The sequence below is a fragment of the Gelria sp. Kuro-4 genome, from assembly GCF_019668485.1.
Lineage (GTDB): Bacteria > Bacillota > DTU030 > DUMP01 > DUMP01 > DUMP01.
The window spans coordinates 1,865,963-1,922,969 of the sequence record NZ_AP024619.1 but is presented as its reverse complement, the minus strand read 5'-3'; the positions used below and the strand labels follow the sequence as shown (position 1 = coordinate 1,922,969).

Annotated in this window: 63 protein-coding genes (1 of these 63 only partly in view); 62 read left to right on the top strand and 1 reads right to left on the bottom strand. The window is 59.0% G+C overall.

The window, feature by feature from the left end; translation table 11 throughout:
• The first annotated feature begins 186 nt into the window (after window positions 1-186).
• The 8 genes from K5554_RS09700 to K5554_RS09665 all read left to right on the top strand — a co-directional run bounded on the left by K5554_RS09700 (window position 187) and on the right by K5554_RS09665 (window position 11,161).
• On the top strand, window positions 187-1,776 hold the full coding sequence (locus K5554_RS09700; protein WP_221038286.1) for an amidohydrolase family protein: 1,590 nt from the start codon (window positions 187-189) through the stop codon (window positions 1,774-1,776).
• A 704-nt stretch (window positions 1,777-2,480) separates the two neighbouring features.
• The gene (locus tag K5554_RS09695; protein WP_221038285.1) at window positions 2,481-4,229 is read left to right on the top strand and encodes an amidohydrolase family protein; all 1,749 of its coding nucleotides are present in this window, start codon (window positions 2,481-2,483) and stop codon (window positions 4,227-4,229) included.
• Window positions 4,230-4,615: 386 nt separating this feature from the next.
• Entirely contained in the window at window positions 4,616-6,289 is a 1,674-nt protein-coding gene (locus tag K5554_RS09690; RefSeq protein WP_221038284.1) for an OPT family oligopeptide transporter, read from the top strand.
• A 179-nt stretch (window positions 6,290-6,468) separates the two neighbouring features.
• A complete protein-coding gene (locus K5554_RS09685; protein ID WP_221038283.1) occupies window positions 6,469-7,362 on the top strand; it encodes a serine hydrolase in 894 nt (297 codons plus the stop codon).
• Between the two features lie 1,270 nt (window positions 7,363-8,632).
• Window positions 8,633-8,983, top strand: coding sequence for a nucleotidyltransferase domain-containing protein (locus K5554_RS09680; RefSeq protein ID WP_221038282.1), 351 nt, complete (start codon window positions 8,633-8,635; stop codon window positions 8,981-8,983).
• The gene (locus K5554_RS09675) at window positions 8,964-9,359 is read left to right on the top strand and encodes a HEPN domain-containing protein (RefSeq protein ID WP_221038281.1); all 396 of its coding nucleotides are present in this window, start codon (window positions 8,964-8,966) and stop codon (window positions 9,357-9,359) included. Before K5554_RS09680 ends, K5554_RS09675 begins: the two co-directional genes overlap by 20 nt.
• A 159-nt stretch (window positions 9,360-9,518) precedes the next feature.
• Entirely contained in the window at window positions 9,519-9,674 is a 156-nt protein-coding gene (locus K5554_RS09670) for a hypothetical protein (protein ID WP_221038280.1), read from the top strand.
• Window positions 9,647-11,161: a recombinase family protein gene (locus K5554_RS09665; protein ID WP_221038279.1), complete on the top strand. Its 1,515-nt coding sequence runs from the start codon at window positions 9,647-9,649 to the stop codon at window positions 11,159-11,161. Before K5554_RS09670 ends, K5554_RS09665 begins: the two co-directional genes overlap by 28 nt.
• On the opposite strand, the gene K5554_RS09660 is transcribed toward K5554_RS09665, so the two are convergent.
• Window positions 11,109-11,462 (bottom strand): sigma-70 family RNA polymerase sigma factor, encoded by a 354-nt coding sequence (locus K5554_RS09660; protein WP_370636871.1) that lies wholly within the window; start codon window positions 11,460-11,462, stop codon window positions 11,109-11,111. The genes K5554_RS09665 and K5554_RS09660 overlap by 53 nt on opposite strands.
• Window positions 11,463-11,661: 199 nt before the next feature.
• Between K5554_RS09660 and K5554_RS09655 the strand changes: the two genes are divergently transcribed.
• The 54 genes from K5554_RS09655 to K5554_RS09390 all read left to right on the top strand — a co-directional run.
• Window positions 11,662-12,216: a YqeG family HAD IIIA-type phosphatase gene (locus K5554_RS09655; RefSeq protein WP_221038277.1), complete on the top strand. Its 555-nt coding sequence runs from the start codon at window positions 11,662-11,664 to the stop codon at window positions 12,214-12,216.
• An 84-nt stretch (window positions 12,217-12,300) separates the two neighbouring features.
• Window positions 12,301-12,855 carry a shikimate kinase gene (locus K5554_RS09650; protein WP_221038276.1) on the top strand — a complete coding sequence of 185 codons (555 nt, stop codon included), beginning with the start codon at window positions 12,301-12,303 and terminating at the stop codon, window positions 12,853-12,855.
• Window positions 12,846-14,222, top strand: coding sequence for a TldD/PmbA family protein (locus K5554_RS09645; protein ID WP_255565364.1), 1,377 nt, complete (start codon window positions 12,846-12,848; stop codon window positions 14,220-14,222). The genes K5554_RS09650 and K5554_RS09645 overlap by 10 nt, the downstream gene beginning before the upstream one ends.
• Window positions 14,223-14,236: 14 nt before the next feature.
• Window positions 14,237-15,574 carry a TldD/PmbA family protein gene (locus tag K5554_RS09640; RefSeq protein WP_255565363.1) on the top strand — a complete coding sequence of 446 codons (1,338 nt, stop codon included), beginning with the start codon at window positions 14,237-14,239 and terminating at the stop codon, window positions 15,572-15,574.
• Between the two features lie 22 nt (window positions 15,575-15,596).
• A complete protein-coding gene (aroQ, locus tag K5554_RS09635) occupies window positions 15,597-16,064 on the top strand; it encodes a type II 3-dehydroquinate dehydratase (RefSeq protein ID WP_221038274.1) in 468 nt (155 codons plus the stop codon).
• Entirely contained in the window at window positions 16,049-17,113 is a 1,065-nt protein-coding gene (locus tag K5554_RS09630; protein ID WP_255565362.1) for a Xaa-Pro peptidase family protein, read from the top strand. The genes aroQ and K5554_RS09630 overlap by 16 nt, the downstream gene beginning before the upstream one ends.
• 49 nt (window positions 17,114-17,162) lie before the next feature.
• Window positions 17,163-17,720, top strand: a complete 558-nt coding sequence (efp, locus tag K5554_RS09625) for an elongation factor P (RefSeq protein WP_221038273.1) — start codon at window positions 17,163-17,165, stop codon at window positions 17,718-17,720.
• Window positions 17,721-17,743: 23 nt separating this feature from the next.
• A complete protein-coding gene (locus K5554_RS09620) occupies window positions 17,744-18,202 on the top strand; it encodes a CD1247 N-terminal domain-containing protein (RefSeq protein WP_221038272.1) in 459 nt (152 codons plus the stop codon).
• 102 nt (window positions 18,203-18,304) lie between these two features.
• A complete protein-coding gene (gene spoIIIAA / locus K5554_RS09615; RefSeq protein ID WP_255565361.1) occupies window positions 18,305-19,360 on the top strand; it encodes a stage III sporulation protein AA in 1,056 nt (351 codons plus the stop codon).
• Entirely contained in the window at window positions 19,287-19,802 is a 516-nt protein-coding gene (locus K5554_RS09610) for a stage III sporulation protein AB (RefSeq protein ID WP_221038270.1), read from the top strand. The genes spoIIIAA and K5554_RS09610 overlap by 74 nt, the downstream gene beginning before the upstream one ends.
• Window positions 19,803-19,822: 20 nt before the next feature.
• Entirely contained in the window at window positions 19,823-20,017 is a 195-nt protein-coding gene (gene spoIIIAC, locus K5554_RS09605) for a stage III sporulation protein AC (RefSeq protein WP_221038269.1), read from the top strand.
• Between the two features lie 22 nt (window positions 20,018-20,039).
• Window positions 20,040-20,426, top strand: coding sequence for a stage III sporulation protein AD (gene spoIIIAD, locus K5554_RS09600; RefSeq protein ID WP_221038268.1), 387 nt, complete (start codon window positions 20,040-20,042; stop codon window positions 20,424-20,426).
• Window positions 20,427-20,436: 10 nt separating this feature from the next.
• Entirely contained in the window at window positions 20,437-21,591 is a 1,155-nt protein-coding gene (spoIIIAE, locus tag K5554_RS09595; protein WP_221038267.1) for a stage III sporulation protein AE, read from the top strand.
• 10 nt (window positions 21,592-21,601) lie between these two features.
• Window positions 21,602-22,141: a stage III sporulation protein AF gene (spoIIIAF, locus tag K5554_RS09590; RefSeq protein ID WP_221038266.1), complete on the top strand. Its 540-nt coding sequence runs from the start codon at window positions 21,602-21,604 to the stop codon at window positions 22,139-22,141.
• 3 nt (window positions 22,142-22,144) lie between these two features.
• On the top strand, window positions 22,145-22,774 hold the full coding sequence (locus K5554_RS09585; protein ID WP_221038265.1) for a hypothetical protein: 630 nt from the start codon (window positions 22,145-22,147) through the stop codon (window positions 22,772-22,774).
• Window positions 22,775-22,777: 3 nt separating this feature from the next.
• Window positions 22,778-23,353 carry a SpoIIIAH-like family protein gene (locus tag K5554_RS09580; protein WP_221038264.1) on the top strand — a complete coding sequence of 192 codons (576 nt, stop codon included), beginning with the start codon at window positions 22,778-22,780 and terminating at the stop codon, window positions 23,351-23,353.
• 66 nt (window positions 23,354-23,419) lie between these two features.
• The gene (locus tag K5554_RS09575) at window positions 23,420-23,827 is read left to right on the top strand and encodes an Asp23/Gls24 family envelope stress response protein (protein ID WP_255565360.1); all 408 of its coding nucleotides are present in this window, start codon (window positions 23,420-23,422) and stop codon (window positions 23,825-23,827) included.
• Between the two features lie 12 nt (window positions 23,828-23,839).
• Window positions 23,840-24,379, top strand: a complete 540-nt coding sequence (gene amaP / locus K5554_RS09570; RefSeq protein WP_221038263.1) for an alkaline shock response membrane anchor protein AmaP — start codon at window positions 23,840-23,842, stop codon at window positions 24,377-24,379.
• Window positions 24,380-24,403: 24 nt separating this feature from the next.
• A complete protein-coding gene (locus K5554_RS09565; RefSeq protein ID WP_221038262.1) occupies window positions 24,404-24,616 on the top strand; it encodes a DUF2273 domain-containing protein in 213 nt (70 codons plus the stop codon).
• Window positions 24,617-24,634: 18 nt separating this feature from the next.
• The gene (gene nusB / locus K5554_RS09560; protein ID WP_221038261.1) at window positions 24,635-25,054 is read left to right on the top strand and encodes a transcription antitermination factor NusB; all 420 of its coding nucleotides are present in this window, start codon (window positions 24,635-24,637) and stop codon (window positions 25,052-25,054) included.
• Window positions 25,054-26,019, top strand: coding sequence for an O-sialoglycoprotein endopeptidase (locus K5554_RS09555; protein ID WP_221040583.1), 966 nt, complete (start codon window positions 25,054-25,056; stop codon window positions 26,017-26,019). Before nusB ends, K5554_RS09555 begins: the two co-directional genes overlap by 1 nt.
• On the top strand, window positions 26,016-27,245 hold the full coding sequence (xseA, locus tag K5554_RS09550) for an exodeoxyribonuclease VII large subunit (RefSeq protein ID WP_221038260.1): 1,230 nt from the start codon (window positions 26,016-26,018) through the stop codon (window positions 27,243-27,245). The genes K5554_RS09555 and xseA overlap by 4 nt, the downstream gene beginning before the upstream one ends.
• Window position 27,246: 1 nt before the next feature.
• Window positions 27,247-27,480, top strand: a complete 234-nt coding sequence (gene xseB, locus K5554_RS09545) for an exodeoxyribonuclease VII small subunit (RefSeq protein WP_255565359.1) — start codon at window positions 27,247-27,249, stop codon at window positions 27,478-27,480.
• The gene (locus K5554_RS09540) at window positions 27,477-28,370 is read left to right on the top strand and encodes a polyprenyl synthetase family protein (protein ID WP_221038259.1); all 894 of its coding nucleotides are present in this window, start codon (window positions 27,477-27,479) and stop codon (window positions 28,368-28,370) included. The genes xseB and K5554_RS09540 overlap by 4 nt, the downstream gene beginning before the upstream one ends.
• A gap of 24 nt (window positions 28,371-28,394) precedes the next feature.
• Window positions 28,395-28,832, top strand: coding sequence for a divergent PAP2 family protein (locus K5554_RS09535; protein WP_221038258.1), 438 nt, complete (start codon window positions 28,395-28,397; stop codon window positions 28,830-28,832).
• A 713-nt stretch (window positions 28,833-29,545) separates the two neighbouring features.
• Window positions 29,546-30,130 carry a hypothetical protein gene (locus tag K5554_RS09530; protein ID WP_221038257.1) on the top strand — a complete coding sequence of 195 codons (585 nt, stop codon included), beginning with the start codon at window positions 29,546-29,548 and terminating at the stop codon, window positions 30,128-30,130.
• A 4-nt stretch (window positions 30,131-30,134) separates the two neighbouring features.
• Window positions 30,135-32,051 carry a 1-deoxy-D-xylulose-5-phosphate synthase gene (dxs, locus tag K5554_RS09525; protein WP_221038256.1) on the top strand — a complete coding sequence of 639 codons (1,917 nt, stop codon included), beginning with the start codon at window positions 30,135-30,137 and terminating at the stop codon, window positions 32,049-32,051.
• On the top strand, window positions 32,041-32,844 hold the full coding sequence (locus K5554_RS09520; RefSeq protein ID WP_221038255.1) for a TlyA family RNA methyltransferase: 804 nt from the start codon (window positions 32,041-32,043) through the stop codon (window positions 32,842-32,844). Before dxs ends, K5554_RS09520 begins: the two co-directional genes overlap by 11 nt.
• A gap of 124 nt (window positions 32,845-32,968) precedes the next feature.
• Complete coding sequence (locus tag K5554_RS09515) at window positions 32,969-33,493, top strand: hypothetical protein (protein ID WP_221038254.1); 525 nt, start codon at window positions 32,969-32,971, stop codon at window positions 33,491-33,493.
• The gene (locus tag K5554_RS09510; RefSeq protein ID WP_221038253.1) at window positions 33,490-34,413 is read left to right on the top strand and encodes an NAD(+)/NADH kinase; all 924 of its coding nucleotides are present in this window, start codon (window positions 33,490-33,492) and stop codon (window positions 34,411-34,413) included. The genes K5554_RS09515 and K5554_RS09510 overlap by 4 nt, the downstream gene beginning before the upstream one ends.
• Entirely contained in the window at window positions 34,410-34,862 is a 453-nt protein-coding gene (gene argR / locus K5554_RS09505; RefSeq protein ID WP_221038252.1) for an arginine repressor, read from the top strand. Before K5554_RS09510 ends, argR begins: the two co-directional genes overlap by 4 nt.
• Before the next feature lie 10 nt (window positions 34,863-34,872).
• Window positions 34,873-36,621, top strand: coding sequence for a DNA repair protein RecN (gene recN / locus K5554_RS09500; RefSeq protein WP_221038251.1), 1,749 nt, complete (start codon window positions 34,873-34,875; stop codon window positions 36,619-36,621).
• 161 nt (window positions 36,622-36,782) lie between these two features.
• Entirely contained in the window at window positions 36,783-38,141 is a 1,359-nt protein-coding gene (gene spoIVB / locus K5554_RS09495) for a SpoIVB peptidase (protein ID WP_221038250.1), read from the top strand.
• A gap of 64 nt (window positions 38,142-38,205) precedes the next feature.
• A complete protein-coding gene (spo0A, locus tag K5554_RS09490; protein WP_370636868.1) occupies window positions 38,206-38,979 on the top strand; it encodes a sporulation transcription factor Spo0A in 774 nt (257 codons plus the stop codon).
• Between the two features lie 94 nt (window positions 38,980-39,073).
• Entirely contained in the window at window positions 39,074-40,195 is a 1,122-nt protein-coding gene (gene steA, locus K5554_RS09485; RefSeq protein ID WP_221038248.1) for a putative cytokinetic ring protein SteA, read from the top strand.
• Between the two features lie 16 nt (window positions 40,196-40,211).
• On the top strand, window positions 40,212-41,009 hold the full coding sequence (locus K5554_RS09480; protein WP_221038247.1) for a copper transporter: 798 nt from the start codon (window positions 40,212-40,214) through the stop codon (window positions 41,007-41,009).
• A complete protein-coding gene (locus tag K5554_RS09475; RefSeq protein WP_255565358.1) occupies window positions 41,006-41,704 on the top strand; it encodes a glycosyltransferase family 2 protein in 699 nt (232 codons plus the stop codon). Before K5554_RS09480 ends, K5554_RS09475 begins: the two co-directional genes overlap by 4 nt.
• An 8-nt stretch (window positions 41,705-41,712) precedes the next feature.
• Entirely contained in the window at window positions 41,713-42,525 is an 813-nt protein-coding gene (locus tag K5554_RS09470) for a hypothetical protein (RefSeq protein ID WP_221038246.1), read from the top strand.
• Window positions 42,526-42,608: 83 nt separating this feature from the next.
• A complete protein-coding gene (locus tag K5554_RS09465; RefSeq protein WP_221038245.1) occupies window positions 42,609-44,309 on the top strand; it encodes a sigma-54-dependent Fis family transcriptional regulator in 1,701 nt (566 codons plus the stop codon).
• 166 nt (window positions 44,310-44,475) lie between these two features.
• The gene (buk, locus tag K5554_RS09460) at window positions 44,476-45,543 is read left to right on the top strand and encodes a butyrate kinase (protein WP_221038244.1); all 1,068 of its coding nucleotides are present in this window, start codon (window positions 44,476-44,478) and stop codon (window positions 45,541-45,543) included.
• A 25-nt stretch (window positions 45,544-45,568) separates the two neighbouring features.
• Window positions 45,569-46,306 (top strand): hypothetical protein, encoded by a 738-nt coding sequence (locus K5554_RS09455; protein WP_221038243.1) that lies wholly within the window; start codon window positions 45,569-45,571, stop codon window positions 46,304-46,306.
• A gap of 19 nt (window positions 46,307-46,325) precedes the next feature.
• Window positions 46,326-46,538, top strand: a complete 213-nt coding sequence (locus K5554_RS09450) for a 4Fe-4S dicluster domain-containing protein (RefSeq protein ID WP_221038242.1) — start codon at window positions 46,326-46,328, stop codon at window positions 46,536-46,538.
• Window positions 46,539-46,558: 20 nt separating this feature from the next.
• A complete protein-coding gene (locus K5554_RS09445) occupies window positions 46,559-47,629 on the top strand; it encodes a 3-methyl-2-oxobutanoate dehydrogenase subunit VorB (protein WP_255565357.1) in 1,071 nt (356 codons plus the stop codon).
• Window positions 47,626-48,372, top strand: coding sequence for a thiamine pyrophosphate-dependent enzyme (locus K5554_RS09440; protein WP_221038241.1), 747 nt, complete (start codon window positions 47,626-47,628; stop codon window positions 48,370-48,372). The genes K5554_RS09445 and K5554_RS09440 overlap by 4 nt, the downstream gene beginning before the upstream one ends.
• Window positions 48,373-48,918 carry a 2-oxoacid:acceptor oxidoreductase family protein gene (locus K5554_RS09435; RefSeq protein ID WP_221038240.1) on the top strand — a complete coding sequence of 182 codons (546 nt, stop codon included), beginning with the start codon at window positions 48,373-48,375 and terminating at the stop codon, window positions 48,916-48,918.
• 139 nt (window positions 48,919-49,057) lie between these two features.
• Window positions 49,058-51,175 carry a bifunctional 4-hydroxy-3-methylbut-2-enyl diphosphate reductase/30S ribosomal protein S1 gene (locus K5554_RS09430; protein WP_221038239.1) on the top strand — a complete coding sequence of 706 codons (2,118 nt, stop codon included), beginning with the start codon at window positions 49,058-49,060 and terminating at the stop codon, window positions 51,173-51,175.
• The gene (fni, locus tag K5554_RS09425; protein ID WP_255565356.1) at window positions 51,159-52,226 is read left to right on the top strand and encodes a type 2 isopentenyl-diphosphate Delta-isomerase; all 1,068 of its coding nucleotides are present in this window, start codon (window positions 51,159-51,161) and stop codon (window positions 52,224-52,226) included. The genes K5554_RS09430 and fni overlap by 17 nt, the downstream gene beginning before the upstream one ends.
• Before the next feature lie 121 nt (window positions 52,227-52,347).
• On the top strand, window positions 52,348-53,064 hold the full coding sequence (locus K5554_RS09420; protein WP_221038237.1) for a DUF1614 domain-containing protein: 717 nt from the start codon (window positions 52,348-52,350) through the stop codon (window positions 53,062-53,064).
• On the top strand, window positions 53,057-54,166 hold the full coding sequence (gene spoIIP, locus K5554_RS09415) for a stage II sporulation protein P (RefSeq protein WP_221038236.1): 1,110 nt from the start codon (window positions 53,057-53,059) through the stop codon (window positions 54,164-54,166). The genes K5554_RS09420 and spoIIP overlap by 8 nt, the downstream gene beginning before the upstream one ends.
• Before the next feature lie 2 nt (window positions 54,167-54,168).
• Entirely contained in the window at window positions 54,169-55,059 is an 891-nt protein-coding gene (locus K5554_RS09410; protein WP_255565354.1) for a YIEGIA family protein, read from the top strand.
• 26 nt (window positions 55,060-55,085) lie between these two features.
• The gene (locus K5554_RS09405; protein WP_255565353.1) at window positions 55,086-55,280 is read left to right on the top strand and encodes a hypothetical protein; all 195 of its coding nucleotides are present in this window, start codon (window positions 55,086-55,088) and stop codon (window positions 55,278-55,280) included.
• A 30-nt stretch (window positions 55,281-55,310) separates the two neighbouring features.
• A complete protein-coding gene (locus tag K5554_RS09400) occupies window positions 55,311-55,766 on the top strand; it encodes a DUF3189 family protein (RefSeq protein ID WP_221038235.1) in 456 nt (151 codons plus the stop codon).
• Complete coding sequence (locus K5554_RS09395; RefSeq protein ID WP_221038234.1) at window positions 55,760-56,239, top strand: DUF3189 family protein; 480 nt, start codon at window positions 55,760-55,762, stop codon at window positions 56,237-56,239. Before K5554_RS09400 ends, K5554_RS09395 begins: the two co-directional genes overlap by 7 nt.
• A gap of 44 nt (window positions 56,240-56,283) precedes the next feature.
• On the top strand, window positions 56,284-57,007 hold the 5' portion of the coding sequence (locus tag K5554_RS09390) for a DUF512 domain-containing protein (RefSeq protein ID WP_255565612.1). Its footprint extends 578 nt past the window's final position; the window shows 724 of its 1,302 coding nt (coding positions 1-724); it begins with the start codon at window positions 56,284-56,286; its stop codon lies off the right edge, out of view.

The window sequence follows — 57,007 nt, the reverse complement described above, 5'->3', positions numbered from 1 at the left end:
TGAACGAGACGATCCAGGATGGCGTCGGTAACAGTTGGATCGGCCGTTGGGCGTGCCAGTCCTTGATAGGAAGGAGTACCAACATGTTTGAGCCCTCCAGCAGGATTTCCCTGCCGGCCAGCGAATACGGTTATCGAGGAATCCTCACCGGGGGCCTGACTTTATTATTTGAGGGGAGGATTTTGTGTGTCATTGAACCTAGTCATTAAGAACGGCAAGGTCGTTGATGGTTCTGGAAACCCTTGGTTCGAGGCAGATGTAGGTATCGCAGATGGTAAGATTGTTCAGGTGGGCCAAAACATTGACGCTGGCTGTGCCGCCAACGTCATTGATGCGTCAGGACTAATGGTGTCTCCGGGTTTCATAGACATGCACGGTCATGATGACTGCGTGCCTTTTTACGATCCATTCAACAAGCCGAAACTCCTTCAGGGCGTCACGACGGTGGTCTCGGGTAATTGCGGTACAAGTCCCTTTCCGGTAAATTTTGCCACCACCAACATACTGAAAAGATATCTTTCGACACTAGTTAATAAGGTTGAATTCGACTGGAACACATTCGGTCAGTTTATACAAAGGCTTTCTTCAATTGCGTTGGGAATCAATTTCGCCTATTTGGTGGGACACGGTAGCATCAGAATTGCCGTAATGGGTATGGAGAATAGGGAGCCGGCGCCAGCTGAATTAGAAAAAATGAAAGACCTGCTGGCTCAATGCTTGGCCGAAGGTGCCTACGGGTTCTCAACAGGTCTGATTTATCCCCCAGGTGTTTTCGCCACCACACGAGAAATCATCGAGTTAGGCAAGGTCGTGGCGGAATACAGTGGAATCTATGTAACCCATATGCGGGATGAGGGCGATAGAATCCTCGAGGCCATGGACGAAGCATTTCGTGTGGGTAAAGAAGCGGGCATTCCTGTCCACATCTCCCACCACAAAGTGGCAGGGATAAGGAATTGGGGTAGGTCGGCGGAAACCCTGAGAAAAATCGAACAGGCTCGGGAAGACGGGCTCGATGTAACCGCTGATGCTTACCCGTACACTGCTGGAAGCTCGTTCTTGGCCGCCTTACTTCCGCCTTGGGTTCATGATGGCGGCGAAGAGAAGCTTATTGAAAGGCTGAAGAGCAAAGAACAACGCGTAGAGATCAGGCAATTCATTGAAGAGAGGACCGACTGGCAAAACTTCATGAAGCAGGTGAAGGGATGGGATAGCGTCCTCATAACCCACACTGCTAAGAACAAAGAGCTTGAGGGGAAAACCCTACTTGAGGTAGCAGAAGAATTAGGCAAAGACCCATTTGAGACTCTCTTCGATATCGTGGCAGAAGAAGGCTATCAAGCCTTCATGGTCATCTTCATGATGGATGAGCAGGATGTGGAAAGAATCATCAGCCACCCCTATGTTTGCATTGGGACCGACGGAACCAGCGATACGGGGGCCGGCCTACCCCATCCTCGTGAATATGCTACTTTTCCCCGGGTGCTCGGAACATACGTCAGGGAAAGACGACTGATGACCGTAGAAGAAGCAGTCCGGAAGATGACCTCTCTGCCGGCCCAAAGATGCGGGTTTAGCTCCAAGGGTTTGCTGCGCGAGGGTTTTGATGCTGACATTACTATCTTCAACCCCGTAACGGTTGCCGCTGATGCAACATACCAAAACCCGCGAACAGGCGTTAAAGGCATAGAATACGTGATTGTAGGTGGGACCGTAGCTGTATCCCAAGGTAAGCTTACCGGCACTAAGGCCGGAAAGGTGCTTTTACGCAGGTGATTGCTTTGTCCGTATGAAGTCCCCGAGGATAGCTCGCCGGCGGCTGTACCCACTTACCACGTCGACTACGGTAAGCGTGTACGCAAAGTGGCCGAGGGAAGAACCCCCGCTCTGTTCAACGGGGTCGACTTTGAGAGCCCTTGGGCAGCTTTCATCCCAGGCATAGCGGTCAATAGGCACGTCAGACTGAAGCGTAGCACCTGTTTTCTTGCGTGGTAAGGTGCATTTGGGCTTAAGGAAGCGCCACTTGGCCAGTCGCATGGCCAAAGTGGCGCGGCTAATCTGCGCTAGTTACTGCCGTGCCAAAGGAGTAAGACAAAGTTCTCCATCCCTCGGTTATATTTCGTCGTGAGTGAGCCAATACCCCGTCGGTTAGATTTTAGCTGAGTAATTGCGTCATATTGACATTGGGTTAAATATCATCTATAATGCTTTTCTTAGATACGGATCAGATATGGACATACTGAAAGGTAAAAGGAAACATGGGGGGCAGGGTTTCAACAATAATTGATGGAAAGGGTCTTCAGCAGTTATTGAGTTACTTTGGAAGAACTGAAAAGATGAAAACTTGGTAAGGGATGCGTGGAGAATATGTAATTGTAAGCGGTAAGATAGCATTTAAGAAATAAATATGCGGTGGAAATAGCTGGGGTATGGTGATAAGGATAAGCTAAAGTTTAGAGATTATAAAAGGGGAGATTCTTGTGGCGGCGGAACTAGATATTGTTGTTAAAAAGGGTAAATTAGTTGACGGTACAGGCAGGGACATGTACAACGCAGACATAGGTATCAAGGATGAGAGAATAGTAAAGATAGGTAACCTTGATGATTATGATGCCAAGAAGATAATTGACGCTGCAGGGTTGATAGTATCCCCTGGGTTTATTGACATACATTCTCATGGAGATGTTACAATTCTTCTATACCCCAGAGCAGAAAGCGCTGTCAGGCAGGGTATAACAACGTTAGTAGGGGGTAACTGCGGCATATCCCCTGCTCCCATAAAGGATTATTGGCTTATGCAGTTCTGTGAGTTTGACTTCTGGGATGAGGTACAGCCTTACATATTCTATGAGGACCCTATTCAACCTATAGATAAAGTGAGGAAAGCAGTAAAGAAGAACTTTAATGTAGATGTAGACTGGAGTACCTTAGGTGAGTTTTTAGACAGGGTAGAGGCAAAGGGTAGCTCTGTAAACCTTGTACCTTTGGTAGGGCATGGTCAAATAAGGACTCAGGTAATGGGCAAGAACAGCAGTAGGGAAGCTACACCTGAAGAAATAGACAAAATGAAAGAGTACGTGAAAGAGGCAATGGAAAGCGGGGCCTTTGGCATATCCACCGGACTGGACTATGTACCTGGTGCATATGCCAATACGAACGAGATAATAGAACTGTGTAAACTTGTCAAAGAATATGGTGGTATATATACGACCCACTGGCGAAGAACAGGTGTAAGGAAGGGCACACCCAAAAGACCTAAGAAGATAAAGGGTATAGAAGAGGCTATAGAGATTGGTAAAAAAGCAGACATAAAGGTTCAGGTATCTCACCTTGTTTCAGGCTATGAGATATACCCTAATCCGCCTGCAGAACTGGACAGAGCATCGGCCTATGCCACCCTATCTTTTATAGACGAGGCAATAAAGAATGGTGTAGACATAGCTTTTGATGTTATACCTAACACAGGAGGTGGAATAGGTACTGTTCCCTATGTTATAACTTACCTCTTCCCATGGTTAAAACAGGCGGGGTCTGTTGAGCAGTTTGTGAAGAATCTAAAGGCAGCAGACTTTAGGGCACACCTTAAAGAGTATATAGTGGACGGTAAATGGTACTCCATAAATCCCAGGATAAATCCTGAGTGGGACATGGCCATAACCATACTAGAATGCAGTGTAAAATACTATGAAGGTAAGAAGCTGGGTGATATAGCAAGGGCTAAGGAAAAGGACTCCCTGGATATACTGTTTGATTTGCTTATCGAAGATCCTTATGTAAAGGCTAAAAGTGAGTTTATAAGCGATGAAAGTGTTAAGGTATTATTGAAACACCCTAGATCCATGGTATGTACAGATGCTTTTGTATTTGATGACAAGGGAATATGGGGGATAAACACGGAGATACCGAGACTCCTTCCTCATCCCAATACGTACTGTGCCTTCCCGAGGTACATCCTTAACTATGGGGAAGACAGGATAGAGGACAGTATAAAGAGACTAACCAGCTTCCCTGCTCAGCGGCTCGGGTTAAAGAACAGGGGAGTATTACAGGAAGGTGCTTATGCAGACATAGTTATATTTGATAGGAAAGGTTTAACGACAAATGAGGACTACAGAGACCCACGAAACTATCCTGATGGAATAAAGTACGTGATAGTAAACGGCGTGGTAGTGGTAGACGAGGGCAGCCATACAGGTGAACTCTGTGGTAAAGTGTTGCGCTTGAAATAACAAAGGCATCTTCAATGGAGAGCTTCTATGAGGAACGTACTCCAGTTGAGTAGCATAGATGAGGACCTTCGTCAGCGTCATGCTTGGGTAAAGGCGGGTAACCTGTCAGTTCCTTCTTCTAGTATTTTTCAATTTTGCTGATGTCGACATTGTCTACCACATTGGTGATGAAGTAGACAAGATGGTGATCCTTCGGCAACCGCTCCTTAAGGAAAGGGGGTAGGAAAAAACGTCTGCCCAGGTTGGTATTTAGATATGGTTTTCATCTCACTTAATAATTCAGCGTCGACTCAGCAAATCCTTACGCTAGGTTCAGACAAGCTCTTAGCACATTCGGAAGAGCACTGGTTTTTTGCAACTTAAAACTTAAATAGGGGGATAACATCATGCAAGAGCAGCAAAAAGATAAGAAAGCAACACCGGAGATGACATTAAGGAGTGTAATATGTAGCATTATCTTAGCAGGTGTATTAGGGGTTCTAAATATCTACAGTGGAGCATTAACCGGCGTTTATTGGAATGGGTCCATTGTTGCAGCTGTGCTGGCATATGCTATATTTTCTTTGAGTAAGAATAAACCTACCATTTTAGAAGCTAATATGATACAAACCATTGCATCTGCTGGTGGTGCAGCACCAGTAGGAATATTTAATGCGTATGCAGCCGGTATCCTGCTTGGCATGACATTTAATTTCAACACGGCTGTTATAGTACTCACTTTAGGTGCATTTATGGGAGTACTTTATGTTGTGCTGTTCAGGAGAGTTTTAATTGTAGAAGAAGGACTACCCTTCCCAGGAGGCATAGCATGTGCAGAAACCCTCAAAGTGTGTGATTCCAGCAGTGACGAGGCAAAGAAAAGAGCCAAGCTATTAGCCTTAACCGGTATTATTGCGACTGCAGTTGTACTTTTAAGAGATCAACTCCACTTTATCCCGTTCTATGTAGATCTTACCAAGCATTTGCCTGAAGGATTTGTGCTTAATATAGCTATATATCCTATGATGATAGCAATAGGATATATAATAGGTGTAAGACCTGCTATTATGTTCTTTATTGGTGGCGCTGTTATGTGGTGGGTTATGGGTCCGATAGGATTTAGGATGGGTACTTTTGCTAATCCACAGGTTGACCCATCAGGGCTTAAGAATTGGGTAACTTCTCCAGCAGTAGGTCTTATATTTGGTGGTTCGTTGATGCCTATGATACTTAAATATAAAACCTTAATAAATGCCTTTAGAACACTGGTAAATATGGAAGAAGTTAAAAAACAGGATGATATTCCGCTTACATCCGTTGTCTGGGGCGGAGCAATCATTGGACTTCTAACATGTATGTATTACTTTGCAGCCTTTCGTATTCCAGTATATATAATGATTATATCCTTTGTAATCATATTCGTGGCTATATTTGTGCTCACAAGATGCATGGGTGAGACAGGATTAAACCCTGGTACACTTATTGGATGGGCAACTCTTGGTATTATTGCATTTTTAGGCTTGAAAAACCCTATAAACATATTATTAGTGGGTGCGTTTATGATGACTGCATCAGGACTTGCGACCGATATCATGACGGACTTAAAAACTGGATATCTTGTTGGTGCAAGCCCGAGAAAGCAAATAGTGGGTGAGTTTATTGGTATACTTCCCGGTGTGCTTGCTGGAGTATTTGCATCGTATATAATAATAACCGCCCACGGCCTGGGAAGTCCACAGGCACCATTCCCCATGGCCTTTGCATGGAAAGGTGTGGCTGAAGCACTTTCTGGTGGTAAAAGTATCATAGAGGCAATTCCCTTGTTAGTTGCTGCAGTAATTGGTGCAGTATCCACCTTCTTTGGACTACCTGGACTAACCGCTGGTATAGCAATGTTTCTGCCAATAGGCACCAGCATAGCTATATTGCTTGGTGGTCTCTGGAGATTATTCGTACAGAAGAAATACGGTAAAGAAGGAGAAGAAAGACATATATCAACTGCCTCAGGATTTATGGTAGGTGAAGGATTTGCTGCTTTTATAATAAGTATTATAGTATTCTTAAAAGCAATCGGGGCATAGAACAGTAGGTAGGTATTGCCTAATTACAGATTTTGCCCTTCTGTATACAAATGGTCTCACTCTCTTTGAGCAGTCACCAGTTCTCTCAGCTACACGAGACGTTAAGAGTTAGAGTCCAGAGACCAATCCAAGTTTTCTGTGACAAATTCTAATATATGATACTGGGAGGATGTTTAAAAATGCAAGCGATAAATGCGTTGTTTGAAATAGCAATTAGAGAGTTTAATGGAGAAATCGGTATTGGATTTAAGAATTTGAAAACAGGCGAAGAATATTTATACAATGGCAACAGGAGATTTATTGCGGCTAGTACCTTTAAGGTGCCAGTACTTGTAGAGTTTTACAATCAAGTTCTAAACGGAAAACTAAATCCCAATGACGAGTACGTAATGAAAGAAGAGGATATAATATTCGGTTCAGGCGTAATTAAGGAGTTGAAACCAGGATTATCCCTATCACTTAGAGAGTATGCTACGTTAATGATGATAGTAAGTGACAACACCGCAACTGACATAATAGTTAATGTAGTTGGTAAGGATAATGTGAATAAGACTATGGAAGAACTAGGACTTACAAACACAAAGGTTAAAATGACATGTAAAGAGCTTTTGTATGATGCAATAGGTATTAAACCTACCGATGATGAAAAAACCATGAAGGAAAAGCTAAGCAAACTTGAGATGGACTATACAGCTAAGTGTTTCATAGACTTCGAAGACAACAATGTTACATCTCCTGCCGATATGTTGAAAATATTGGATATGGTTTACAATCATAAGGTACTCGACGATGCTGGATGTGATGCTATAATAGATATAATGAGAAGATGTCAGACTAACGAGCGAATACCCAGATATCTGCCTAACGGTACTAGAGTAGCTCACAAAACAGGAACGATAGGTGGAATTGCCAACGATGTTGGTATTGTGTTTACAGATAAGGGTGATTACATTCTGGTAGTCTATACGAGTGGTCCTGTAAGCGAATACGCTTTCCCATTTGACGGGTTTGACTTCATAGCAAAACTCAGTAGAAAAGTATATGACCATGTAGTAGCTGATGGGTGTTACTAATATAACCGGTAACCCTAACTGCTTTTCGGCGTTGGCCCCAAGTTGTTTAAGGTAGGAGGCTATGGCTCCGCGTGAGGGAAGTGCTACCTGCTCTGCAGGTGCCATATACTCCAGGATCTGGATAATGCGGGCACTTCCTGTTGCCTCCCGGCACCCTGCCGTAGGCCAAATCCAGGGCGTTCTGGGACACCCGCCAGCAGGCCGTATCTTGTTGTGTATCTCGCGGTCGGTCAGCTGCATCGTGCGGTATCAAGATTTCACGGGCAAGCTTGTCGGCCTTGCGGTTCAACAACCAGTGCGATCGGCGGTGAAACCCGAGGTGACCCAAGAACACGTAGGCGACCTCGTGCGCCAGCGTCTAGCGCTTGCGAACCATGGGATAGTTCTCGTTGATGCCTATTAACACCAGGGTTTCATTGTCGCCCGGAGCAACAGTGACAAACCCGTCAACGCTATTGATGTCGTCTACGTACGCTATGATCCTGACCGGAGTCCCGGCTACCGTTACGCGCAAATTGGGTGCGATATAGGTCAATCGGTATAGGAGGGTAGCGCGCCGGAAGTGGGATTCTTGAGGTTGACGCATAGTTCGTGGTTACTCAAACTTGAATCTTGATCCTTCTTTCCCGGACGCCGGCTTATGCGCCGGCGTTTTTTTAAGTTCACCAGTTCGCTCGGAGTTTCGTTCGTCCAGGGCGTTTCCCATCGCTTCGTAGTCCCGGCGCATAATGGTAATTATGTCATTGACCCACCGCCCGCGACAGGTCCTGAATCTTGTGGAACAGGATCGTGCCGCGCATGCGGTCCGTTCGCCCACGACACACTGCAGCGGCCGTCAAAGTCACAGTAGAGCTGCTGCCGGCCTATCCGCATCTGGCCAGGCACAGGGACGATATCCTGGTCGCGTTGCTGCTCCACGACACGTTGAAGCGCGGCTGGCCGGATGCTGGCCGCACGGTGTCCGAGCACCCGTTTCTGCCGCGCAGGTACTACCGGGAGTTTGCTCTGATCATCGGGCAAAGGATGTACGACCGGATCATGCGGCTCGCCACATGGGCATCTGGACGCCGGGGAAGAAGACCCCAAGGCCGCAGATCTGGAGCCGCATGAGCCCGGCGGAATTCGTGCACCTGTGCGACTATATTGCGAGTCGAAAAGGGCTGAAAACAGTATTCTCTAGCCACCAACAATTCGTAAAGTCATAGCTGTTGCCAGGATCTTGCAACTTCTCCTGGTGCGGGATACAATGGACTGGAAAGGAGTGAATTTTATGGGCGTCAAGAGCTCAAACAGGCGCCAACAAGATCAAGTGCTTCAAATGATCGTAGAACGCATCGTCAAGGTAGCCGATCCCGAAAAAGTGATCCTGTTTGGCTCTCGCGCTCACGGTTCACCAACTGAGGAGAGCGACTACGACTTCTTTGTTTTGAAAAGCGGTGTCCCAAACCGACTCCACTTGGCGCAACAAATATACCTCAACTTGCTGGACCTTCCCGCAGACGCCAGTGTAGATGTGATAGTGGAAACACCCGAAACGGCCTTTAGGCATCAGGAAAACCAAGCTTACATCTATAGGGAAGCCCTAAAGGGGCGGACGGTCTATGAGCGACGGCCGTCTTAGCGAAGCCCAAAAGTGGCTCAAGAAAGCGAAAAGCAGCCTTGCAAAAGCTAAAGTTGGCTTGTTGTTCCCCGAGATTTTGTACGAAGATCTTTGCTTCGATGCTCAGCAGGCTGCTGAAAAAGCATTAAAAGCCCTTTTTGTTTTCCAGGGGTGGCCGGTTCCCAGATCGCACGATCTAGCTCGATTGCTGCGGAAGTTGGCACGCCACTACAGCTTGCCCGCCCAAGTGCAAGAAGCAGCAATACTGACGATATATGCGGTCACGACTCGTTATCCTGGAACCTGGGAAACGGTCACGGAAGAAGATTGGCAGCGAGCGGTGGGGGCGGCGGAAGCAACTGTGAACTGGGCAGAGGGAATTATATCAAGAGAGTAGAGTAGGGCCGCCCGTTCAGGCGGCCTTTCACATAGCCCTTCCCAATACGGGAAGGGCACTTTTTTCTTGCCGGCCTGTCAACAATTCCCGTTTTCGGCCAGGCCGGGTTACGATTACCTGCCACATAGAGTTAGAAGAGCAAGGAAGGAGGAGGATAGTATGCAACCCACGGCCAAGAAAGCCACGCCAAAGCCCCAGTTTCAGGTCAAGGTAGTGTACGACGACCACGGTGATGGTCTTGACATGGCATACAAGATCCTGGCCAAGGAGGTGTTGAAAAGAGCTAAATGCGCGCGGCAGTCTATGCCCGGGTAAGCACCGAAGAGCAGGCCAGGCACGGTTACAGCCTGGCTGAACAGGAAGCGGCGTGCTCGGCCAGAGCGCGTGAACTCGGCGCGGACCAGATCGAGGTCTACGCCGACGAAGGGATTTCGGGCGGCATATTGGAGCGCCCGGCGTTGGAAAAACTGAGAGAGGCGGTCCGGGCCGGCGCAGTAGACCTTATCGTGGTGCGCGACCCCGACCGCCTTTCGCGTCGGCTGGCGCACCAGCTGCTTCTCACCGAGGAGTTTGAACGCTATGGCGTAAGGCTGGAGTTTATCGACTTCGAATGGAAGGACTCGCCCGAAGGGCGGCTCTTTTACAGCGTCCGGGGAGCGATTGCCGAGTTTGAGAAAGAAAAGATCCGCGAACGCATGACCCGGGGCAAGAACCAGAAGGCCCGGCAGGGCGGTATCCCCGTGTCCTTCGACTGTTACGGCTACCAGTATGATCCCGAAACCGGGCAGGTGTCCGTCTTGCCTGCCGAAGCCGAAGTAGTAAGAGAGATCTTCCGCCTTTTCGTCGAAGAAGACTGGGGAATCAACGGGATCGCCCGGCTTCTCAACGAGCAGGCAATCCCGACACGCCGGCGAAGAGGCAAGTGGCACCGGCAGGTAGTGAGGCAGATTCTCCTCAAAGGCAGCACGTACTCCGGGATATGGCAGTACGGCAAAATCGACTGGCGGACAGGCAAGAAACGCAACCCGAAAGACTGGATTCCGATTGCCGTCCCGGCTATTATCACGCCTCAAACCGCCGCGAAGGCTGCCGAAAAGCTCAAGGAAGCACGGCGCCTGTGGAACAACCGCGGTCAACATTCTTACCTTCTATCCGGCATAATCACCTGCTCCGACTGCGGCACATCGATGACCGGCGTGTGGGCCAAGAATTGGGGCGTTTCGTCCCGGTGTTACACCTGCCGGAAAAACTGGCAGGGAGCGAAGTCCTTCGGCTGCCGGCCATCCAAAATAATCAGCGCTGGGCCCCTGGAGGAGGCCGTCTGGGCGCAGGTCTGCTCCTGGCTCCGCGACCCTGACCGCCTGGCGAAAGAAGCGCTCGCCAACTCCCCGGAAACGCCGGACCTGGAACGGCAGCTCGAAGGGATAGAAAAGCAGCTGGCTGAAACGGACAGGGGGCGGGAGAACATTCTCACGACCCTTGCATCCGGGCTTTTCGAACTCGACGAGAAGACAACCGCGACGCTCGTCGAATTAAAGAAACGTCGTCAACACCTCGAAGCGAGAAAAAAAGAGATCAACAATGCATTGAAGAAAACGCCTTCCAGCATCGAAAGCCTGATGCTTATGGCTTTGGAAGTGCTCGGACACCTGGACGACCTGGACTTTAGACAGAAGCAGGCGATTGTCCGCAGCCTGGTGAAACAAGTCATGATAACCGGGAAGGGAAGAGACATGACCATAACAGTGGTCAGCCGCATTCCAGGTAGTGCCACAATTTCCATTTCCCGCCGCAACGTCTAGACTTCAAAATGTCATTTTCTATGCAGCGGGCGGCGTAGGTGGCCAGGCGGGTGCCCTGGCGCCGGTCGTAGGTGTTGATGGCTTTAATGAGGCCGATGGTGCCGATGGAAATAAGATCATCCACGTCTTCGCCGGTATTGTCGAACTTCTTGACGATATGGGCCACCAGCCGCAGGTTGCGCTCGACCAGGATGTTACGCGCCAGCTCGTCTCCCTGTTCCATGGCCCGGATGTAGCGTTCTTCTTCTTCTTCCGAAAGGGGTAGGGGAAAGGCGTTGCTGTTGGTTATGTAGGAAATCAAAAATAAAAACCCTGGCAAAAGGGAAATGACGGCAAGCACGGCCGGGAGCATAGGCTAAACACCTCCAGGTCCACATTTGCTCCTGTGAAATAATATGGATGTGGCTGTAGCGTTGTGCCTGTCTTCCGGCCGGTCACCTTGGCGTGTTGCTGCCATTCCTGCTATAATTAAGAAGTCAGTAGGCCCCGGGAGGATAAGTATGAGAGAAAATGCTTGGCTCCGCCTTTTTTGTCCCCATCTCTACCTGGCGTCGGTGCAGGCCTTACCCTTGGCCGACCTTAAGAGGCATGGCCTGCGCGGCCTGGTTTTTGACCTCGACAACACCCTGCTCAATTGGAACGTTTGCGATGTCAGCCCCCAAACCAAGTCCCTCTTTGACCGACTCAAGGCTGAAGGCTTCCGCTCGTGCCTGGTTTCCAACAACAAGAAAGACCGCGTGGAAGTGGTAGCGCGTGTGCTTGACGTACCGGCCATTTCCAAGGCCGGTAAACCACGGAGCCGCGCATTTCGGCAGGCGATGGCGGTGCTCGGCACCAGCGCCGCCGAAACGGCCGTGGTTGGTGACCAGCTCTTTACGGATATCCTGGGCGGCAACCGTCTCGGCCTTTTCACCATTTTAGTGGTGCCGCTCAGCCGCCGCGAGTTTGTCGGTACGCGTCTTATGCGCTGTCTCGAAAGATCGGTTCTGCGCCTGCTGGCACAGCGCGGCCTGCTACAAAATCCGGCAAACCCTTCCTCTTCCGGAAGGAATTAGACGAACCCGCGTAGAAGAGAAGGAATTCAGTGCGTGGCCTGGGGCACCAAAGAGTAGAATAGGGGCGGAAGGGACAGAATAAGCATGCCAAATAGAGCCAATCTATGTCTTATCGGTTTCATGGGCAGCGGCAAAACTACTGTGGGACAGCTCCTGGCGCAGAAGTTGGGCTGGAAGTTCTCCGATAGCGACCGGGAGGTCGAGCTGCTGACAGGTCTTACCATACCGGTGCTTTTTGCTTATTACGGTGAGCCCTATTTCCGCTTCCTGGAAACAGTGGTGCTGCGGGACCTTACGGCCCGGAGGGCACACGTGATCGCTACCGGCGGTGGCGCCGTCCTGACCCCGGCAAACCGCGAACTATTGAAAGGAAGCGGCCCGGTGATCTGGTTAAGAGCGAGCCCCGAGGAGATCTACGCTCGTACCCAAACGTCCCACGGGCGCCCGCTCCTCGAAACGGTCGCTCGCAGGGAGCGCATTGCGGAGCTTCTGGCCGCCCGCGAGGAAGCGTATGCGTCGCTGTGCGACTTTGCTCTTGACGTCGGAGCGCTCACGCCGGACGAAGTGGTCATGAGAATTCTAAGCTGGTTAAATGGCAGGAAGCGCGCGGGCAAGGAGGGGGTGACGGGTTGCTGCTGACAAAGGGTGATGTGGAGACCGTTTTAGGGGAGGCTCTGGCGGGTGGCGGCGATCTGGCGGAGGTGTTCGTGGAACGCCGGGTAACCAGTACCATCGCGTTGGAGGGACAACGCATTGAGCGAGCTAATTCCGGCCTGGACCAGGGCGCTGGCATCCGCCTTCTGGCGGATGAAAGCAGTATTTATGTGTTTACCAACGACCTGAGCCTGACCGGGCTTAAGGCGGCGGCGCAAGCCGCCAGCGCTGCCCTCAAGGAGAAAACGCCCGGCCGGAAAGTCATTCAGCTCCGCCCGGAATTAGCCGCCCGGCCGCTCGCTGTCACGCGGGGAGACCTGGCGGCCAAGGTGGCCGTTGTTTTTACGGCCGAGAAGGAAGCCAGGGCCGGCGGCGACGCCATTCGCCAGGTTATGGTCTCTTACGGCGACAGCGAGCAAGAGGTGCAGATTGCGAACTCTAAGGGTATGCTGGCAGCGGACAGGCGCTACCGCACCACCTTGGTGGTCAACGTGGTGGCCGGCGAGGGAAATGAAGTCCAGACAGGATACGAATCGTTGGGTGGAACGGCGGGGCTGGAACTGCTCACCTCCGACCGGGTACGGGAGCTGGGCGCCCGGGCCGCCCGGCGCGCGCTTCTCCTCCTTAAGGCCAGGCCGGCACCTGCGGGGCGCATGCCGGTGGTACTGGCGGGCGAAGCCGGCGGCACCATGATCCACGAAGCCTGTGGCCACGGCCTGGAAGCCGATATCGTCGGCAAAGAGATGTCGGTCTATGCCGGCAAGGTGGGGCAGCGGGTGGCCTCGGAACTGGTTACGGTGATCGACGACCCTACCCTTCCGGGTAAGTACGGCTCCTTCAGCTTTGACGACGAAGGCACCCCCGCCCAAAAAACGGTCCTCATTGAGAACGGCATCTTAAAGACCTACATGTATGACCTGGAGTGGGCGCGCCGGCACGGCAAAGACTCCACCGGGAACGGGCGCCGCCAGTCGTTTCATTTTCCTCCTATCCCGCGTATGACCAACACCTACCTGGCGGCAGGGGGCACGCCGCCCGAGGAAATTATCGCCCGCACCCCGCACGGCCTCTTGGTAAAACGCATGGGCGGCGGCCAGGTGAACCCGACCACCGGCGATTTTGTCTTTGATGTGGCCGAGGGCTACCTGATTGAGAACGGTAAAGTCACGGTGCCGGTGCGCGGGGCCACGCTCACCGGTAACGGGCCGCGGGCCCTGCAGGCGGTGGATTTGGTAGGCACCGACCTGGGGTTTGCCATCGGCACCTGCGGCAAAGACGGGCAGGGCGTACCGGTTGCGGACGCGCAACCGACCATTCGTATCCCTGAGCTTGTCGTGGGCGGGCTGTTATGAAAGAGGTGAGGTCTGTGGATCCGTGCGAGCTGGTGGAAACCGGTCTTAAACTCAGCCACCGAGCGGGGGCGGATGAGGCGGAGGCTTTTTTCCTGGAGCACTCCAGCCTGGCGATTGAAGTGCGCGGGGGAAAGCTTGAAACCCTGCGCCAGAGCAAGGAGCGCGGCATCGGCCTGCGTGTCCTGAAGGGCGGCAGCCTCGGCTACGCCTTTACCTCCGACCTCTCTTCCTCCGCCTTAACAGAGGCAGCGCAGGCAGCGGTGGCCAACGCGGCTTGTGTGACACCGGATGAAGCCCGGCTGTTCCCGGCCCCGGCGGACTGGGACCGAGCCCTCGCCCAGTACGATCCGGCCATCGCTGGAACCCCCATCGAGGCCAAAATCGACTTGGCCCTGGGTATCGAGCAGGCCGCCTTTGCGCACGATCGGCGCATAACCAAGTCGGAACGCGCGGCCTACGAGGAAGGTGAGTACCAGGTGGCGATAGCCAATTCCCACGGCCTCAAGGCCGGCTACCGCGGCAATTTCTGCGGCGGTTACGCCTGGGTGGTGGCCGAAGAAGCGGGGGACAGCGAGACAGGTTCCGGGCTTTTCTATACGACAAAACTGGGCGAACTGGATGCCGGCGCCATCGGGCGGGAAGCCGCGCACGAAGCGGTCCGGCTCTTGGGCGCCAAGCCCATACCCACGCAAAAGCTGGCCTTGGTGTTACCGCCACAGGCGGCCACGCAGTTTTTGGGCATTCTGGCGCCGGCCCTCACGGCTGAAGCCGTGCAAAAAAAGCGCTCCCTTTTTGCCGGTCGCCTGGGCGAACAGGTGGGCGCTGCGGCGGTGACCATCATCGACGATGGGACGCTGCCCGGCGGCATCAACACCTCACCCGTGGATGGGGAAGGAGTGCCGACGCAAAGGACCACGCTGGTGGCGCAAGGCCGGCTGGAAAACTTTTTGCATAACGCGTACACCGCTGCCAAGGAGGGGAAGCGCTCCACGGGAAATGGCACGCGCTCCTCTTTCAAGGGTGCGCCCGAAGTCGGCCCCACGAACATGTTCATCGCGCCCGGCCACGCGGCGCCGCAAGAACTCATCGCCGGTGTGGATAAGGGCCTCTACGTCCTTGACCTTATGGGGACGCATACCGCCAACCCCATCTCGGGAGATTTCTCGCTGGGAGCCACCGGGATCTTGATTGAACACGGACGGTTTACGCAGCCCGTACGCGGTGTGGTCATTGCAGGCAATGCCATCACTCTGCTCAAAGAGATTCAGGCCGCCGCCTCCGACCTGCGCTTTTACCTGGGCTTCGGTTCGCCTACGCTGGTTCTGGGACCGCTCACCGTGAGCGGCGCCTGAACTTCGGAAGGGAGAGGAGAAGATGGCGCTTGTACTGGTCCTCAATGGCCCCAATATGAACCTCCTCGGGCAGCGCGAACCGGCCATTTACGGGCGGGAGACGTGGGAGGAGATCGAGGCGGAGCTCCGGCGGGAAGCGGAGCGGCTCGGCTTTGAACTGGAGTGCCTGCAGTCCAACCACGAAGGTGAGCTTATCGATGCCTTGCAGGCAGCGCGGGAGCGGGTCGGCGGCGTGATCATCAACCCGGCCGCGCTGGGACATTACAGCATCGCCCTTCGGGACGCCTTGGCGCTGCTCGCCGTGCCCGTAATCGAGGTCCACCTGACGAACATCTACGCCCGCGAGGGCTTTCGGCACGGAACAGTGACGGCACCTGTGGTCACCGGCCAGATCACCGGTCTCGGCAGGCACGGCTACGTACTGGCTCTGCACGCGCTGAGGCTCATCTTGGCGCAGAGAAAGGAGCAGTCGGCGTGCTGGAGAGAGTAGAACGCTTACGGAGTGAGCTCGGCAGGCGGGCGCTCGCGGGGCTTATCGTCAGCCGGCCGGCCAACCGCCGCTACTTAAGCGGCTTTACCGGCTCCGCCGGCCTGCTGGTTGTTCTACCTGCCAAGGCTTACCTGTGTACCGATTTCCGCTACCTGGAGCAGGCCGCCGCAGAAGCCCCCGGCTGGGAAATCGTCAAGCTGGAGCGACCCTGGACCGAGACGCTCAAGCGGCTCCTCGACGGAGTGAAAGGGCCCGTAGGCTTTGAAGCTGATTACCTTACCTTTGCGCGCCACGCGGCGATGACGGGCGCTGTAGCAGGCGTGGAATTTACCCCCACGCAAGGGCTGGTGGAAGAGTTACGGGCCCAAAAGTGTGCCGACGAAATCGCCCGCCTGCGCCGGGCCATCCGAGTAACCGACGAAGGCGCCGCCTTTCTGCGTTCTTTGCTCCAACCCGGCCGCCGTGAAAAAGAGGTGGCCTTGGAACTTGAGTTCTTCCTCCGTCGCCGGGGCGCCACCGGGCCCTCCTTCCCTTACATCGTCGCCTCCGGGCCACGTTCGTCGCTGCCCCACGGCGAACCAACCGAGCGTAAGCTCTGCCCCGGTGACCTGGTGACGGTGGACTTCGGCATCGTCCTGGAGGGTTATTGTTCCGATCTCACGCGCACCTTTGTGTTGGGGACACCCACCCCGGAGCAACGCTTCCTGTACGACCTTGTCTTGGCGGCGCAGGAAAAAGCGCTGGCGGTGGCCGGCCCGGGCGTCCCGGCGGCCGAGGTGGATGCCGCCGCCCGCAACGTGATCGCCGAAGCGGGCTACGGTGATTACTTCGGCCACGCCCTGGGCCACGGCGTCGGCCTAGAGATCCACGAGGAGCCACATCTCTCACCCACCGCCACGGGGAAACTCGCCCCTGGCATGGTGGTCACCGTGGAACCCGGCGTCTATCTGCCCGGTACGGGGGGCGTACGGACGGAAGATGTGATCCTCATCACGGAAACGGGCCGGGAAGTGCTTTCCCAGGCGCCCAAGCATTCATTCTTTCTGTGATACCAGGGCTTTGAGGAAATAGCATTCTTCTTGCGAGGGAGGAATAAGCATGATTTCAACCAATGATTTTCGCACCGGTCTTACCATCGAACTCGAAGGTGAAGTGTACTCGGTGGTGGACTTTCAGCACGTCAAGCCCGGTAAGGGGTCGGCCTTCGTCCGGTCCAAGCTGAAAAACGTCCGCACCGGTGCCGTCATCGAACGCACCTTCCGGGCCGGCGAAAAAGTGGAGACGGCCCACATCGACCGGCGCCAGATGCAGTACCTTTATGCAGCAGGGGCCAGTTACACCTTTATGGACACCGAAACCTTTGAACAGCTGACTTTGAGCGAAGAACAACTGGGCGAAAACCTTAAGTTCCTGAAAGAAAACATGCTGATCACCATCTTAATGTACGAAGGTAGCATCCTCGGCATTGAACTGCCCAATTTTGTGGACCTTCAGGTGGTAGAGACGGCCCCCGGTATTCGCGGCGACACTGTATCCGGCGCCACGAAACCGGCCAAACTGGAAACCGGTGCCACCGTACAGGTGCCGCTGTTTATCGAAGAAGGCGACGTGATCCGCATCGACACGCGCACCGGGCAGTACCTGACGCGTGCGTAAAGAACGTAGAGGAGGCAAAGAGTGTGGGTAATTTGCGGGAACGAGTGTCCTACCTTAAAGGGCTGGCGGAAGGGCTGGCGCTCGAGGCCGAGAGCCGCGAGGGGAAACTCTTGTCTCAGGTCATTACGGTGCTGGGCGAAGTGGCGGGTGAACTGGAAAGGGTCCAGCAGGCCCAGCAGGACTTGGAAGAGTACGTCAGTGCCATCGACGAAAGCGTAGGTGAACTGGAAGAGGATTACTACGGGAGCGAACCGGAGGAAGCAGAGGAAGACGACGAAGCAGAGGAAGAAGGCGAAGAGGGCTACATCGAGGTCGAGTGCCCCAAGTGCCACGAAAAAGTGTACTTCGAGGAAGACATGCTGGACGATAACGTGGTCACGGAAATCACCTGCCCCCAGTGCGGGGAAGTTGTTTTCAGCACCGACAGCGAAACAGATGAAGCGGAAGAAGGGCCTGCGCCGGTGGGTGCCACCGAAGACTAGACGGGATCGGAAGCAGCGAGACCTGCAACGCCAAGTTGCAGGTCTTTTTATTGCCCGTCCGCATAGAATTTGGTAGTAGGACAACATGGGGGTGAAATGAAGGTGGGCCCGGGGAAGGCGGCCGCTACAGTACTGGAAAGCGAGATCCTTCCTTATTTGGCTTTCGTACTGCGGGAGCCACTCCGGCGTTTGCCGGCTGAACTCAAGGAGAACGTCATTGAAATTAGGTTGCGCCTGGGGCGCGAGGTGATGCTGGTGACGGCGGACGGCGACTTGGTCCTCCCGGGCGTTTCCCGCCTCGATCAGGCCGCCATGGAGCAAACGCTCCTGTTCCTTACCCAATCGTCCCTTTACGCCCGGGAAGAGGAACTGCGCCAGGGCTTTATCACCCTGCCCGGCGGGCACAGGGTGGGGATAGTCGGGAAAGCGCTGCTCGAACAGGGCCGCATCCGCACCCTGAAACACATCAGCGGGCTGAACGTCCGCCTAGCCAGGCAGGTACAGGGCGCTGCCGATGCCGTCTTGCCGTATTTAGTGGAAAAAGGAACCTTCCTCAGCACGCTCATCGTTTCCCCGCCCGGAGCCGGGAAGACAACCCTACTACGGGATCTGGTCCGGCAAATCAGCACCGGTGTACCTGCCTTGGGGCTCAAGGGGTACAAGGTGGGGGTTGTGGACGAACGCTCTGAGCTGGCGGCTTCTTTCCAGGGTGAACCACAAAACGATGTCGGGCCGCGCACGGACGTGCTGGACGGGGCAGGGAAGGCGGAAGGGATTACGCTGCTTTTGCGTTCCATGTCACCCCAGGTGATCGCCACCGATGAAGTCGGTTCGGCCGCTGATATTGCGGCTTTGGAGCAGGCGCTGGTGAGCGGCGTGCGCCTCATTGCCACCGCCCACGGGGAGGGCCTGGCCGATTTGAAGCAGCGCCCCTACCTGCAGGAACTCATTGAACGCCAGCTTTTTGCCCGTATCGTCTGCTTAGGCTTTTCCCGCGGCCCCGGCACTGTGGAAGAGATCCGCACCGCCCGGGGGCTGAAGCTTTTAGGCCCGCGCAGCTCAGTGGAGGGGAGGGAAGCGGCCGATGGTCGTGCGCTTGTTGGGAGCCCTGCTGGTACTATTTGCCACGGGGAGCACCGGCTACACCATCGCGCGTAGCTTGGGCGAGCGCGTCGCGCTCCTCGCCCAGATCGAAAGCTTGCTCCAGTACTTGATCACGGAAATCGATTACGGGCTGACCCCCTTTCCCCAGGCTTTGGAGCGCTCCGGCCGGAGTTTAGGCCCGGCCATAACCGGATTTTGCTCCCGCATCCTGAGTGACCTGGAAGAAGGAAAACCCCTCAGACTGGCTTGGGAACAGGGGGTGGCCGCGCTGGTGGCGCTCACGCCGCTACAGCCCCAAGATGGGGAGCCGCTGCTCGTCCTGGGGCCGGTTTTAGGGCTCTCCGACCGCCAGGACCAGTTGCGGCACCTTAAGCTCGCCTGGGAGCACCTGCACTATGCGCAGCGCGAGGCCGAGCTCGAGGCCCAGAAAAAACAAAAACTCTGGCGTTACACGGGGCTTCTGTCCGGCCTGGTGATTGTTTTGCTCCTGATATAGCGAGAGGAGGCAGATAACGAATGGACGTCAGTCTCATCTTTCAAATCGCCGGCATAGCCCTTGTCATATCCGTCATCAACATTGTCCTCACGCAGGCCGGCCGCCAGGAGCAGGCCCACATTTTAAACATCGTCGGGGTGGTCATCGTCCTCCTGCTCATTATCCCCATTATCAGCCAGTTTTTGACCACCGTGCGCACAGTCTTCAGGCTCTGAGCAAAAACCGGGTGGTGGAAGTGTGGAAATCATCTCGCTCATAGGGATTGCGATCATAGCCACCCTGCTTGCGCTTCTCATCCGCCGCGACCGGCCCGAGCTAGCGTTACTCCTGGCGCTCACCGCGGCCGCTCTTATCTTCCTCTTCGCCGTCACCAGGTTGGCCGGGGTAATCAGCGTGTTGGAAGGGCTGGCGCAACGGACCGGCATCAACCGCCAGTACTTTTCCCTCCTCCTTAAGATCATCGCCATCGCCTACATCGCAGAGTTCGGTGCCCAGGTCTGCCGTGATGCCGGCCAGGAAGCGGTGGCGGGAGCGGTAGAAGTGGCCGGCAAGATTCTCGTCCTCGTCCTTTCGGTGCCGATTCTCATCGCCGTTTTCGATCTCACGTTGAAACTTCTGCCTTGAGGTGAAAAGAGTGAAGAAGCAGGCGGTTGTTGTTTTCATCCTCCTGGTGGTGATCTTTCTTGTCGCACCAGCACGCGCCCAGCCGGCAAGCGACCTCAGCCCGCCCGAGGTGGATCTTTCCGTTTTAGAAGAAGCTACCCGTAATCTGGAAAGGGAGCTGGGCGGGTTGGCACCGGAGCTCAACCTGGGCAGGCTCTTGGCTCAGGTACACCACCCGGACGGGCTTAATTGGCAGGGTTTCGTTGCGGCCGTCCTGCGCTACTTTTTTCAGGAGGTTGTGGCCAGTTCCACCCTCTTGGGGCAGCTTCTTTTGCTGGTGGTTCTGGCGGCCATCCTGGCAGCCGTTGAACAGGGGTTTAAAGCGGGCGGGGTGGCACGGGTCGCCAAGGCGTTACTCTTTGTCGCCATCATGGGTTTTGCCATCCAGAGCTTCAACATCGCCTTGGGTACGGGGCGGACGGCCGTCACCAACATGGTCACTTTCATGCAGGCCCTGCTGCCGGTCCTTTTCACCCTGCTGGTGGCCACCGGTGCGGTAACCACGGCGGCCGTCTTCCATCCCCTGCTCCTGGCGACCATTGCCATCCTGGGAACACTCACTCAGGATGTGATTTTTCCGCTCCTTTACCTGGCGGCAGTACTGCACCTGGTTACCTACCTGGTTCCGGAAATGAACGTAGGGCGCCTGGCGTCTTTGCTGCAAGGCATCTGCGCCGCCCTGCTCGGCCTGGCTCTCTGCGTCTTCGTCGGGGTTAGCACTGTGCAGGGCGCGGCGGCGCACGTGGCCGACGGGGTATCCATCCGCAGCGCCAAGTTCCTGGCCGGTTCTTTCGTTCCGGTGGTGGGTAAACTGTTCGCCGATGCCTTGGAGGCGGTTGTGGGCTATACGGTGGCACTTCGCACCGCCGTTAACGCCGTGGCGATTCTCCTCGTCTTGTTGATCTGCGCTTTTCCACTGCTCAAGATCCTGGCCCTTATCTTCGTCTACAAGCTGGCCGCTGCTCTCGCCGAGCCGATCGCCGACGCGCGGGTGGCGAAGTGTCTGGGCGACCTGGGCAACAGCATGGCCTTTGTCTTCGCCACCGCAGGCGTTGTGGCTCTGTTCTTTTTCCTGGCGTTGACCATTATCTTAGGCGTAGGTAATCTGGCCGCCTTGGTAAGGTAGGTGGAGGAGCATGGCCTGGCTGCAGGAGTGGATCCGCGCCATCTTGGTGCTGGTTCTTTTTGCCGGCTTTCTGGAACTGCTGCTTCCTTCCGGTACAATGAAGCGCTTCGTGCAGGTGGTGGTGGGTCTCTTTGTCTTGGCCACCATTCTAGGACCGCTCAGCCTCTTGACGAGCCGGTTGCAGCAAGAGCCCAAGTTGGAGCTGCCTGCGATTGCCCCCGGCGCCACCGACCGCATTTTAAGCGACGGCAAGCGCCTGGCCGCGCAGCAGCAGGCCCGGGTTCTGGATGAGTACCGGCATAATGTTGCCCGCCAGGTAGCCTCCCTGCTGGAGCTAGGCGGAGAAGGCAAAGTGGTGGCGGTCAAGGTTGAGGTAGAGGAGGGGGTGGACAAACCCACGTTCGGAGAGCTGCGCTCGCTCACAGTTAGGCTGGAGGTTCCTCCTGAGAAAACGCCTAGGAGCGTCGGGGAACTTGAGCGCCTCGTGGCCGATTTCTACGGGCTGCCGGCTACGGATGTCGAGGTCCAAATCATGCGCAAAGGAGGATGAGAGATGTTGCCCGAGAGCAAGAACAATTGGAGCCGGCCCGGGCCGGCGGGGTACAAGGTAAAATGGCTCAACCTTGACCGCGCCACCCTCATAAAACTCAGCCTGCTGGCCGGTTTGGGGCTGGTGCTTCTCGTAACCGGCCGCCTGATCAAAAGCCCGGCCACCCGCCCGGCTCCGGCAGAAAGCGGCGGCGAAAGCTATCCGACCGGCACGGCCGTTCCCGTCACCGGTGCCGGTTACCAAAAAAACCTTGAGGCCCAGCTGGCTGCGACCCTGTCCCAGATTGCCGGCGCCGGCCAGGTGATCGTCCAGGTCAGCCTGGAAGGCGGCGGCAGCGTAAGCTATGCCACCAACTCCCAACAGGAAGTCCGCAGCACCGAAGAAAAGGATCCCGCCGGAACCACGCGCACCTCGCAGGAGACGCGCAACGAAGCCCAGGTGGTGATGGCCCGGGCCGGGGGAGAAGAACGGCCGGTGGTAGCGGGCGAGACCCTCCCGGCTGTCCGCGGGGTTTTGGTGGTGGCCAGCGGGGCGCGCGATCCTGGAGTGAAAGAGCAGCTGGCGCAGGCGGTGCAAGTGCTGCTCGGCCTGCCGGCACACAAGGTCATGGTTTTGGAAAAGGAGGGAGCATAAAACATGTGGCGTAACCGCGGGACGATAATCTGGCTGTTGGTCTGCTTAATCGTTTTGCTGGCCGCTGCATTTTACCTGCGTAGCCGGGCGGTTGAGACCACTCCGCCGGCCGACGCCGGGCTCATAAACGAGGAACAAGCCAAAGAAGCCCCTGCGCCCGCTCCCGAATCACCCGCCCCGGAGCAGGAACCGGGCACGAAACCCCCGGACGGGACGGCTCCCGGAAAGCGCGCGGACTACTATACAGAACAACGCCTGGAGCGCGACCGCGTTCGCAGCCAGGAAATGGACACCCTGCGCGAGATTGTTCACAATCCCAATTCCGATGAAGGCAACCGGCGTGAAGCCCACACCCGCCTGTTGTTTCTCAGCCAACAGGCCGCGAAGGAGGCTGAGGTGGAAGGGCTCATCAAGGCCAAAGATTTTCCCGATGCGCTGGTTTACCTCCATGAGGACTCGGCACACGTCCTGGTGAAGGTGCCCGAGCTCACCATGCAGCAGGCCGCCCAAATCGGCGACATAGTGGCCACAGCAACCGGCCTCTCCCGGGAAAAAATCATCATCGATACCAGACCGTAGTAATGTTGTCACAGGTTCCCCGTTTTGTTATAATGAAGGGGCAACAGAGGGTGAGGAGGTGTGACCTTGGATAAGCTACCAGGGGACATCCAAATCCTTAAAGCGGAAAATGACATCGGCAGCGTTAAGATCGCTGATGAGGTTGTGGCCATTATCGCCGGTTTGGCTGCCACCGAGGTGCCGGGCGTGGCCGGGATGAGCGGGGGCTTGGCCGGCGGTATCGCCGAAATGCTGGGGCGGAAAAACCTGACGCGCGGTGTTAAAGTAGAAGTGGGCGAGCGTCAGGCGGCCGTCGATCTGTTTCTCATCGTGGATTTTGGCGTAAAAATTCCGGAAGTGGCCTGGCGTGTACAAGAAAACGTCAAGAAAGCCATTGAAAGCATGACGGGCCTGGACGTGGTGGAGGTTAATATCCACGTGCAAGGGGTAAAAATCGCCGGCGAGGAAAAGGAAGAAGATGCCCGTGTCAAGTAAGGAAGTGAAGCGATGGGCTCTGGCGACCGCCTCCTGGTCTTTCTAACGAGTCTTTTCCTCATAGCTGTCGCGCTCTTTCTGGGCTCAGCCGCCGGGCGGGTTCCGGCCGTGCTCCCGGTGGCTTCCAACTTGCTGGCTGCTTACGTCTTCGGCCGCTGGGAGGCAGCAGCGGCGGCGCTTTTAGTGCTGGTGCTGGCCCTGCGCCTGGCGTACCTGGCTTGGCCCTGGCGGCGGGAGGGGCAGTTTCTGGTGCAAAACTCAGAGCTGGGCGAGGTCAGCATTGCCCTCACGGCCATCGAGAACCTGGTGCAGCGCGCCGCCGCCCAGGTGGAGGGCGTAAAGGACGTGCGCTCCCGGGTGCGGGCTCGGCCGGAAGGCGTCAGCGTAAGCCTCAAGGCCTGGGTGGGAAGCGAAGTTAACGTGCCTACCCTGGGTGCCCGCCTTCAGGAAACCGTGCGCCGGCGCTTGGAGGAGGTCGTGGGGCTTAAGGCGGCGGCGATTCGGGTGGCGGTCAAAGACATCGGCGGTGAACAGCGGTTCAAGGTCCGCTAGCGCCAGAATAAAAGAGGTGGCCGCATGGAAACCCTGTACGAGTTTTTCACACGGCACGGTGGCAAGGTGCTTGGTTCGCTCCTGGGCCTGTTTTTTGGGTGGCTGGTGCTCACGCGGGGGCTCTTGGCCGCCGTTTTCCTGTTTGTATGCCTGGGACTCGGTTACTGGCTGGGGAAGCGCCTGGACGATGAGCAGGGGCTCGGTGCGCTCTGGCGGCAGTTGTTCCCCCCACGCTAAGCGGAAGGAGCGGTTGAATTGGGCCGGCGACAAGGGCGCGAGGCCGCGCTGAAGACCCTTTTTCAAGTTGAACTGGGCGGGGCTCAGCCTGAGTTTGCCTTAAACGCAACCTGTGAACAGGAAGCGATCGCATCAGCTGATGTGGCCTTTGCCCGGGATTTGGTGACGGGTGTGCTGGAGCGGCTGCCCGAACTGGATGAGCTCCTGCGCCGCTGCAGCCACGAATGGAGCGTGGAGCGCATGGCGGTGCTCGACCGGCTGATCCTGCGTCTGGCCTGTTACGAAATTCTCTTCTGCTCGGATATCCCCGTGGCCGTTTCCATCAACGAAGCTGTGGAGCTGGCCAAAAAGTATTCCACCCCCGAAGCCGGCCGTTTCATCAACGGTGTGCTCAGCGCGGTGGCACGCGGCCGACTGGCCGAGGACGGTCGTTTGTGATGGCGCAGGGTGTGGTGCTGGGTTTCGATACCAGCTGTTACACCACCTCGGTGGCAGCTGTCACTGCGGCCGGCGCTGTCCGGGCAGACCGGCGTAAAGTTCTGGCGGTCCCCCAGGGTGAGATCGGGCTGCGCCAAGAGGCGGCCCTTTTTCAACATTGGCGGAACCTTCCTGAACTCGTGGCCCAGGTGCGCGCTGAGGTGGGGGAGCAGGTGACGGCGGTGGCCTTTACCGCCCTTCCCCGCCGGGAGAAAGCATCCTACCTCCCCGTTTTTACGGCGGGCGCCAACCTGGCCCGTTCCTTGGCGGCAGTGCTCCAGGTACCGGCTTTGGCCTTCAGCCACCAAGAAGGACACCTGGCGGCTGGACAAGCCGGGGCAGGCGGACCACAGCAGCGCTCCTTTCTGGCGGTACACCTTTCCGGAGGCACCACCGAAATCCTGCAGGTCGAGCGGGACGACGCGGGCTTTGCCGTCACTGTTCTGGGAAAGTCCCTGGATCTAAACGCCGGCCAGTTTGTGGACCGGGTGGGAGCAGCGTTGGGTCTGCCCTTCCCCGCCGGTCCGCACCTGGAGGAGCTGGCCCGCTCCGGACAAGGTTTGGAATTCTCGCTGCCTTCCGTTGTCCGGGGCCGTGACGTCAGCTTTTCGGGACCCACCAGTGCGGCGCTGCGCCAGGTGGAAAGAGGAGCTGCCAAAGGAACCGTGGCGCGGGCTGTGTTTCGCTGTATCGCCAACACCCTGGAAAAGGTGCTGCGGAGCGCGGTGCGCGAGCTCGGTATTAAGGACGTCCTTCTTGTGGGCGGCGTGGCCGGCAATTCTTTTTTACGTACACGCCTGACCGCACGGTTGGAGCACCGGGCGGTAGGAGCCAGGCTCTTTTTTGCGCCGCCCCAGCTGAGTACGGATAACGCCGTGGGCATCGCCTTACTGGGCTGTAGGGCCCTCGGGAGGGGACACCAATGAACCGTCCTGTTCCTTTACCCGCTCTGGTTTACAGCGTCACCGACCTCACGCGGCTTATCAAAGGAAATCTTGAGTCGGACCCCCGCCTCTTAGGGGTGTGGGTCCGAGGTGAAATCGGCACGTGCAAACTTCACACCTCGGGCCACCTTTATTTCACCCTCAAGGACAAGGCCAGCAGCCTGCGCTGCGTCATGTTCAGGAGCTTTAACCGGCGCCTCCGCTTTCAGCCGACGACAGGCCTTGGTGTACTGGCCTTCGGCGAGGTCGGCGTCTACGAACGTGACGGCAGCTACCAGCTCTATGTCCGAGAACTCGAACCCGACGGCCTGGGCGCCCTGTTTCTCGCCCTGGAGCAGACCCGCGAGCGTTTAGCCAAGGAAGGCCTCTTCAGCGCAGAGCGCAAGCGCCCGCTGCCCCGCTTTCCCCGGCGCGTGGGCGTGATCACCTCGCCGGTGGGAGCCGCACTGCAGGATATCATCGCGGTGGCCCGGCGGCGCTTCGCTGGAATTGAACTATTACTTGCTCCGGTTACTGTACAGGGCGGCGGTGCCGGCAGCGAGATCGTTCAGGCGCTGCGGCGCCTTAACCGGGAAAAGGAGCTGGATGTCGTCATCCTGGCCCGCGGGGGCGGGAGCAAGGAAGATCTGTGGACCTTTAACGATGAAAGGGTGGCCCGGGCCATCGCGGCCTCGCGCGTGCCGGTGGTGAGCGCGGTTGGTCATGAGATCGACGTCACTCTGGCCGACCTGGCAGCAGACGTGCGGGCGCCCACTCCTTCCGCGGCAGCGGAACTGGTGGTCCCGGACCGGCGTCACCTGGAGCAGGAACTTGAGCGCTGCGCGGCGCGGCTCCGCCAAGCGGCCGGGGAGCAGTGGCGGAAGAAAAAGCAAAGGCTGCTTCAGCTCTTGAGCCGGCGCCCCTGGCGCGAACCCGCTCTTTTTCTGGCGGAAAAACGCCAGGCCCTGGCTTACGCAACCGACGGGTTCAAGCGGGCCCGCCGCCAGTTTTTGCTCCGGAAAGCGGCACAACTCGCGGAGACACGACGCGCTTTCACCGCGCTCGACCCCCTGAGCGTTCTCGAGCGTGGCTTTGCCGTCGTCATGGATGCCGTAAGCGGGGTACCCGTCACCCGCGCCAGCCAGGTGCAACGCGGGCAGCGGCTGCGCGTGCGCTTTGCGGACGGCACCGTCATCGTCCGCCAAGAAACAGGGGAAGAGGGGAAATAAGGTGGCACGGAAAAACAAGGACCTGAGCTTTGAAGAGGCCATGGCCCGGTTGGACGAACTGACGCAGGCTTTAGAACACGGTGAGCTTCCCCTTGAGGAGGCGCTGGCCTATTTTAAAGAAGGATCCGCTCTCCTTGCGCACTGCCAGAAGCTTTTGGGCGCGGCCGAAGACACGCTGAAGGTGCTGGAGCTGAAGGACACCGGGGGCAAAGAGGAAGAGGAGGAAGAAGCATGAATCTGGAAGCGTACCTGGTGGAGCGCGCCCGCTGGGTGGAAGAGGCCTTGGCCGCGTATCTCCCCGTGCTGCCGGAGCCCGCCCGGCAATTGGGGGAAGCTATGCGCTACAGCCTGTTTGCCGGCGGCAAGCGGCTGCGACCGGTTCTGGCCCTGGCCGGCGCTGAAGCTCTGGGACGGGATCCCAAGGTGGCCCTCCCGGCGGCCTGCGCCCTGGAGTTTATTCACACTTACTCCCTGATTCACGACGATTTGCCGGCCATGGACGACGACGACTGGCGCCGGGGGAAACCCACCAATCATAAGGTCTTTGGGGAGGCCCAGGCCATCCTGGCCGGCGACGGTCTCCTTACCCAGGCCTTCGCGATACTGGCGACCGCCGAGTACCCGGCTGAAGTCGCCCCGGAAAAAGTCCTCGCGGCGATCGCGGAAATTGCTGCTGCCGCCGGCCCTGAAGGGATGGTGGGCGGGCAGAGCGCCGACATCCGCGCGCAAGGCAAGAGCGACGCCGACGGCGAGTTCCTGCACTACATTCACACCCACAAGACAGGCGCCCTGCTGCGCGCCTCCGTCCGGGTGGGCGCCCTCCTGGCCGGGGCGGCTCCGGCGGAACTCGCCGCCCTGACCGCTTATGGGGAAAAACTCGGGCTGGCGTTTCAAATCTCCGATGACATCCTCGATGCCACCGGTGATCCCAAGGTCTTGGGCAAGCCGGTAAAAAACGATGCTCAAAAGCAAAAACTGACTTATGTGACTCTGTACGGCTTGGCCAAAGCTCGCCAGGAAGCACGGCGGCTGGCGGCTGAGGCGGAAGCCGCTCTAGGTGCGTTTGGCCCGGGAGCCGAACCGCTCCGGCAATTGGCCCGCTTCACGGTGGAGCGGAATCACTAGGGGCAGTCGGGAGGTACCGCTGTCATGTCCGGTCTCCTGCACAACCGAATTCTCTTGACGGCACTTCTGGCCTGGGCCATAGCACAGGGGCTGAAGGTTCCCTTTACCCTTATAAAGAACCGCAGGTGGGACTTTCACCGCCTGGTGAGTCCCGGCGGGATGCCGAGCTCCCACTCTGCTTTGGTGAGCGCTCTCGCCGTAGCCGTAGGCCGCGTAGAGGGGTTTGCCGCGCCCGAGACGGCCATCGCCTTGGTCTTTGCCTTCATTGTGATGTATGATTCCGCCGGTGTGCGCCGGGCGGCCGGGGCGCAGGCCAGCGTGCTCAACAAAATAATCGACGAAGTTTTCCGTGGCGGCAGATTTCGCGAAGAACGCTTGCGCGAGCTCCTGGGGCACACGCCGGTGGAGGTATTTGCCGGGGCGCTGCTCGGGCTCATCGTAGCGAGCGCTGTGAGGCTCTGATGCGCTTTGCCAAGGGCAGCAGGGCATGTTATAATACTACCTGGCCGGTGTAAAGCGACAACTCTTGGACGCCGGCAGGTGGTGCAGTATTCTAGTCAGGGTTCTTGTTTTCGAAGGCGGGCCTAAAAATCCGCTACGGGCACAACGATGAAGTTCCTGGTGCTGGCCGTATACGCCCAGTATTCGGCTGGTGCTGGGAGTTAAGAAAGGCGGGCAACCACAACGGCATGTGGCGATTGACCCTCCTTTCGCGGAGACCCAAGTACGTAGCCGGAAAGCTACGGCTTGGGAATGAACCTGCATGCGGTGGCTGCTGTGTGCAGTGTAGCCTGCCTTGAGTGCGTGGGGTGAATACAGGTCCGGTTCGGCGCCCAGGGGCCCAGGGGCGCCGGAGCCGTTGCTGTTGAAACCTCACGTGCAAAAGAGGCTAGGAAACGAGAACGCTGTCGGGGAAAACCCCTAGACTGCCCAATCAGGTTGGGGCAAAGCAAGGATTAAAGTGTGGACTAAGTGGTAATCTAGTCCTGTGACCGGCGACGGCACAGAACAATCGTAAAGGGAAACCGCCTGAGCGGCAACGTTCAGGTGATTGTTGGGAAAACCTACTAGACCTTAAGCCGCAACGTTTACTTGCTTGTGCTACCACCTGCCGGCAAACATATAACTCTTTACGTCCCTCTTTATTCTGGAGCCCAATGCTGGAGTGTGATGAGGTGAAGGCCTCAGGTTCCGGTTCGGGTGTATGGCGACACGGCCTGAAGGTGGCCCTGCTCACGTTTTGCCTTTCACTCCTTTTAGGCTTGTTCTCCAGCGTGGTGGTACGTCGGGTACCACTTTTTTTGGCTTTTTTGGTCCTGCTGGCCATTATAGCTTTAGGTATCGTTTTTGATATCATGGGTGTGGCGGTGACGGCGGCGGAGGAGCCGCCGCTGCATGCCATGTCCGCTAAGCGTACCCCCGGTGCCCGGCAGGCAATTCGCCTGCTGCGCCGGGCTCCGGCCGTGAGTAATTTCTGCAATGATGTCGTGGGGGACATCGCAGGGACCCTTTCCGGTGCCACGGGGGCAACCATAGTGTTTTACCTCATCCGGCGCTATCCGTTTCTGCAGGAAGATGTTGTGTCGCTCATTATGATCGCCACTGTCTCGGCCCTGACCGTGGGCGGAAAAGCTGTGAGCAAGCATTTCTCGATTGCGAAGGCCGGCTGGATAACTTTCCAGATGGGGAAGGTTTTTGCCTTTTGGGAAAGAATACTAGGAAGAGAGCTTCTAGCTACCAAGAACAACCGCCGGAGGTAAAGAAATGCCCGAGCTTCTGGCACGCATCCATTCCCTTTCCGACCTCGGTAAGCTGGACCTCAAGGAGCTTTACCGCCTCGCGGGCGAGCTGCGAGAAATGATTATCACTACTGTAGCTAAAAACGGTGGCCACCTGGCGCCTAACCTGGGGGTGGTTGAACTTACCGTCGCCCTGGGCAGCGTGCTGAACCGTCCCGGTGATAAGATCATCTGGGATGTGGGCCACCAGGCTTACGCGTACAAGCTGCTCACCGGGCGCCGGGAACGTTTTTCGACCCTGCGCCGCCCAGGCGGCTTGAGCGGCTATCCCAGGCGGAGCGAGAGTCCCTATGATTACTTCGGCGCCGGGCACAGCAGCACCTCGCTGTCGGCGGCGCTGGGCTTCGCCATCGCCCGCGACTTGGCAGGCGATAAGGGCACTGTCTGCGCAGTTATCGGTGATGGTTCGCTCACCGCCGGGATGGCGTTTGAAGCCCTCAATCACGCCGGGCAGCTGCGGAAAAAGCTGATCGTCGTACTTAATGACAACGAAATGTCCATCAGTAAGAACGTGGGGGCCCTTGCCGCCTATTTAACGCGGCTGCGCTCCGACCCCGGATACTTCCGCCTGAAAGAGGACCTGGAGTTTTTGCTGAAGCGGATACCGGCCATCGGCCCGCAGGTGGCCCGGACGGCCGAACGGGTGAAGGATGCGGTGCGCTTCATGCTGGTGCCCGGCACCCTCTTTGAAGAACTCGGCTTCACATACCTCGGACCAATCGACGGGCATGATATCGGCCTGATACGCAGCGTTATCAGCCGTGCCCGGCACGTCGACGGGCCGGTTCTGGTGCACGTGCTGACGAAGAAGGGCAAGGGTTATCCGCCTGCGGAAAAAAGCCCCGACCGTTACCACGGGGTGGGACCGTTTGTCATCAAAAGCGGCGCCCCGGTTGCGGCGCCCACTACTACCTACACGGATGTTTTCGGCCAGGCCTTGGTGGAAGAAGCAGAAAAAAATCCCCGCATTGTAGCCATTTGCGCCGCCATGAGCTACGGAACGGGCCTCAGCGAGTTCGCCCGGCGTTTTCCAGACCGCTTTTTTGATGTGGGCATCGCGGAACAGCATGCCGTCACGCTGGCCGCTGCCCTGGCGGCCGCCGGCCTGCGCCCGGTGGTGGCAATTTATTCCACTTTTTTGCAACGCGCGTACGACCAGGTCCTGCACGATGTGTGCCTGCAGAACCTACCTGTGGTGTTCTGCCTGGACCGCGCCGGTTTGGTAGGAGAAGACGGTGCCACCCACCAAGGCCTGTACGATCTGGCATACCTGCGGCACATACCGAACATGAGCCTGGCTGCTCCCCGCGATGCTGCCGAACTGCGGCACATGCTGGCCCTGGCGCTGGCTCGTAACGGCCCGGTGGCCATCCGCTACCCGCGCGCGGTGGCCGAAGCGGCATACACCACCGCTGCCGGGCCGGGCTGGGGGGAAGGTGAAGTTCTCAGGGAAGGCCGGGACGGCATGGTGCTGGCCGTAGGTAGCACGACGCTCCCCAGCCTGCGGGCGGCCCGCCGTTTAGAAGAAAGCGGTATCAGGGTGGGGGTTACCGACGTGCGCTTCATTAAACCCTTACCGGCGCCGCTTTTGTTGGCGTTGGCCCGGCGTTATCCCCGCTTTCTTACCGTGGAAGATCATGCTTTGGCGGGGGGCTTCGGCAGCGCCGTGCTCGAACTGTTCAGCGACAGCGGGGTGCTGGTGCCGGTGAAACGCCTGGGGATCGGGGATAAGTTCGTGGAACATGCCAGCCGCACGCGGCAGCTTTGCGAAAACGGGCTGGACGAGGAAGGATTAAGGGAAGCCATGCAGCTTTACTTCGGCAGTGAGGCCGGGCAGCAGCCCGTGGCCTTGGCCCAGGTGGCACAGGCCCATGGCCGGTAAACGCCTGGATGTGCTCCTCGTAGAAAGAGGCCTGGCACCGACGCGCGAGCGGGCCCAAGCCCGCGTGCTGGCCGGTGAAGTCTTGGTTAACGGCCGGCCGGCGGAGAAGCCGGGAACACGGGTTCCGGCGGGCGCCGAACTCACCCTGACCGGCTCCGAGCTACCCTATGTGAGCCGCGGCGGCCTGAAACTGGAAAAGGCCATAAGGAGCTTTCAGCTTGATTTCGCCGGCAAGGTGGTGCTGGACGTGGGCGCTTCCACCGGCGGGTTTAGCGATTGCGCGCTGCAAAACGGCGCCGCCCGCGTTTATGCCGTCGACGTCGGTTATGGCCAGCTGGCTTGGAAGCTGAGGCAGGACCCGCGGGTGGTGGTCCTGGAGCGCACCAATATTCGTCACCTTGCCCCCGGCACCCTGACCCCGCCGCCGGAGATAGCCTGTATCGATGTCTCTTTCATCTCGCTGACCAAAGTGGTGCCTGTAGTCGCGGGCCTCTTGACCGGACAAAAGGAGATCGTAGCCCTGGTGAAACCCCAGTTTGAAGTGGGAAAGGGCAGGGTGGGTAAGGGGGGCATCGTACGAAGCCCCGCGCTGCACCAGGAAGTGCTGGCGGAAATCGTGGCGGAAATCGGGAAGTACGTAACGTGCGCCGGCGTCGATTATTCGCCCATCAAGGGAACAAAGGGCAATATTGAATACCTTCTCTACGCCCGGGAAGGCCCCACCGTACCTTTGCCCAGCCTCGCCGCTGTGGTGGCGGCCGCCCATGCCGAGCTAGATGCAGCCCGCGGTTAAGCCAGGGCTCCTTGAAGGAGGCCTGGCTCTTTCCTTGCAGCGCAAACGCCCTTAATTTCGCCCGGTGGGGAGAGCGTACAGGATTTCGCGCCCTGCCGGCGAATTACAAAAGGGAGGGTGTAGGGTGACTCCGAGCGATGTTTACGCACTGGGACTCATAATTGCTATCTTTATCCTGTATACTACCTCTACCCGCCTGGCACGCCGGCTGTCCCGCCGGCGCTGGCAGGGAGCGAAGCGCAGCGAGCTTAAGGCCGGCGAGTTACTTAAAGGCTACGGCTTTCACGTGGTACGCCGCCGGCCCAGCGCCCGTCTCTTAACCAAGGTGAACGGTCGCCCCCATTACCTTACCGTGCAAGCCGATTTCCTGGCCCGAAAAGGGTTTCATACTTATGTGGTAGAATTAATAAGCGGCCAATTTCCTCCTACCCTGGGTAGCGACGCCCGCCAGAAGCTGCTTTTTTACCAACTGGCCTTTCACCCTTGGGGCGTTATCCTGCTGGATACGGAAAAAGGGAAACACAAAGAGGTGACCTTCGGTCACGCTTGCGCCGGGCGTACCTGCGCCCTGTTGGGGCTCGCCGGAACGGTCGGGTTTATTCTCGGCGGCGCTGTGGTCTACATTTTGGGTAAGGGGATGCGGCTGTGAAAGTAACAAACGTGGCCTTGATAGTGAACAAGGAAAAAGCACCGGCCCGGGAAATGGGGCGCTTTATTGTTACATACTGCCGGGAGCACGGCTTAAACGCCTACTTGTTGCCTGTGGACGCCGCTTTTCTCGGCTTTCCTGACCTGGCCACATCGCTCCATAATCTGCGACAAACAGCAGACTTGGTCATCTCCCTGGGCGGCGATGGGACGCTCCTGGGTGCGGCACGGCTCTTCGCCGAGGCCGGCGTTCCTGTGCTGGGAATCAACCTGGGCCGGCTGGGTTTTCTGACCGCCGCCGAGCCGGAGCAGTTGGAGCAGGCCCTGGCCCAGCTGGTGCAGGGACGTTGCAGCGTGGATGAACGCACGCTCCTTAAAGCCGTTATCCGGCGCCGCGGCCAACAAGTGGAGGAGTCCTTGGCGCTCAACGACGTGGTCATCACCAAGGGAGCTTTCGCGCGCATCATCGCCGTCTCTTGTTACATCAACGGTGAATACCTTACCACCTACCCCGGCGATGGGATAATTGTCGCCACGGCCACCGGCTCGACCGCCTACTCGCTCTCGGCCGGCGGACCCATTCTCAACCCGGCCTTGGACTGCCTGATCATAACCCCCATTTGCCCCCACACCCTCTCCGCGCGCAGCATCGTGATCTCGGGACAGGAGACGCTGCGGGCGACGGTCAGTTCCGACCACGGGGACATCATGCTCACGGTCGACGGCCAAAAAGGTTACCCCTTAGAACCGGAAGACAGCATCGTGGTCACCAAGGCCCCCTTCCGCGCCCGGCTGATCCGTCTGCCTGGGCAGTGCTTTTACCGTATCCTGCGGACCAGGCTGCAGGATACGCCCATCGTGGAGGGACCGGACCCTGATCAGAGGTGCAAAGAAGGAGAGGAGGGCGAAGGAACAGAATGAAGGTACGGCGGCAAATGAAGATCCTGGAACTTATTAACGCACAGCCGATCGAGACGCAGGAGGAGCTGGCCGAACTCTTAAAAAAGAGCGGCTTTGAGGTGACGCAGGCCACTGTTTCCCGCGACATTAAGGAGCTGCGCCTCATCAAGGTACCGAGCGGCCAGGACCGCTACTGCTATGCTCTGCCCCCTGAACTGCCCAAAGGCACCATTGAATCCCGGCTCCGGCGCATCTTCCGTGAATCAGTCTTCAGCATGGACAGCAGCGAAAACCTCATTGTAATCAAATCTTTGCCGGGTTCTGCACAGGCAGTGGGTTCCGCCATTGACAGCCTGGATTGGGAAGACATCATCGGGACAGTGGCGGGGGACGATACCATACTTGTGGTCATCAAGCGCAAGGAAAAAGTAGCCGAGGTTTTAAAGGGCTTTGAACAACTGATGGGGTAGAGGTGGTACCGTGCTGGAAGCCCTCACGATCTACAACTTCGCCTTGATCGACAACCTCGCTCTTGAGTTTTCCGCTGGTCTCAACATTCTCACCGGCGAGACCGGCGCCGGCAAATCGATCATCATCGATGCTTTGGGGATGACACTGGGGGAACGTGCCTCCGCGGAGTACATCCGTGCGGGCGCCGGCAGCGCCCGGGTGGAGGCCTGCTTCAGCTTCCCGCCCGGTCACCCCGTGGCGGGCGCCCTCGCAGATCAGGGCATCGCCGCTCAAGACAACAGCCTGGTTTTAGCGCGCGAACTCAATACCTCCGGCCGCAACGTCTGCCGGATCAACGGACACCTGGTGACAACCACCCAGCTCAAGGAAATAGCCGCTTTTTTAGTGGACATCCACGGCCAACATCAACACCAAAGCCTCCTAAACCCAGGAACACACCTGAGCTTTCTGGATGCTTTAGGCGGGACGGAGCACCTGGCTTTGGTGGCGGAGGTACGCCAGCTATACCAGCGTTTCCTCAACCTAAAGGCGGCGCTGAAAAAGTACGCGGCGTCGGAGCAAGAGAGGGCCCGCCGCCAGGAAGTGCTGAGCTTTCAAGTTAAAGAGATCGATGCTGCTAAGCTGCGCAGCGGCGAGCTGGAAGAACTTAAGGACGAGCAGCGCATCTTGGCGCAGCAAGAAAAATTGGTGACGTTGGTACAAGCAGCCTATGGCCTTCTGTACGGCGCCCAAGATGAAGCAGGCGCCCTGGCGGCGTTGAGCCGCGCCCAGGCCCTCCTCCAGGAAGCCGCAGCCATTGATAAACGCCTGGCCTCCTTGGAAACGGCGGTGGCGGGTGCCCGCTACGGTATCGAGGAAGCGATCCCGGAGCTAAGACACTACCAGGAAAACTTTAGCCTCGATCCTGGGCGCCTGGAGGCGGTCGAAGACCGCTTGCACCTCATCGGCGATTTGGCCCGCAAGTACGGAGCCACCGTGGAAGAGATCCTGGCCTACCGTGAGCAGGCAGCCTGCGAACTCGAAGAGCTCGCCCGGGCCCGTGAGGACGGCGCCGGCATTAAAGAAGAGCTCAGCGCCACCGCAGGCTGCTTAGCGGAACGTGCGGCGGCCTTGTCCCGGGCCCGACGCGAGCTGGCCGCTGCTCTGGAGACCGAGTTGACGGCGGAATTGGCCGACCTGGGGATGGCCGGCGCCTGTTTTAAGGTGGCCTTTTCTTACGAAGAAGACCCCTGCGGCTTGCCGTGGCAAGGCAAAACGCTTCGACCGGGCCCTGATGGTTTTGATCGGGTTGAGTTCCTCCTCGCCGCCAATCCGGGCGAGCCGCCGCGACCGCTGGCCAGGATTGCTTCTGGGGGTGAACTGTCGCGAGTGATGCTGGCCATCAAAACCATTCTCGCGGCCTACGACTCCGTCCCCACGCTCATCTTCGATGAAGTGGACGCCGGCATCGGCGGCCGTGCCGCCCAGGCGGTGGCAGCCAAGCTGGCGGAGGTCAGTCGTTATCACCAGGTAATTTGTATCACGCATTTGCCGCAAATCGCCGCGCTGGGCGATGTGCACTTTCAAATTTCGAAAGCTGTGCGCGCCGGTAAAACATTCACGGAAGTGGCGCAGCTGACGCCCGCCCCGCGCATTGAGGAGCTGGGACGCATGCTGGCCGGGGCCAAGGTAACCGCCGCCGTGCGGCAGCATGCCGCAGAATTGCTGGCTGCAGCGGCTCAACTTAAGAAAACGTTAGACCTCAAAAGGTCAAAGTGAGTTTATGTAATTTATTGGAAAGGGCGACGCGCGGCCGGTGCCGCCAAGTTCCGGGAAGCATAAAGAAACCGGGTACAGGGCAACCTGTTCCTAGGTTTCTTTTTTTATCGCTGACGGAAAGGAGGTTGCGCATTCCAAGCTTAAGCAAGGAGTGACCTTGTGTGGGCGGTCTGAACCGTCGTGGTTGGTGTGGCCTGATACTGGCAACCTTGATTGTTCTTACTACTTTAACGCCGCAGTTTCGCAGTGCCGTAGCCTTCCCCGAGGCAATCAAGCTTCCAGTGGGCGAGTGTCACTCCCTGCGCCTCAACCTGCCTTTCCCCGCTGCGGTGCGCCTGCGTCAGGGGAGTGGCCTCAAGCTCAACAACCGCTGGCTGACCGGTCAACCGGCCAGCATCAGCCTGTCCGGTCCCTTAACCTTGGAATCGGCCCGGCCCGGGCGGACCGAAATGGAGTTTCTGCTCTTTGGTATCCCGTGGAAGCGAGTGGTTGTGAACACCAAGGTCCCGGAGAGAATCGTCCCGGGGGGGCATTCCATCGGGGTCCTTCTTACCAGTCAGGGCATAATTGTGGTCGGTTATGATAACCTATCCGCTTCCCCGGGGCGCCCTCGTTCCCCTGCACGCGACGCCGGTATAACAACCGGAGATCTTCTACTGGAAGCCGATGGTAAAGCGCTCGTCACCATCACCGATCTTGCCCAGGCGGTGGAGCAGGCGGGGCGCGAAGGCCGTTCCGTCCGCATTAAGCTGCGGCGCGGGGCGGACACGCACCTGGTTGAGGTGGACCCCCTGCCGAGCCCGGGCAATCATTACCGCATCGGGCTCTACGTGCGGGATGGGGCTAATGGAGTAGGTACCTTATCCTTTTATGATCCGCTGACGGGGTATTACGGTGCCTTGGGGCATGTGATAACCGATCCCGATACCGGTACGCCGCTTCCGATCCGGGAGGGCTCCATTGTAAAAGCACTTATCTCCAGCATCACCGCCGGCGTCCGCGGTCACCCGGGAGAAAAGATCGGTGTGTTTCAACCCGAGGAAAACACCTGGGGTGACATCAGCGCCAACACCGAATTTGGGATCTTCGGGCAGCTCAACATGCCTTTGCGTAACCCGTATTTCAAAGAACCCATTCCCGTGGCGCTGGCCGGCGAGGTTCATCCCGGTCCGGCCGAGATGTACACCGTTTTAGAACGCGATCGGGTAGAACGCTTTCAAATTGAAATTGAGCGCGTGCTGAACCGGGAAACGCCCAGCGACAAGGGCCTGGTGCTCTGCATCACCGATCCAACGCTGCTGCGGAAAAGCGGCGGCATCGTCCAGGGGATGAGCGGTAGCCCGATAATCCAAGATGGGAAACTGGCAGGCATCGTCACGCATGTGTTCGTCAACGATCCGAGTCACGGCTTCGGGGTCCTGGCGGAATGGATGGTAGAAAAAAGCAAACGCCTGGCGGAAGGAACGGTTTTCGTTCCTTCCTTTATTGCGGACTTGAGTGCGGATGTTTTTGCCAATTGAGGAGGATTGTGGGAAACGCGTGTCGAATAGCTTGCAGAAAAGCGGACGACAAGGGGGAAGTGCTTTGGCAGGGGAATCCATCCGGGTGATGATTGCCGACGATAACAGGGAATTTTGCGAACTCGTGCGAGAGTATATCGAAGAACAAAACGATATGCAGCTGGTGGGCGTTGCCTACAACGGCACCGAGGTGCTGGAGCAGCTCGACGCAGCGGACCCGGACGTGCTGGTTCTCGACATCATCATGCCGCACCTGGACGGAATCGGTGTTCTCGAAACCCTGGCCGACCGCCCGCCGGCCAAACGACCCAAGGTGATCATGCTTACGGCCTTCGGCCAAGAGAGCATCACGCAAAGGGTAGTGGATCTAGGCGCTGATTACTACATCCTCAAGCCCTTTAATTTGGAAGTCCTCGTGAGCCGTATCCGCCAGCTGGCTGGAACGGCGGCGCGGCCCACCTTCCGCAGCCTGCCGGTTAAAGGGCGCAACCTGGATCTTGAGGTGACCAACATCATCCATCAGATCGGGGTGCCGGCTCACATCAAAGGGTATCTGTACCTACGCGAAGCCATCCTCATGGTGATCAATGAAGTTGATCTCTTGGGAGCCATCACCAAAGAGCTGTACCCGCTGATTGCCGAAAAGTATAACACCACCCCCAGCCGCGTAGAGCGCGCCATCCGGCACGCCATCGAGGTGGCGTGGAGCCGGGGAAACGTCGAGATCATCAACAGCCTGTTCGGTTATACCATCGATGTAAACCGCGGCAAACCGACCAATTCGGAGTTCATCGCCATGATCGCCGACAAACTGCGGGTGGAGAGTAAAGCGAGCTAACCCCGGTGCAGCGAGCAGCCCCAGGTTTTAAAGCCTGAGGCTGCTTCTTATATTTCCGCGCGGCGCATCGCATACTAGACCGGGAGGGCTGAGCATGGCCATACGTGCGCGGGCTTACCTGGACCGCTCGACAAAGCGTTTGCTCCTCAGGCTTCCGGCCCGCAGCATCGCCGTGGTGGCCCACCGGGACCTGGATTCGGTGGCGGCGGAAGCACTCCTTGACCGCAAGGTGCTGGCAGTGGTAAACGCCTGCCGCTCGGCCACCGGCACCTTCCCTAACCGCGGACCGGAGCTCCTCCTGAAGGCCGGTGTTCCCCTGGTGGATGAAGTCGGTGAAGGCATCTTTGTCCAGCTGAAAGAGGGAGACTGGATTGAGGTCAGAGGCGGCGAAATCTGGAGGAAGAACGTTTGTCTGGCCCGGGGGCATCTCGTTTCCCCTGAGGATCTGGCAAAAAGCGCGCTCCAGGCCCGCCGCCATTTGGACCAGCAGCTGGAACGCTTTATTAAGAACACGCTGGACCGTGCTCTTCAGGAAAAGGACCTCATCCTCAGCCGGCCGACGCTTCCTGCCTTAAGGACAGTCCTCAACAGACGACACGCGGTGGTCGTCGTCCGCGGTCCCACCTTTCGCGCTGATCTAAAGGCCATTCTTCCTTACATCCGGGAGATGCATCCCGTGTTGGTGGCCGTCGATGGTGGTGCCGACGCCCTCTTGGAGTTCGGCCTCAAGCCGGATTTGATTGTGGGGGATATGGACAGCGTAAGCGACCAGGCCCTCCTTTGCGGGGCGGAACTGGTCGTGCATGCCTACCCGGACGGGCGCGCTCCGGGTTTGGAGCGGCTCCGCGGGATGAAATGCCGGCCGGCTGTCTTTGCCACCACTGGAACCAGCGAAGACGCAGCCTTGCTTCTGGCCTACCATAACGGTTGCGAACTCATTGTGCTGGTGGGAAGTCACTCCAACATGGTCGAATTCCTGGAAAAAGGCCGGCCGGGGATGGCCAGCACTTTTCTGGTGCGCCTGCTCATCGGCTCCATCCTCGTCGATGCCAAAGGCGTCAACCAGCTGTACCGCCTGCACTTGCGTCCGGCTTACCTCGTGAGTTTCCTGGCAGCAGGGGCCTTGTCGGCGGTTACGATCCTCCTTTCGTCACTGCACTGGCAGCAGCTCCTGGCGCTCTGGGGGATAAAACTGCGCCTGCTGTTGGGTTTCTGAAGGGGAGGGCAGAAGCATGGTCGACCTCAAATACCACCTCTTAACGCTCACTGCTGTGTTCTTAGCCCTCACACTCGGCATTTTCATCGGCACGGCCCTGCCGGGGCCGGAGCTCATCTGGGGCGAGCAGCAGAATGTGATTGCCGACCTGAAGGCCACCTTCAGCGAGCTGAAAAGTGAAAGCAGCGCCCAAAAAGCGGAACTGGCGGCCCTCCGGCGCCAAAAACTGGCTGCCGATGAGCTGGGGCGCTGTGCCTTTCCTGTGCTGGTGAAGGACCGGTTAAACGGAAAACGCGCGGGGCTCATTGTCCCCGCCGCCGGGACAGCCGACGCTTTGGCCGAAACGCTCACCATCGCCGGGGCAGAGGTGTCCTGGGAGTTCGCCGTCGGTCCGGCCGCCGACCGACTGGCGCAGGCGGAAGCCGGCCGGGCGGCGGCTCTTTACCTGCTGAGGGAAACGAAGGATGCCCCCTGGCCCGGTTGCACGCCAGCCGCCGGGGCACCGGCCCCGGTAGAGGCGGTGGTTCTCTACGGTCCTGTCGAGAGGGCGGCAGCGCCCGGCTTGGCCGCGCTTTGCCGCACGTTGAAAGGCCGGGACATCCGTGTGATCGGCGCGGTGGCCACCAGCAACCAGGAGAACAGCTTCGCCCTGTTTCAGGAGTGGCAATTGAGCGGCGTCGACAACGCCGACACACCCGCCGGCTCAGCCGCCCTGGTGGCCCTCCTCCAGGGGGCGCAAGGGTACTTCGGCTGGAGCCCGGCCGCCGCCGGCTTTCTCCCCCCTCTGGTCTCCGAATGGGGGCAGGGAGGATGAAGGGGCTGGATGACCTTACCGCCTGCGTGGTTATTCCCGCTTACAACGAGGCTCTGACCATAGTGCAGACGGTACAGGCGGCCGCCAAGCTGCCCGTACACCAGATTATCGTCGTGGATGACGGGTCACGCGATGCCACCGCTGAGCTGGCGCGCCGCGCGGGTGCGCAGGTGCTTCAGCTCGACCGTAACCGGGGGAAAGGGGCCGCCATTCAGGCGGCCCTGCCCTGGGTGAAAAGCCGCGTCGTGCTGCTGGCCGACGCCGACCTAGGCGCAAGCGCCGACCAGACGCGGGAGCTCCTCCTGGCCGTCCAGAGCGGCCGTTGCGACATGGCTGTGGCCGTCTTCGCCCGGCAGCAGCGGCCGGGTGGAGGTCTGGGGCTGACCGTGGGGCTCGCCCGCTGGGGCATCCTGCATTTGACCGGGCGTGAACTGGAGGCCCCGCTTTCCGGTCAACGGGCCCTGTGCCGCGCAGCGCTCGAGCGCCTGCTGCCTCTACCGGCCGATTTTGGCTTTGAAGTTGGTTTAACCGTCAAAGCGCTGCAGGCCGGGCTCAGGGTGGAAGAGGTACCCCTGGCCCTGGAGCACCGGGTCACGGGCCGTACGGTGCGCGACGTCTGGCACCGCGGACGGCAGTTTTACCATGTGGGCAGGGTCCTTATGACCTTACGGGCGTTCACCCCGGCTGTGAGGTGAAAAACACGGTGGATTATCTTTGGGCTGCGCTCGCTTTTGGTCTTGTGCTCCTCTTACGCCAGCCGTTTGCCGCGCTTCTGGTAAGGCAAGGGGCCGTGCGGCACAACTACCGGAGCCGCCCGGTCAGCTTTCCCTGGGGGGTACTCCTCGTTTTGGCGCTCACTGCGGTCTACTCCCTGCGCTCCCTGGTGGAGGGAGCGAATCTCCTTCTTTGGCAGGGCCTTTTCGCGAGCTACGGCGCCGGGTTTTTAGGGCTGGTCGATGATCTTCTGGGAGACACCGCCGCTAAGGGCCTGGACGGCCACCTGCGCGCCTTTCTGCAGGGACGCCGCCTCACGAGCGGGCTCATCAAGGCCGCGGCAGGAATGCTCCTGGCGTTCGTGCTGGGAATGGGGACCAATACCTGGCGGGCTCTTTTTATTTCGGCGTTGAACCTCGCTCTCGCCATGAATGCCATCAACCTGCTGGACGTTCGCCCCGGCCGCGCCGGCAAGGGTTATCTCCTCTTTTTTGCGCTGCTGTTTTTTTCCGGGTACGGGGAGGCGGCCCGCACCGTAGGGCTGCCCCTGGCCCTGGCCCTTTTGGCATACCTGCCCCTCGACCTGGGGGAAAAGGCCATGCTGGGAGACACCGGGGCGAACGCCTTGGGAGTTGCTTTGGGCCTTATCATCAGCCGCGACCTCCCACCTCTGGGGCAACTGCTGGCGCTCCTTGTTCTCGTGGCCCTGCATGCCCTTACCGTTTTTTATTCCCTGTCCACCCTTATCACCCGCCTCCCGCCCCTGGCGGCCCTGGACCGGCTGGGAAGACCAAGAAACTGACGGCAACAAAAAACAAAGAGGATTTCCGCTTTTTCCTGCCGAATTCTTCTTAAAGAAGAGAACGGGTGGCAGGGGGTACCAGGATGATTGGAGTCGCCGTAACTGCGCTGGGAGAAAAAACACAGCCAATCATCGAGCGGATCAAGGAATGCGGTTTCCTTCGCCTGCTCGCCGACGTGAAGCTGGAAACTGGAGCCGCTTCACACTACGGGGATGAGGCCCGGGAGCTGCGCGAAATCTCCCTGACCGAACTGGCTTCTTTACAGGGGCTGGATGTCATCCTTTGTGGCACCTCGGCAGCCCGGTCTGCCGTCGAGGCGGCCAAAGTGCAAGGGGTGACCATACTGGGTCCCGAGGCGATCCCCGGCTTTCTCCTTCTCGTTTCACGGCTCCGCAGCGAAATCAACGACCTGGTCCAGGCGCAGTTGATGCTGGAAGCGATTATCCATGCCACGCAGGACGCAATCTCCGTGGTGGACGAACACGGTAAGGGGATTCTCGTCAACCCCGCCTACACGCGGCTAACCGGGCTGGTGGAAAAAGACGTTTTGGGAAAACCGGCCACGGTTGATATCGCCGAGGGAGAGAGCATTCACATGCAGGTGCTGGCCACCAAAAAGCCGGTGCGCGGCGCCATGCTCAAGGTGGGGCCCCAGCGTAAAGAGGTAATCGTCGACGTGGCGCCGCTTATCGTTGAAGGACGGCTGCGTGGGAGCGTGGGGGTAATCCATGATGTGTCCGAAATCAAACGGTTGACGGAGGAACTGGCACGGGCCAGGCAACGCATCCGCCACCTGGAAGCGAAATATACCTTCGAAGACATCGTCGGCCAAAGCCCGGAACTCAGGGCCGCAATTGAGCAGGCGCAGCGCGCGGCCGACCTACCGGCGACCATTCTGCTGCGCGGTGAAAGCGGCACGGGTAAGGAACTCTTTGCCCATGCGATCCACAGTGCCAGCCGCTGGCGGCGGGGGCAGTTTATTCGCGTCAACTGTACCGCCATTGCCGAATCGCTGCTCGAAAGCGAGCTGTTCGGCTACGAGGAAGGCGCTTTTACCGGCGCCCGGCGGCACGGGAAGAAGGGTTACTTTGAGGAGGCCGAGGGAGGTACCATCTTCCTCGACGAAATCGGCGAGATAAGCCCGGCCCTGCAGGCCAAGCTGCTGCGGGTGCTCCAGGAGAAAGAAATCATTCGGGTGGGAGGAAACACCCCGGTACCCGTTTCCGCCCGCGTCATTGCGGCCACCAACGTCAACCTGGAGCAGGCGGTGCAGGAAGGGCGTTTCCGGGAGGACCTCTACTACCGGCTCAACGTGGTGCCGGTTTTTATTCCGCCGCTGCGCTACCGCAAAGACGACATTCCCCTTTTGGTGACCCACCTGCTGCGCAAGTTCAACCAGCAGTTCGGCCGTGCGGTGGAGCGGGTGTCGCCCCAAGCCCTGTCGACCCTGGTGGCCTACGATTGGCCGGGAAACGTGCGGGAGTTAGAGAATATCATCGGACGGGCCATGATCAATATGCGGTTTAATGAGACCATCATCCAAGCTCACCACCTGCCGCCGCTGGGCAATGTCAGCACCGTTCCACGCCGCCTCTGGGCCAGCCTGGCGCCCGGCTGGACGCCCGGTCAAACCCTGAGCAAACTTACCACTGAAGTGGAAAAGGACGCCCTGCACCGCTGCCTGGAGTATACCCGGGGCAATAAAACCGAAGCTGCGCGCTTGTTGGGAGTATCACCCCGAACGCTCTATTACAAGCTCGAAAAGTACGGCTTGGAGCAGTGAAGTGCCTTGCAGTATACTGCCTGCAAAATGCTGCAAACAAGCAGGTTAATGCAGACGCGGCCGGTCGGGAGGCGCCAAACGGCCGTTCTTTTTTTGGCACAGTACTTGCATGGGCTTAACCACAAAGAATTTCTCCTAACCGTAGAAGGTTAAGGAGGTATAACCTATGCGGATCCTGGCGATCAATCCCGGCTCCACATCGACGAAGCTGGGGCTGTACGAAGACAGGCAGGCCCTTTTCACGGAGACGCTAGCGCACAACCCGGCAGAGCTTGCCGGCTACCGGACGGTCCTGGAGCAGCATGCCTTCCGGAAAGAAGCCGTGCTGCGTTTTCTGGCCGGCAAAGACACACCGCTTTCCTCGCTGGCAGCGGTGGTGGGGCGCGGCGGCCTGACTAAACCCCTCTCCGGCGGAACCTACCTGGTGAACCAGGCGATGCTCGACGACCTGCGGGCGGCCGAGCGCGGGGAACACGCCGCCAACCTCGGCCCCTTGCTCGCCTCCGAACTGGCGCAGGCGGCAGGCGGTATCCCGGCCTTTGTCGTGGATCCGGTGGTGGTTGACGAGCTGGACGACGTCGCCCGCCTTTCCGGCCTGCCGGAACTCCCGCGGGAAAGCAAATTCCACGCCCTCAACCAAAAGGCGGTGGCCCGCCGCGCCGCCAAGGCGCTGGGGCGATCCTACCAGGAGGTGAACCTGGTTGTGGCGCACCTGGGTGGAGGGATCTCCATTGGGGCGCACCGCAAGGGCCGGGTGGTGGACGTAAACAACGCGCTGGACGGTGAGGGCCCCATGTCGCCGGAGCGCAGCGGCACCCTGCCGGCCGGCGCTTTGGTGCACCTTTGCTTCAGCGGCCGGTTCACCGAGGCGCAGGTCCGGCGCAAAATCACCGGCTGCGGCGGGCTGATGGCCCACCTGGGTACCACTGACGCCCAGGAGGTCGAGAAGCGCATCCAGGCGGGCGACGCCCACGCCAAGCTTGTTTTCCAGGCCATGGCTTATCAAGTGGCCAAGGGAATTGCCGCTCTGGGCGCAGTTTTCTCCGGAGAAGTCGATGCTGTGGTGCTCACGGGCGGCCTGGCCAACTCGGAACTTTTGACCGGTTGGATTAAGGAACGGGTAGCCTTTCTCGCTCCAGTTCTCATTTATCCCGGGGAAGGCGAACTTGAGGCACTGGCGCTGGGAGCGTGGCGTGTTCTGGTTGGGGAGGAAGAGGCCAAGGTTTACGCCTAGTCTGGGTTAAGGATGTGAAGGAAGAATGGACTTCAGCAAGCGGATCGCCATCTTCGCCGGCGCCTTCGGCAGCGGCAAAACAGAGCTGGCGTTAAACTACGCCCACCGGGCGGCCGCAAAGGGCCGCCGCGTAGCCTTGGCCGATTTGGATATCGTCAGTCCCTATTTCCGCTCCCGGGATACCGCGGCCGAACTTACCGCTCAGGGGATTGAAGTAATCGCACCCTTGGGTGAGCTGGCGCAGGCTGATCTACCTGTTATCAGCCCGCGTGTCCGGGCGGCATTGGCCGATCCTGAACTTATTGTAGTGCTGGACGTGGGAGGAGATGATGCCGGAGCCACAGCTTTGGGGCAGTTCAGTGACCAACTGAAGAGCCTTCCACACGCCCTGCTCCTGGTGGTAAACACCTGCCGGCCCTTTACCCGGGATGCAGACGGCATAGCCAACATGGTGCACACCATCGAGCGGGCAACCCATCTTACCGTTACCGGCCTGGTCGCCAACCCCAACCTGGGGGCGGAAACTACGGCGGAAATCATCCGCGTCGGCCTGGCCCGGGTCGAAGAAGCAGCGCGGAACCTTAACCTCCCCGTGGCAGCCCTCGCCGTCCGTGCAGACCTCGCTGCACAGGTTGGGGAGCTTACCGTGCCCCTTTTTCCGCTCCAGATTTTTCTTTTACCGCCGTGGTTGCAGACCCAAGTTGTCACCCGTGATCGCCGCGCGGCTATGGCCGCGCAAGAAAAACGGCAGAACCCCAAGTAGCAAAGAGGAGGGGAGAGAATTGGCCCGAGGCAAAGTTGTGTTCAATGAAGATCGCTGCAAGGGGTGTGGACTGTGCACCACTGTGTGCCCGAACAAGATCTTGGCGCTGGGCGACAGGATCAACAAGCTGGGTTACCACCCCGCCACCTCAACCGATCCCGACAAGTGCACCGGCTGCGCGCTCTGCGCGCGCATGTGCCCGGACTGCGTCATTGAAGTCTACCGGGAATAGTACAAGAGGAGGGGAGAACTGTGACTGAAAAGCTGCTGATGAAAGGCAACGAAGCCCTGGGAGAGGCAGCTATCCAGGCCGGATGCCGGCTCTACTTCGCCTACCCGATAACGCCGCAGAGCGAACTTCCTGAGTACCTGGCCAAACGCATGCCGCAGGTGGGCGGTGTCTTCCTGCAGGCCGAGTCGGAAGTCGCCGCCATCAATATGGTCTACGGCGCGGCCGGAGCCGGGGCGCGGGTGATGACATCGTCCTCCAGCCCGGGCATCAGCCTGAAGCAGGAAGGCCTTTCTTACATCGCGGGGGCGGAACTGCCCTGCGTGGTGGTCAACATGTCGCGTGGGGGGCCGGGTTTGGGAAGCATTCAGCCGTCCCAATCCGACTACTTCCAGGCCACCAAGGGCGGCGGACACGGCGATTACCGGCTGCTGGTGCTGGCTCCCGCCTCAGTCCAGGAGGTTGTCGACCTCACCTTGCTGGCGTTTGACCTGGCGGACAAGTACCGCAACCCGGTTATGATCATGGGCGATGGACTGCTCGGTCAAATGATGGAGCCGGTCGTCTTCCCACCGGAAGGCAGGCGAGAGCTCCCACCTAAACCCTGGGCGACCACCGGCTGGACCAAGGACAGGCCGAAGAACATCATCAACTCCCTTGAGCTGCAGCCGGAACGCCTGGAGGCGCACAACCGTCACCTGCAGGAGAAGTACGCCCAAGCAGCGCGCGAGGAAGCCCGCAGCGAGGAATACCTGACTAAAGATGCCGACGTAGTGGTGGTCGCTTTCGGCACCGTAGCCCGCATCGCCCGGAGCGCCGTTGAAGCGGCCCGGGAAAAAGGGATTAAGGCGGGTCTCTTCCGCCCCATCACCCTGTGGCCTTATCCCAGTGCGGCCCTGGCGAAGCTGGTGGATACCGCGAAGAGCTTCCTGAGCGTGGAGATGAACTGGGGGCAGATGGTGGAAGACGTGCGCCTGGTTGTAAACGACAAGCGCCCGGTCTATTTCTACGGCCGCTCGGGCGGCGTCGTCCCTACCCCGGAAGAAGTCCTCACCGAAATTGAAAAGGCGGCAAGCGGGAGGTGTGAGGCATGAAGGCGGTATTCACCCGTCCACAAGCTCTGGCCGATGTGAACACCCACTACTGCCCCGGCTGCACGCACGGCATCATCCATCGCCTGGTGGCCGAGACCATCGACGAGCTCGGAATCGCCGAACGCACCATCGGGGTAGCACCCGTAGGTTGCTCGGTGCTCGCTTACAATTACTTTAACGTGGATTTCCAGGAAGCCGCCCACGGGCGGGCACCGGCGGTAGCCACAGGCATTAAACGCGCCCTGCCGGACCGCGTGGTGTTCACCTACCAAGGGGATGGCGACCTGGCTTCCATCGGTACCGCCGAGATTGTCCACGCCGCCAACCGTGGCGAAGGCATCACCGTGGTCTACGTCAATAACGCCATCTACGGCATGACGGGCGGCCAGATGGCTCCGACCACCCTGGCCGGCCAAAAAACCACCACGTCACCCTACGGCCGGGACGTCAAACTGTGCGGTTACCCCATCCGTATGGCAGAGCTCTTGGCGACCTTGGAGGCGCCGAAATTCATCGCCCGTGTGGCCGTGAACTCCCCTGTGCACATCCAGCAGGCCAAGCGGGCTATCAAGCGGGCCTTTGAGGTTCAGGTAAACCAGAACGGCTTTGCCATGGTGGAAGTTCTCTCCGCCTGTCCTACCAACTGGGGGCTGCCACCGGCGAAAGCACTGGCGTGGCTGGAAGAGAACATGATCCCGTATTTCCCCCTGGGCGAGTTTAAAGTACCCGAGGAGGTGAAATAAGTGCAGCAGGAGTTCATTTTTGCCGGATTCGGCGGGCAGGGCGTTCTCCTCATGGGGCAGCTCATTGCTTATGCCGCTCTTTATGAAGGCAAGAAGGTATCCTGGATCCCCTCCTACGGGCCGGAGATGCGCGGTGGCACAGCCAACTGCACGGTGATTGTCTCGGACCGGGACATCGGTTCACCGGTGGTGACACGTCCCAGCTGCGTGGTTGCGATGAATCTGCCTTCGCTGGACAAATTCGAGCAAAACGTAAAGCCGGGTGGCATTCTGGTCATGAACAGTTCCATGATCAACCGCGAACCCCAGCGTACGGATATCACCGTGGTCAAGGTCCCCGCTACGGCCACGGCCAATGAACTGGGCAGCGCCCGGGTGGCCAATATGGTGGCCCTGGGGGCTGTGGTGGAAGCGACGCAGGTGGTGACCTTCGAAGGATTGCTGAAGACTTTGGAGAAGAAACTGCCGGCGCATCACAAGGATCTCCTCCCGCTCAACCGGCGGGCTATCGAGCGCGGTCGCAGTTTCGTTCCTGCCCGAGTTTAGCTTTCAGCGCCCCCGGCAGCCGGGGGCTTTCTTTTTTCGAAATCCGCCTCCAGGGGGCAGGAATTCCCTCGCCCGGTCGCGAATATGACTTTAACTTCTGCCCCATATTAGGGGTGATTCATCGAAAAGGAAGATGGCCGTGCAGGTTATTCGCGCAAACCCCAGCGGATTCTGTCCCGGCGTACGTGCCGCCATCAACCTGGCGCGCCAGGCGCTGGGCCGGGAGGGCCGGGTTTACTCCTGGGGCCCGCTGGTTCATAACGAAAGCGTGGTGGCGGCCCTGGCGCGCGCGGGCGTGCGACCGATTGCCGATTTAAGCGAGGCTGAGGTGACGGGGGCGCTTATTATCCGCGCGCACGGGGTCGGTCCAGCGGATATAAAAGCGGCCGTCGCCAGGGGTTTTCGCATCTACGACGGCACCTGCCCCCGGGTAAAAAAGGTGCAGCGGCTGGCGCAGGAACTGCTTGCGGCCGGTGAAAACGTCTTTTTGGTCGGTGAGAAGGAACACCCAGAAGTCAGAGGTATACTGGCCTGGGCCGGGGGACCCGTTACGGTGATCAATTCGGTCAAGGAAGTAGAAGAGCTGCCGGCCGTACCCGCACGCGTGGCTTTGGTCGCCCAAACAACCGTCACCCTGGCGCACGTCCAGGCCATAGCGGCCGCCCTGCGGCAGCGCGGGGCAGAAGTGACGCTTTATGATACCCTGTGTTTCGCGACCACAGAACGTCAAGCCGCCGCCCGCGAGCTCGCGCGGCAGGTAGACGTGATGATAGTGGTAGGTAGTCACCAAAGTGCCAACACCCGCCGTCTGGTTGAGGTGTGCCAGGCGGAAGGCGTGCCCACGTACCTGGTCAACAGCGCGGGCGAGCTTCGACCTGAGTGGCTGGCTGGCAAAGACTCGGTAGGGGTCACCGCGGGTGCCTCGGCACCGGAGGAAATCATTGAGGAGGTCTGCGGCAGAATGAGCGAAGAGTACCGAGCGGAACAAAAGCTGGCGGAAGGAGTAGAGAAGGTAGAGAGCCAGGAAGCACCGGCGACCGAGGCCACGAACCAGCCAGATGCGCAAAACACCGAACAGTCCCCGGCGGACGAAACGGCAACCACCAAGACCGGTGAAAGCGTTGAAGATCTCTACGCCAAGTCGTTCCTGTCCCTCCAGGAAGGCCAGGTAGTCACCGGTAAGGTGGTGCGCGTCGACAACGACGGGGTGCTGGTCGATGTCGCCTATAAATCGGAAGGCGTTATTCCTCCTGCCGAACTGAGTGATAAGCCCTATGCTTCGCCGGAAGAAGTGGTCCAGCTGGGCCAAGAAGTCAAAGTCGTGGTAGTTAAGGTGGATGCAGAGGGCAATAATCTCATCCTTTCTAAGCGCCGCGCCGACCAGGAGGAGGCCTGGGAGGAGCTCAAACGGCACTACGAAAACGGCGAACCCGTCGAAGGGCAGGTTCTGGAAGTAGTCAAAGGCGGTCTCATCGTCTTTGTTGGACTGCGTGCCTTCATGCCAGCTTCGCAGGTGGGGCTGCGCTATGAGGCCGATTTGTCGCACTACGTCGGTCAAACCCTGAAGGCCAAGATCATCGAAATCGAACCGCAGCGGCGGCGGGTTATCCTCTCGCACCGTACGGTCTTGGAAGCCGAGCGGGCCGCCAAGCGAGAAGCCCTCTGGGCCGAACTCGAAGAAGGCCAGGTCCGCCACGGCCGGGTTACCAAGCTTACGGATTTCGGAGCCTTTGTCGATCTGGGCGGAGCTGAGGGCTTGGTGCACATCTCCGAGCTGTCCTGGTCCCGCGTCCGGCACCCTTCGGAGGTAGTTCATGAAGGCGATGAGGTGGATGTAAAGGTACTCCGCCTGGACCGGGAGCGCGGGCGGATCTCCCTGGGGCTCAAGCAGGTCAAGCCCGATCCCTGGACCGAAATCCGGCAGAGCTTCCCCGTGGGGACGGTTCACGAGGGCGTAGTGACCAACATCCTCAACTTCGGCGCCTTTGTTAAGCTGGCCGACGGTATCGAAGGGCTGGTGCACATTTCTCAGCTGGCGCCGCGGCACGTCGGACACCCCAGCGAGGTCGTGCAAATCGGCCAGCGGGTGAAGGTGAAGGTGCTTGACATCAACGAGGACAAGCGACGGATCAGCCTGAGCATCAAGCAGGTCCCCCCGGAACTTCAGCCGCTGGCTCCGGCGGAAGAACACCCTGCCCCGGAAGCAGCTGCAGCAGAGCCTTCCGCTGACGCTGATACGGATGAAAAGATCGAGTGAAACACAGCGTTCCCAGCGCAAGAACGAACACATCCGTTGGGCGGTCGAGTTGGCTGACGGGCCCGGGCGGACCGGGTTTGGGGACGTTTTGCTGCGGCCGGAGGCTGTCCCCGACCTGGACAGCCGAGCGGTAGACCTCAGCACCACCTTCTTAGGCCTGCGTTTTCCCTTCCCGCTGCTCATCAACGCCCTGACCGGCGGTACGGGGGAAGCGGCCCGGATCAACGCCCGCTTGGCCCAGGTAGCCAAGGCCACGGGGCTGCCCATGGCGGTTGGCTCCCAGCGCATCGCCCTGCGCGACCCGAAGCTCACGTATACGTTTACCGTTGTCCGGCGGGTAAACCCGCGCGGTGTCATCTTTGCCAACCTGGGAGCCGGCAGCACTCCAGACGAAGCGCTGCGCGCTGTTGAAATGGTAGAGGCCCAGGGACTGCAGCTGCACCTGAACGCTGCGCAGGAACTCAGCATGGCCGAAGGGGAACGCGCCTTTTATTGGAGCGAGGCTGTCGCGGCCGTTGCCTCCCACCTGCCGGTACCCGTTATCGCCAAAGAGGTCGGTTGCGGGTTATCCGGCGCCAGCGCCCAAAGGTTGCTGGCCCTCGGGGTGAAAGCGCTGGACGTGGGCGGGAAAGGCGGGACCAATTTTGTGCGCATTGAAGAAAAGCGCCGCCGGGGTCGGGGTTCTCCTTTCCTCGATTGGGGACTGCCTACCGCCTGGAGCCTCTTGGACGTGGTAGGAACCTGCCCCGGAGCTGAGGTGTGCGCCTCGGGCGGCCTGCGCAGCGGGCTGGACATGGCCAAGGCGCTGGCCTTGGGTGCCCGGATCTGTGGAGTAGCAGGACCACTGCTCACGGCGGTGCTTACCGGAGGGGTAAAGGCCGGGATCCGGCTGGTCGAAAGGTGGAAACGGGAACTTCGCATGAGCCTGGTGCTCGCAGGGGCGCGCGACCTGGCGGAGCTAAGGCATAAGCCCCTCATTTTCACTGGCGAAACCTGGAACTTTATCGTCCAGCGCCGCCTTACCGCCTACCGGAAGCGGGCACGAGGCTGAAGCCAAACGCAACCAAGGAAAGCGGCACTCTGACAAAGAGTGCCGCTTTCCTTGCTGCATAAGACCACCGCGGTAGGGGCAATCTAGCCTTGCCCGATTTCTGGGAAGCGAGGTGTTTCCTGTGCCGACTGGCCTTATCGCCCTCATTGTGGTCACGGTGCTGGTCTACTTCGGCCTGGCGCAACGGGTATTAGACCGCCTGCACCTGACCGACAAGCAAGCGCTTGTTTTTCTTGCCCTGATGATCGTCGGCGCCTACGTTAACATCACCCTGTGGCGGCGGCCCACGCAGCTCGTGCTCAATGTGGGCGGCGGGCTGGTGCCGCTTGTTCTGGCCGGCTATATCCTGAGCCGCGCCGGCACCCGCCGGGAATGGCTGCATGCCGCCCTCGCCACCTTGGTTACAGCTGCCGGCGTCTACGCAGCCGGCCGTCTGCTGCCGGCCGAACCAGGCACCATGCTGCTCGACCCAATGTACGTCTACGCCCTGATCGCCGGTATCGTCGGTTACCTGGCCGGGCGGTCACGCCGCGGAGCCTTTATCGCCGCCACGGTTGGGGTTATCCTGGCCGACTTGGCTTACTTCATCCAGCTTCTGGCAACGCGCACCCCCGGGCGTACTTCCATCGGCGGCGCTGGTGCTTATGATACCGTGGTTCTCTCCGGCCTCCTCGCCGTCCTTTTAGCGGAAGTCATCGGCGAAACCAGAGAAAAGCTGGGCGGCGGGTCGGAAGAAGAGGCACGCGAACACCGGTTGCGCCACGTCGAGTTCACGAGCTCCCTGGGAAACCAGGCCGACGTCAACGAGAACTCGAAGGGGGATAAAGGGCATGACTAGACGTAACCTCTTGGCACTGGTGCTGGCCCTCGGGGCGTTGCTCACTGTCAGTGCACCCGCGGGGGCATACAACGAGCGGGCGGATGGTTATTTTTCCTTTTTGGATCCCGCCGGCAAGGTCATTTTCCAGACGGCGCTTCAGGTATCCGCAGGGGATGAGTTCATTGCGGAAGACAACAGCCACTACCGCGTCACCCGGGTCGACAAAGACAATGCTTTTTGCGAATACCTGGGCAAGGCCAGCTTGGCGGTGGAACAAGCACCGTCTTCGTCCTCCTGGCTCGCCAGCATCCTTTCCGCTGCAGCCCGGCCCGCCAGCGCCGTGCGTGGAAAAACAGTGGCTCTTTACCATACGCACAGCGACGAATCCTACGTGCCCTCGGACGGGTCCGCCAGCATCTACGCCAACGGCGGCATCTTTAAGGTGGGCAACGCGATGGCAGCCACTCTGCGCCGGTTGGGCCTGAACGTGATCCACAACACCACTCCGCACGATCCCCACGATGCCATGGCCTACACCCGCTCCCGCCGCACGGCGGCCCAGCTCCTGCGGCGGAATCCAGCCGCTCTTTTCGACGTGCACCGCGACGCCGTGCCGCGCGAGCAGTACGTGGCCCAGGTAAAAGGAGAAGATGTAACCAAGGTCACTTTGGTGGTGGGACGTGAAAATCCCAAAATCAAAGCTAACCTGAACTTCGCTAAACAGTTGAAGGAGATCAACGACAAGGCGAATCCCGGCCTTATCAAGGGCATTTTTCTGGCCCGGGGCACTTATAACCAGGATCTGTTCGACCGCGCTCTCTTGATTGAGGCAGGGACCCACGAAAACACCCGTGGCGCCGCCGAACGGGGGATAGCCCTCTTCGCGGACAGCGTTCCCCGCGCCATCGGCGTGGCAGGTACGCCCGCCCGCAGGCAGCCCGGGCCGGTCAACCAGCGCACCGGTTCCTGGTCGGCTCTCGGCTGGACCCTGCTGCTTCTTATCCTGGGCGGAGCAGCGTACCTCTACTTGAGCACCGGAAGCTGGAGCGAGCTCAAGCGCAAGTTAGGGCGTTTTGCCGGCGGAGAATTCAGCGGCCTGCTCGGGCGAAAAAGGAAGTAGCCATGCTGGCGCATAAAGAGGCCATTGCCCTGGGCCTGGCCCTGGGCTTTCTCTTTCGCTTCTACATGCTTCGGATTGACTACCGGCAGTATCCCAGCTACCCGCACGGCCTGATCGCCCACCTTTCTCTCGGTTTCATCGCCGCCTTTCTCGGCGCCGTGGCCATTCCCGCCCTCCTGGCCCGGGAGTACACGGCCGTAACTTTTCTGGCCCTGGCCGCCCAGCAGTTCCGAGATATCCGTAACCTGGAGCGCAACACCCTGGAGCACCTCGACGAAACGGAACTGGTGCCACGCGGCCCCGATTACATTGAAGGTATCGCCCGCGTGTTCGAGGGTCGTAATTACCTGGTGATGTTTGTTGCTCTGGTGACGAGCTCGCTTACCCTCTGGTTTCACCCGGGTCTCGGGGTAACAGGCGGGGTACTGCTCGGCCTGACTCTGGCGCACTTCCGTAAGGGGCCGACCCTTAAGGATGTTGCGGTTGTGCGCCTGGGCAAAGTCAATTTTCGTGGCTCCAACCTTTTCGTCGACGACATCCTCATTATGAACGTGGGCCTGAAGGACTCACGCCACCTCATGGAGACGCTGGGGGTGGGCGTTGTCATCGAGCCCCGAAACGATGACGCCCGGGCAACCTTGGCCAACCTTGGCCAGCGCCAGGCCATCACCCACGAGGTGGCCACCCTGCTGGGGGTGCGCAAGGACTTTGCCGAACCGGAGTTTACCCCGCTCTGCCGCCTGAACACGGCCACCGGCCGGGCCGCCCTTTTTATTCTTCCGGTAGAGCCGGATAAAGAGCTGGCCGTTCAGGCCGTGAGGAAGGTTCCTGTGCTGGAGAGCGCCATCCGCCGCCCGCTGCGAACGCAGGTGGGGCGGGAGGCCAGTGATTAAGCCGGTCTCTAACGGAGGGTTAGAGCGTGCAAACCCAGTTCATCAACGACATCGTCGCCATTGTCACCACCAGCCCTGAGACGGTCGGGGGCGGGGGGGTACCGATTTTTTACGCCGCCGATCCGGCCGACCGGGAACGCATCGCCCTTTACTTGAGCCGTATTCTGAACGCCATGGTCCACGACCTGGAAAACGGCACCTACTTCTTAAGCCATCACTGAGGCCCGCCCTCCACATTGACTGAAGAAGGGATGCTTCTGGTTATTATCTATCACTGCTATGGAGGCGCCCACTCTTCGGTGGTGGCCGCAGCCATTCACCTCGGCCGGCTGCCGCTGCCCGCCCCCAGTGCCGCCGCCCTCCTGGCGCTGCCGTATTTTGATCAGCACACCGGCCGCCAGCAGGGGAGATTGTTCTTCTACGGTACCGATGCCCACGGCCACAAGATCTTCATTCTGGGACGGGCCCGGGCGGCGGCCATCCTGGAACGCACCATACGCGCTGTCTTTCAGCTGGCCGGCCGGCAAGAAGGAGTTCTTTTTGTGGATACCCTGCCGGCGGTAAACTGGCTGATGCGCCTCGGTGGCTTCCTCTCCCGGCGCCTGGGCTGGGTGAGCCTGGGCCGTCCTCTGGTAGCGAAAGGAACTCTGCTTGCCCTTCCCAAACTCACGGCGCTGGTCCGGGGTGTACAGGGCGCACTATGCTGATCTTCTACTGTTGCTATGGACGCGCCCACTCTTCCGTGGTAGCCGCCGCGCTTCACCTCGGCTGGCTCAAGAACACCAATCCGTCTTCCGCCGAGATTATGGCGCTACCCTACTTTGACCAAGCAACGGCACGGGATTTCGGCCGGCCCCTGAGCGTCGGGCACGACAGCGCCGGCAATGAGGTCTTTATCCTGGGGCACGGCCCGGCGCACGCGCTGGTGGAGCGCGCGCTGCGCAGCGCCTGGGAGGAATGCGGCCGCCGGGAAGAAGAGTTCCTTTTCGTGCCGACCGAGACCTGTCTCACTTTCTGGACGCGCCTGGGCGGGTTTCTCTCCCGGCGGCTGGGTCTTAGCTTCCCCGGGCGCTGGCTTGCCGCCTACGGGATGCGCCGTTCCCTGCCCTGCCTGGCCCGCTGCGTGACGGCCGTTCGAAGCAAAGCCGGTCTTGACGCCGCTTGGCAGCGTATAGGATAATAAACCATGAATCGTTCTGAAGGAATAATAAAGGCGTGAGGCAGATGTTGAGCGGCTTAGAAGTGGCTGCTGTCGCGCCGGGCAGCATCGCCGCGGAGCTGGGTGTCGAGCCCGGCGACCGGGTGCTGGCGGCGAACGGCAAACCGGTGCGTGATCTGATTGACTTCACCTACGCTTGTGCCGGTGCTGCCCTCGAACTTACGGTGGGGAAAAAAGACGGCACAGAAGAAATCCTGGAGATAGAAAAGGACTGGGGGGAGGAACTCGGCATAAGTTTTACCCAGGCCACGGCGGACGGCATCCGGCGTTGCCGGAATCACTGCCGGTTTTGTTTTGTCGACCAGATGCCGCGCGGCCTGCGCCCTTCCCTCTACGTGAAGGATGACGACTGGCGGCTATCCGTTCTGCAGGGTAATTTTGTGACGCTGACCAACCTTTCGAAGGCCGACCTGGAACGGATTGTGGCGGAGCACCTGAGCCCCCTGTACATCTCCGTGCACACTCTCGATCCTGCGCTACGCCGGCAGCTGCTGCGCAACCCGCGGGCCGGCGACATCCGCTCCCAACTCGCGACCCTGGCCGCCGCCGGGATCGAGATGCACTGCCAACTGGTGCTTTGTCCCGGGCTCAATGATGGCCTGGAGCTGGAGCATACCGTGGAGGAGCTGGCCCGGCTCTGGCCGGCCGTCGCTTCAGTGGCGGCCGTACCGGTGGGGCTGACCCGGTACCGCGCGGGTCTTACGGAGTTGAAACCGTACACGCCGGAGG

Coding starts and splice junctions, on each gene's coding strand:
- K5554_RS09480 (WP_221038247.1), top strand. CDS start 40,212: ATGGTCGACCTCAAATACCACCTCTTAACGCTCACTGCTGTGTTCTTA.
- spoIIP (WP_221038236.1), top strand. CDS start 53,057: ATGACTAGACGTAACCTCTTGGCACTGGTGCTGGCCCTCGGGGCGTTG.
- K5554_RS09580 (WP_221038264.1), top strand. CDS start 22,778: ATGTGGCGTAACCGCGGGACGATAATCTGGCTGTTGGTCTGCTTAATC.
- K5554_RS09465 (WP_221038245.1), top strand. CDS start 42,609: ATGATTGGAGTCGCCGTAACTGCGCTGGGAGAAAAAACACAGCCAATC.
- K5554_RS09670 (WP_221038280.1), top strand. CDS start 9,519: ATGCAACCCACGGCCAAGAAAGCCACGCCAAAGCCCCAGTTTCAGGTC.
- K5554_RS09535 (WP_221038258.1), top strand. CDS start 28,395: ATGTCCGGTCTCCTGCACAACCGAATTCTCTTGACGGCACTTCTGGCC.
- K5554_RS09655 (WP_221038277.1), top strand. CDS start 11,662: ATGAGAGAAAATGCTTGGCTCCGCCTTTTTTGTCCCCATCTCTACCTG.
- K5554_RS09565 (WP_221038262.1), top strand. CDS start 24,404: ATGGAAACCCTGTACGAGTTTTTCACACGGCACGGTGGCAAGGTGCTT.
- K5554_RS09400 (WP_221038235.1), top strand. CDS start 55,311: ATGCTTCTGGTTATTATCTATCACTGCTATGGAGGCGCCCACTCTTCG.
- K5554_RS09665 (WP_221038279.1), top strand. CDS start 9,647: ATGCGCGCGGCAGTCTATGCCCGGGTAAGCACCGAAGAGCAGGCCAGG.
- spoIIIAC (WP_221038269.1), top strand. CDS start 19,823: ATGGACGTCAGTCTCATCTTTCAAATCGCCGGCATAGCCCTTGTCATA.
- K5554_RS09410 (WP_255565354.1), top strand. CDS start 54,169: ATGCTGGCGCATAAAGAGGCCATTGCCCTGGGCCTGGCCCTGGGCTTT.
- efp (WP_221038273.1), top strand. CDS start 17,163: ATGATTTCAACCAATGATTTTCGCACCGGTCTTACCATCGAACTCGAA.
- K5554_RS09475 (WP_255565358.1), top strand. CDS start 41,006: ATGAAGGGGCTGGATGACCTTACCGCCTGCGTGGTTATTCCCGCTTAC.
- K5554_RS09610 (WP_221038270.1), top strand. CDS start 19,287: ATGGTCGTGCGCTTGTTGGGAGCCCTGCTGGTACTATTTGCCACGGGG.
- fni (WP_255565356.1), top strand. CDS start 51,159: ATGAAAAGATCGAGTGAAACACAGCGTTCCCAGCGCAAGAACGAACAC.
- K5554_RS09455 (WP_221038243.1), top strand. CDS start 45,569: ATGGACTTCAGCAAGCGGATCGCCATCTTCGCCGGCGCCTTCGGCAGC.
- aroQ (WP_221038274.1), top strand. CDS start 15,597: ATGGCGCTTGTACTGGTCCTCAATGGCCCCAATATGAACCTCCTCGGG.
- K5554_RS09555 (WP_221040583.1), top strand. CDS start 25,054: ATGGCGCAGGGTGTGGTGCTGGGTTTCGATACCAGCTGTTACACCACC.
- K5554_RS09685 (WP_221038283.1), top strand. CDS start 6,469: ATGCAAGCGATAAATGCGTTGTTTGAAATAGCAATTAGAGAGTTTAAT.
- buk (WP_221038244.1), top strand. CDS start 44,476: ATGCGGATCCTGGCGATCAATCCCGGCTCCACATCGACGAAGCTGGGG.
- K5554_RS09395 (WP_221038234.1), top strand. CDS start 55,760: ATGCTGATCTTCTACTGTTGCTATGGACGCGCCCACTCTTCCGTGGTA.
- K5554_RS09585 (WP_221038265.1), top strand. CDS start 22,145: ATGTTGCCCGAGAGCAAGAACAATTGGAGCCGGCCCGGGCCGGCGGGG.
- K5554_RS09540 (WP_221038259.1), top strand. CDS start 27,477: ATGAATCTGGAAGCGTACCTGGTGGAGCGCGCCCGCTGGGTGGAAGAG.
- K5554_RS09680 (WP_221038282.1), top strand. CDS start 8,633: ATGGGCGTCAAGAGCTCAAACAGGCGCCAACAAGATCAAGTGCTTCAA.
- steA (WP_221038248.1), top strand. CDS start 39,074: ATGGCCATACGTGCGCGGGCTTACCTGGACCGCTCGACAAAGCGTTTG.
- K5554_RS09440 (WP_221038241.1), top strand. CDS start 47,626: ATGAAGGCGGTATTCACCCGTCCACAAGCTCTGGCCGATGTGAACACC.
- K5554_RS09675 (WP_221038281.1), top strand. CDS start 8,964: ATGAGCGACGGCCGTCTTAGCGAAGCCCAAAAGTGGCTCAAGAAAGCG.
- argR (WP_221038252.1), top strand. CDS start 34,410: ATGAAGGTACGGCGGCAAATGAAGATCCTGGAACTTATTAACGCACAG.
- spoIIIAF (WP_221038266.1), top strand. CDS start 21,602: ATGGCCTGGCTGCAGGAGTGGATCCGCGCCATCTTGGTGCTGGTTCTT.
- amaP (WP_221038263.1), top strand. CDS start 23,840: ATGGGCTCTGGCGACCGCCTCCTGGTCTTTCTAACGAGTCTTTTCCTC.
- K5554_RS09650 (WP_221038276.1), top strand. CDS start 12,301: ATGCCAAATAGAGCCAATCTATGTCTTATCGGTTTCATGGGCAGCGGC.
- K5554_RS09520 (WP_221038255.1), top strand. CDS start 32,041: ATGGCCGGTAAACGCCTGGATGTGCTCCTCGTAGAAAGAGGCCTGGCA.
- xseA (WP_221038260.1), top strand. CDS start 26,016: ATGAACCGTCCTGTTCCTTTACCCGCTCTGGTTTACAGCGTCACCGAC.
- K5554_RS09690 (WP_221038284.1), top strand. CDS start 4,616: ATGCAAGAGCAGCAAAAAGATAAGAAAGCAACACCGGAGATGACATTA.
- dxs (WP_221038256.1), top strand. CDS start 30,135: ATGCCCGAGCTTCTGGCACGCATCCATTCCCTTTCCGACCTCGGTAAG.